Below are 57671 nucleotides of genomic sequence, written 5' to 3'. Positions count from 1 at the left end.
AATGCTTCTTGAAGGATTTCACGGGATAATCCGGAAATCTTGATATCCATTTGAATTGCTGTTACGCCTTTAGCTGTACCAGCAACTTTAAAGTCCATATCTCCAAGAGCATCTTCCATGCCTTGAATGTCAGTTAAAATTGTATAATGTTCCCCTTGAGTTACAAGACCCATAGCAATACCTGCTACAGGAGCTTTAATAGGTACACCAGCATCCATCAAAGACAATGTAGAACCACATACGGAAGCCATGGAGCTAGAACCATTCGATTCCAATACTTCAGATACTAAACGCAACGCATATGGGAAGTCTGCCTCGCTCGGAATCACAGGCACCAACGCGCGTTCAGCCAATGCACCATGACCGATTTCACGACGACCAGGACCGCGAGAAGAGCGAGTTTCGCCAACGGAGAAAGATGGGAAATTATAATGATGGATATAACGTTTTTCAGTTTCAACACCAAGACCATCGATGGTTTGTTTTTCGGATAAAGGCGCTACTGTTGTGACATTCAACACTTGAGTTTGGCCACGTGTAAACAAGCCAGAGCCATGTGTACGAGGTAATACGCCTGTACGGCAAGAGATTGGACGAACTTCATCAAGTTGACGACCATCTGGACGGATTTTTTCAACAGTAATCATATGACGCACGATTTCTTTTGTCATTGCATCAAATGCTTTATTTACATCAGCCAAGTTATCTGGGTAGATTTCTTCAAAGTGAGCTAATACATCTGAACGTACTTCGCTTTCTTGTGCATCGCGTTGTTGTTTATCTGCACAACGAACTGCAGCATCAAGTTTATCATGACCATAGGCACGAACTGCATCACTGATTTCAACAGGAACATCTTTACATTCAAATACGCGTTTTTCCTTACCTACTTTTGCAGCCATATCTTCTTGGAAAGCTACGATTTTTTTGATTTCTTCGTGAGCTGCCATGATAACTTCAAGAATGATATCTTCCGGTACTTCTTCAGCGCCACCTTCAACCATGAGGATAGCATCTTTAGTACCAGCCACAACGATATTAAGATCTGTTTCTTCTAATTGTACTTTCGTTGGATTTACAACAAATTCACCATTGATACGTCCCATACGAACGCCTGCAATAGGACCATTCCAAGGAACATCAGAAATAGACAATGCGGCGGAAGCGCCAATCATACCACAAATGGCTGGATCACAATCTTGGTCTACAGACATAACTGTTGCTACTACGTGTACTTCGTTGCGTACACCTTTATCAAATAATGGACGAATAGGACGGTCAATCAAACGGCTATTCAAGATCGCAGACTCAGGTGGACGCGCTTCACGTTTAATGAAGCCCCCTGGTAAACGACCAACCGCATACATTTTTTCTTCATAGTCTACTGTAAGTGGGAAGAAATCGATGTCCTTCGCCTCTTTAGAGCCTGTAGCAGTAACGAGTACACGAGTATCACCATAGCCAACCATTACAGCACCGCCAGCTTGTTTTGCAAGTTCCCCAGTCTCAATCGTAAGCGTACGACCAGCTAGGTCCATTTGGAATTGTTCCATTCCTATTCCTCCTAAAAATCTTCTTATATGTATACCTTCTAATTATATATCAATTAAAGCTAAATAGCCAATTCAAAATAAAAAAGCCGTCCTAAAGGACGGCTAATTTTATTATTTACGAAGACCAAGTCGTTCGATAAGAGAACGATAACGTTCGATATCTTTACGACGAAGGTAGTCAAGCATGTTACGGCGTTGACCAACCAATTTCAACAAACCACGACGAGAATGATGGTCTTTTTTGTGCTCTTTCAAGTGTTCTGTTAAGTATTGAATGCGACTTGTCAAAATCGCAACTTGTACTTCTGGGGAACCAGTGTCACCTTCATGAGTAGCGTATTCTTTAATTACTGCTAATTTAGCTTCTGTAGTTAACATTAATGTTACCTCCTAAAAAATTATAATCCCGATAAGCTTAAGTAACCGTTGGAGAATCGAATACTTCGCTTACGATATGTCTTACGACCTAATTTAGTATACAGTATCTGCCCTATGTTGTAAAGCAAAAATACAATAAATACACAAAAGAGGGTCTACGCCCTCTTCTATTATTTTGCACCTAGCACCATACGGTCGCTCAATGCATTTTCCCCAGCCACTTCGAACTTTTGAAGTAAATCAGCAACTGTTAATTGTTTCTTTTCTTCCCCTTTAACATCATAAATGATACGACCAGCATCCATCATGATAAGGCGATTACCAAAGCGCAATGCATCACGCATATTATGGGTAATCATAAGAGTTGTTAGATTATGTTCTGCAACGAGTTTCTCTGTTAGTTGCAACACATTTTCTGCAGTTTTAGGGTCAAGTGCCGCAGTGTGCTCATCCAATAGCAAAAGCTCTGGACGAAGCATTGTGGCCATCAACAATGTTATAGATTGGCGTTGACCACCAGATAGTAGGCCCATACGAGCAGATAAACGTTCTTCAAGGCCTAAACCTAATAATGCAAGGCGTTCCTTGAAAAATGCTTGTTCACTATCTTTAAAAGCCCATTTAAGACCTAAGCTTTTACCACGGCGCATAGCAAGAATCAAGTTTTCCTCGATTTGCATATTACCAGCAGTACCAACCATAGGGTCTTGGAATACACGACCAATGTATTTAGCACGTTTGTATTCTGGCATTTTTGTCACATCAATCTCATTAATTGTAATGGATCCTTCATCTACTGGAAATACACCAGCGATGGAGTTTAGCAAAGTACTTTTACCAGCACCATTACCACCAATTACAGTACAAAAATCACCCTCTTCTAGACGAAGGTTGATGCCTTGTAATGCAGTCTTTTCATTAATTGTGCCCTTAAAGAAGGTTTTTACCATATTTTTTACTTCTAACATAGTGTCCTCCTTAACGAGCCAACCATTTTGCTTTCAATGTAGGTAGGGAAAGCGCGATGGCAACAAGAATTGCAGTGAATAATTTCAAATCATTTGGTGGCATACCCATGTAGAGAACGGCAGCAATAACGATACGATATACTATAGAACCAAGTACTACAGCGATGAGACTGCGTACGAAGGATTTCGTACCAAATACTACTTCACCAATGATTACAGAAGCCAAACCAATAACGATGGTACCAATACCCATACCTACATCAGCAAAGCCTTGGAATTGACCGATAAGAGCCCCAGACATACCAACAAAGCCATTGGAAATCAAAAGGCCAAGAACGATCATATTATCAGTATTTACGCCTTGAGCGCGAATCATTTGAGGGTTAACACCTGTAGCACGTAAGGCTGTACCAATTTCGGTACCGAAGAACCAAAATAAAAGCAAACATACAACTACAGCAACGATAATACCTACGATGGCTGCAGACCACATATTCGGCGTATGGAAAAATCCACCAAGAATCGTATAAATTGTATCCATTCGAAGCAAAGATACATTAGCTTTGCCCATGATGTGAAGGTTTACAGAGTACAATGCAATCATTGTCAAAATACCAGCCAATAATGCAGGAATTTTCAATTTTGTATGAATCCAACCTGTTACGGCACCTGCTATCATACCACCCACACCGGCAAGTAAAATGGAAAGGATTGGATTCATACCACTTGTAATTAAAATAGCGGAAATGGCCGCCCCCATTGGGAACGTACCTTCCACGGTTAAGTCAGCCACATCTAATACACGGAAGGTGATGAATACACCGACCGCTAACAAAGACCATAAAAGGCCTGTGGTTATGGTGCCTACCACTAAATCTAACATTAAAATCTCCTCTATTGTTTCATGTCTTTACGAAGAGCTTCAGGAATCGTGATTCCCAATTTTTTAGCACGTTCTTCGTTAACAGTTAACTTAATCTCTTTTTGTGTCTCAATAGCTAAGTCTGCAATTTTTGCTTCACCAGCTAGAACTTTTGCAGCCATTAAACCTGTTTGGTAACCCAATTGATAGTAATCAACAGAATATGTTGCTACGCCACCAGTCATTGTCATGCCTTCGTCAGCAGCAAATACCGGGATTTTAGCAGCATCTGTAATTTGTGCCAAGTTAGCCATAGCAGATGCTAATACATTATCTGTTGGTGTATAAATAGCTTGCACATCTTGGTTTACAAGATTTGTAGCTGCTTGTTGAATATCATTTACGTTGGAAACAGTTGCCTCTACAACAGTAATACCTTTTGTAGCAGCATAGGCTTTCATTTTTTCAACTTGCAATTGGGAATTGATTTCAGAGGATGTATAAATGGCACCAATGCGCTTTACATTCGGTACTAATGCTATGATAAGATCAACCTCTTTTTCAACAGGTGTCATATCGGATGTACCAGATACATTACCACCAGGGCGTTCATTAGATTGAACGAGTTTAGCTGTCACGTAGTCTGTAATAGCTGTACCCATGATTGGCATGTCATGAGAAGCATTTGCCATCGTCTGAGCCGCAGGTGTTGCAATAGCTAATACTAAATCTTTTTTATCAGATACGAAACGTTGTGCAATGCTGTTCAAATTAGATTGGTCAGCCTGTGCATTTTGTTGGTCAATTTTAATATTTTGACCATCTTTATAACCTTTAGCCGCTAAAGCATCTACGAAGCCCTTATTAGCAGCATCAAGAGATGGATGTTCTACTAATTGAATAACACCAATTTTCTTTTGGTCATTAGTTGCGGTATTAGAACCACAACCGGCTACCATTGCCATAACAGCAATGGCACTAAGTGCCACTGCAATACCTTTTTTCCAGTTCATGTATAACTCCTTACCAGTTATGTATTAAATCATAGTCGCCTTGTTCATCAAATCCTCTGGTAAGGTGATGCCCAATTTTTCTAATTTATCTTTCCCTACAACTAATTTAAATTCTTTCTGCATTTCGATAGGCATATCTTCAACTTTAGCTTCGCCAGTTAAAATTTTTGCGGCCATCAAGCCTGTTTGGTAACCAAGCTTGTAGTAATCTACAGACAAGGACATAACGGCTCCACCTTTTACGTGATTATCTTCACCGCCAAATACAGGAATTTTTGCTGGGTCGGTAATAGCTACAAGATTGCTCATCGCAGAAGCTACAACATTATCTGTTGGCACATATACAGCATCCACACGTTGAGATACGAGATTTTGTGCCGCTTGTTGAATATCATTTACATTAGAAACTGTAACTTCTTCAACTTTAATTCCTTTTGTAGCCGCATAAGCTTTCATCTTCTCCACTTGAATTTGAGAATTTACTTCGCTAGAGCTATAAATAGTGCCAATTGTTTTCGCATTCGGCATTACTTGTAAAATTAAATCTACTTGTTGCTCTACTGGATTCATGTCGGATGTACCAGACACATTACCGCCAGGTTTTTGATTAGATTTAACAAGTTTAGCTGCCTCGTAATCAGTAATAGCTGTACCTAAGATTGGAATATCATGAGTTGCATTCGCCATGGATTGAGCCGCTGGAGTAGCAATTGCTAAAATCAAGTTTTTCCGATCGGATACGAAACGCTGCGCAATGCTATTCAAATTAGATTGATCAGCTTGCGCATTTTGTTGATCAAAAGTAATCTTTTCTGCTAAACCTTTTTCTTTTAGCGCATCAACAAAACCCTTATTTGCCGCATCTAATGCAGGATGCTCTACCAATTGTACAACACCAACTTTGTATTCACCATTCGATGTAGTTCCATTTGAGCCACAGCCTGTAAACGCCATTAGTGCTGCCGCCGTGAGCGCTAGGGCAATACCTTTTTTTAAGTTCATGGGGATTTCCTTCCTATCTGCAAAGATTATAATACTTTTATTATAAACAAATTTATCTACTACATCAATGTAGCAGATTAAAGTATTTTATTTTTTATATGTGCGAAAATAAAATAAGAAATCCACCTATTAATCTAACGATGCTAACATATCCTCAGTCAATTCATTTGCCGCTAAAATATAGTCCTTAAGAGTTCCTTTGTCGAGAGCGACCTTCATAACCGGCACTTCAAAAGGATCGAGGATAACGCACATCAAAATTTCACCTGTTACATAATAGCCAACCACTGCTTCGCCTTCTTCAGCATCTAAGGTTTCACGTTTTACTGTAACACAGTATGGTTTCATTACTTGTGCTGCTGCTTCTGCTACTTCTTCTCGATTTGCAATATACTCTTCAGCCTTCGTTTCGGGGATGTCAAAGATATCTACCTTTACGGTCTTAACCTCTGTCGCCTCTCCCTTCGCCGCCTCAATAGCTGCACCTAAATCTGTTTGATTCATATATACCTCACATAGAATGGACTTTCACCATCGGCAAAAGTCCCATCGCATTAGATTGTTTCATCCGCCGCATTTAAGAATGCAACGTAGCATTGTTTTGCCTCGTAAATATCAGCCTTAGATGTAACCTCCCAAGGAGCATGCATACTAAGTACGGCTACACCACAATCGATGACATTCATACCATAAAGAGCCATGATGTACGCAATGGTGCCACCACCACCTAAATCAACCTTACCGAGCTCTGCTGTTTGGTATGTTACATTGTTAGATTCCATGACACGACGGATAAAGCCCATATACTCAGCATTCGCATCATTAGAACCAGCTTTACCACGAGAGCCAGTAAATTTATTAAATACTACACCCATACCAAGGTAAGAAGCATTTTTCTTTTCATACGCCGATGCATAAAGCGGATCATAGCCTGCACTTACATCGGAGGATAACATACGAGATTTCTCCAACGTACGACGTACACTTACAGAATTAGGTTTACCCATAAGTGTTAAAATTTCAGCCACTGCATTTTCAAAGAAGCGTGATTGCATACCTGTAGCACCTACAGAACCAATTTCCTCTTTATCTACAAGTAAGCAACAAGTAGTACGCTTTACATTATCCACTTCAAGCATTGCTACCAAGGATGTGTAGGCACACACGCGATCATCTTGGCCATACGCCATTACCATGGAACGATCAAAGCCCATATCACGTGCTTTACCAGCTGGTACAATTTCTAGTTCTGCAGACAATAAGTCACGTTCAATAAATCCATACTCTTTTTCAAGAAGGCTATTAATAAATTTAGTAACCCCTTCTTTTTCTTCGTCTTTAACTGGACGGCTACCGATGAGTAAATCAAGAGCTTCCCCTTCAATTACTTTAGCTGCATTTTTTTGCATTTGTTCTTGTCCCAAATGAGGCAACAAGTCAGTAATACAGAATACAGGATCGCTTTCCTTATCACCAATATTAATATTGATACGAGTACCATCTGTTTTTACCACAACGCCATGAATAGCAAGAGGCATAGCTACCCAATGATATTTTTTAATACCTCCATAATAATGAGTATCCCAAAATACTAAATTACTATCCTCATATTGTGGATTTTGCTTTACATCGATGCGTGGAGAATCAATATGAGCACCTAAAATATTCATACCCAATTCAATATCATCAGTACCAATATTAAATAAAGCAATAGATTTATCCATATGTGTGTAATAAATCTTATCACCAGCTTTAATTGACGTATTGCTTTTAATAATGTCATTTAGATTTACATAGCCCTTTGCTTCTGCAAATTCTACAGCTTGCACAACGCATTCACGTTCTGTTTTACCATTATCTAAAAATTGACGATATGTATCACTTAAAGCATATACCTTTTCCATAGTGGCATCATCATAATTATGCCATGCATATTTACGTTCCATAATCTATCCTTTCTAAAAGTTCATATCCTAATATATAGTACAGTTCAGAAAACGAACTTGAATTTACATAACTATTTTTGGCGGACTTTTTCTTGTTCCGCCTTACGATACTCTAAATATTTTCGCTCTTTTTCGCGATTGATTTCAGACTTCTGAGTATATAGAGAACGAATTTCATCCGTACAATGGGTCAGTACCTTAGTAACATAGAATTTACTACTGCCGGACTTAATCGTATACTTTCCAACTTTAAGTTGCACCGCAAAATCGCCATGTTTAGGACATACTCCAATGGCTAGGTGCTTATCCCCTTGTAATCGTTCAGGTCTTGTCGTTTCTAAACGTGTTTGACAGTACGGACAGAAGGACATACGTACTCTTCTATCATGAACAATACGTTTTTTCTCAGAAAAATTTTCATACATAAAAAAGGTAAGAATAGGAGGATATAGGAAAGGATTACTACTTTCCTTGCGAATTAGATCATAATGCAGAATTCCTTGTGCAATATCTAAAGTCTGACAAATGTGAGCTGTAAAAACTGCATCATGCAAGGCATTATGAGCAGATAAATGCTCCGTCGATATATTGAGATCCTCCATAGCATGCGCCACAGAATACTGTTGACTTGTTCCATAGCGTTGATAAGAATAAATCATTTGCGCATCTACCCATTGATCATAAGATAATGCTTTCATCTTATGAAGCATAAGATTTTCTCGAAGGATAAGAATATCGTCTGATCCCCAAGAAAGCAGCATATATTCATCACCACACCATTTTTGAAAGTACTGCATAGCCGTCTTGAATGGCACACCATGATTGAGCTCATGGGTGGTTATCCCTGTCAACTCGCGCACATGTTTATGCATCCGTGGCAGATATTGAGGTTTGATGAACATCGTAAAATGATCTATAATGTCCATCTTTTCATTCAGTTTTACCGCTCCGATTTGAATGATTTCCCCTGTCAACGGCATTTTTGTGCGCTTCATAAAGCTAATGTCATTGCTATAGGGTTGGTTCCATTCTAAATCAAATACAATATAGTTCATACGTTTATTTCGATTCTAAAAGCAATGTTTCCGCTGCTTTAATAACCTGTTCTTCAGAAATTACAGATAAACCTTTATAATTTCCTTCTTTAATAATTTTTTTCATGCTTTTACCAATCTCATAAGAATCCATCGTTTCTAAAACGATAGCATGAGCTTGATAAGGTCCATAAAAGAATGGATTTGATGGACCATACAGTGCCACAATTGGCACACCTTGACTGATTCCTACATGCATTGGTCCAGAGTCATTAGTAATTAATAGATTACAACGGCTCATAGCCGCTGCCAAAGGACCTAACTGGAATTTTCCGGTAGCCACAATAGGCTTTGTTTCCATTTGTTCTACTACGGGCTGCACCATTTCAAGGTCCATAGGTCCGCCAAAGAAAACCGTCTTATAACCTAAACGACCAAAGTAATCTGCTACATGAGCAAATCGTTCAGCTGGCCAACGTTTCTCAGGAACGGCGCTACCGATATTAAAACCAATGAGTATATCAGTATCAGTTAATCCATGACCAGAATAAAACTCTTGAGCCTGACGACGCCATTCTTCACAGGTCTCAATATGTAAACCAGAGTTAGAAGTATCTGTTACACCTAATTGCTCTAGTACATTAATGTACATATCCGCAGCATGACGAGTTTTACGATCTAAGCGCGTATACTTTGTCATAAATGGTCTAAAGAGGAAATGACTCATACCAGTTGTAATAGGTGCATGAATCTTCCATGCTAAATATGAAGTACGCTCATTGGGATGTAAATTAATGACAATGTCAGGTTTTCCCTTAGCATTGATTTCACGAGCCACTTCATTGAGACCTAAGATGCTATTATGGCGCCCTTTTTTATCTACAACAATAAGTTCATCAATATTTGGATTATATTCCATTACTTGTTGTAATTTTTCATCTATTACATACGTAATATGACTATGAGGAGCCGCTTTGCGAAGCACTTCTAAAAACGGAGTCGTTAATATAACATCGCCTAAATGCATTAAAAAGGTTACCACAATGCGCTTATAATCTAGTTCCATTATAGTTCCTTTCCAAGTACTTGTTCATACACTGACCATACCGCGTCTACAGGAATTTGTGCCATACAATCTGGATCATCTACTAGTGGTTGCTCAGGTGTAGCCTTAGAAGTAGGTGAAATAATGAGATGTACATGACTACCACCATAAGGACCTGTACGCTTAGGTGATGTTGTACCAAACATGGCAATCAAAGGACGCTTCAAAGCATTTGCAATATGCAATGGTCCCGTATCGGCACTAATAAAAATCTGACAATGACGAATCAACTCAATGAGTTCAGGCATGGTTGTAGATCCAACTAAATTGATGAGATTCTTATGTTTTACATAATTTTCTATGAAAGCACCTTTATCTACATCATCAGGAGCACCGGCAATAACAACCTTCTTACCAGATTCACATAAACGAATACAAAGTTCTCCAAAATTTAGAAGTGGCCACTCCTTAACAATCCATCGTGCCCCAGGTACAACTACAATATATTCATCATCTACACCATGGCATTTCAACTTTTGTTTTATGGATTTCTCAGCCTCAACGTAAGCTGGCATCGGAAATTCAATCTCCTCCACCTCACCACCAAGGGCGCGTACGGTATCCAGATAGCGTTCAATAACATGGTCGTATTTATGCTCACCTACTAATGCTTTATTAACAAGATTACTGCCCTCACGAAGCTCCCAGTAGCCATATTTTTCAGGGGCACCAGATAATAAAGAAACAATAGCACTTTTTGCGATACATTGAAGGTCTAAGGTCATATCAAAATGACGACTATGTAGCTCCTTGCGCAATTGATATAAATACGTAGGCTTCTTTAGTTGTTTTTTGTCAATGATAATCACGTCATCAACCCATGGTGTACCAGGTAAGAGGCTAGCGAATTGCTCATGAATAGCCCATGTAATACGCGCATTAGGCCAATTCTTGCGCACAGCGTACAAGGTAGGCAATGCGTGAATTACATCACCTAAGGAACTCATCTTGATGATGAGTATATTCTTGTAATCTTTCATATAGCCTCCCCAATACAACACAACAAACCCAAATATATTCTTCCGAAATAAACTAAATGGAATAAATGATTAAATTATTGTTTTAATGAAATCCAATAGATTAGAGCCTTTAAATAGGTACCCCTTAATGCCAGCAGCCTCAGCTGCATCAACATCACGCTGACTATCACCGATAAGAAAACTATCTGATATATTTACATCATAATCCTTAATGGCTTGCTTAATCATGCCAGGTTTAGGCTTTCTACATTCACATTCTACTGCATAGAGAGGAACAATACCTTCTTTATGATGTGGACAGTAATAGAAATGTAAAATCGGTGCTCCACTGCGATCTAGTTCATGAGCCATATAGTCATGTAAAATCTGAACATCAGATTCTTTATAATAACCACGAGCTACACCACTCTGATTTGTCACTACAATGAGATCATAGCCCTTACTATGAGCATAAGCAAGGGCCTCTTTTGCACCATCTACCCACTCTAAATCGCTGATTTTATATAGATAACTAACATCCTTGTTAATAACACCATCGCGATCTAAAAATAATACCTTGCGCATTAGCGTAAATACCCTTCGTTATTATCTAATAGTTCACAATATTCTTTAACGGCATCTTCCATTTTATGGAACCCTTTGTCATAGCCAGCAGCTAACAATTTAGTAGTATCAGCCTCTGTAAAGCTTTGGTATTTACCCTTTAACACCTCTGGGAATGGCACATATTCAATTTTGCCTTGACCATTGTAGTCGATAACAGCTTGCATGAATTGGTTAAAGCTATGAGCATTACCTGTACCACAGTTGAAAGTACCAGAGATTTCAGGATGCTCCCAGAAATAGAAGTTTACATTAACTACGTCTTTTACATAGATAAAGTCACGTGTTTGACCACCATCTTCGTAGCCATCTGTACCTTCAAAGAGATTAATAATACCTGTTTCTTTATTTTTGTAGAACATTTGACGTACTAAAGAAGCCATTTTATCTTTATGGGCTTCATTAGGACCATATACATTAAAGTAACGTAGCCCCACAACTTGCGCAGTATATTCACCTTCATATTTGCGTACATAACGGTCGAATAACAATTTAGAATACGCATATGGGTTAAGCGCTTCTTCAGCTTCCGGTTTTTCTACGAAACCATTTGTACCATTACCATAGGTAGATGCAGAGGAGGCATAGATGAATGGAATGCGACGGTCTTGGCAATAATGGAATAGATTTTTAGAACCTTCATAGTTGTTCTTCATCATGTATTTGCCATTATATTCCATTGTGTCTGCACAAGCACCTTCATGAAATACGACTTCAATAGGGCCAACGTCGAATGTACCATCAGCAATAGCACAATCAAAATCATCACAATCGATGTAATCTAGAAATTCTAGATTTTGAATATTGCGAATCTTACGACCATCTGTAAGATCATCTACGATGAGAATATCTGTACGACCACAATCATTCAGTGCTTTCACAATATTACTGCCAATAAAACCAGCACCACCTGTTACGATAATCATAATTTGCCCTCCTTAGCCATAGTAGCTATTTTCCCTACAATATCTGATGTAGAGTAACCTTCTTTAAATGAAAGAACCTCTACATTGTCAACGGACTCGCGTCCAATAATATCTTCTATTTTGTAATCTCCACCCTTAACAAGAGTATTGGGACGTAAGTACGCTAGTAATTCAGCCGGTGTATCCTCTTCAAATAGTACTACACCATCAATACATTGCAACGCACTCAACAAGGCCGCTCTATCCGCTTCACTTACGATGGGCCGTGTTTCTCCTTTTAAACGTCGAACAGATACATCAGAATTTAATCCAATGATTAAATGATCACCTAGCTGCGCAGCTTCTTGTAAATACGTGATATGTCCACGGTGAAGAATGTCAAAACAACCATTTGTAAACACTACAGTTTCACCTTTGCTTTGCCATTGTGAAACGAGTTCTTTCATCTCTTCCTTCGTATATAATGGCTTAGATTGAATACTATGTTTATAGGAATGCCATAAGTCTAATAACTCAGAACGATGTATTGGATACGTACCAACCTTAGATACTACGATACCTGCTGCACCATTGGCGATATGTAAGGCTAAACGCATCGATAAACCACTTGCAAGACAGGTCATCATCATGGATACAACGGTATCTCCTGCACCACTCACATCAAACACCTCTTGTTGAGTAGCAGGATTATGCCATGTGCGGCCATCCTTTGCAATAACCGTAATACCCTTAGCAGATCGAGTGGCCACAATATAGTCTAAATCTACATCAGCAAGTACAGACTTAGCAGCCTCTACAATAGTAGCATCATCATTTTCTAATGTACGGCCTACACATTCACCAAGTTCTTTCACATTCGGTGTAATACATGTAGCACCATTGTATTTAGACCAGTCTGCCCCCTTAGGATCTACGATAGTTTGCACACCATATTCCTTAGCCAAACCAAAGATTGTCTTCAATAAGGTAGGTGTACAAACGCCTTTACCATAGTCAGATACGACAATACCATCAATCCCCGCTTTACATAGATTTTCCAACCAAATAGACAATTGTTGCTCTTCTTGATTGGTTAAATTTGTAATTGTTTCAAAATCAAGGCGCATCATCTGTTGACGATCACCCAATATGCGCATCTTAGTAATAGTAGAGCGGTCATCACTAGTGATTAAACCAGTCGTATCGATTTTATCAGTATCAAGTAAATTTTTTAATAAATGGCCATGGTCGTCATTACCTGCTAGTGCACCAAGATATACTTTACAGTCTAAATTAGACAGATTAGATGCAACATTACCAGCTCCACCAAGGACCTCTTTCATCTTGGACACGCGGTTTACAGGAACCGGTGCTTCTGGAGAAATACGACTTACATCACCAAAAACATAACGGTCTACCATTACATCGCCTACAACGGCAATCTTCAAGTTTGGCAGTTGCTTTGTTAAAAACTGACTAATGGTAGTATTTATCATAATCCACCTATTCCTTATCAAAATTACATATGTTCCTAATTTAAATAAATTTTTAATTGAAACAATGTGTATCTATGAGTAAAAACCTATCGGTTAATAGTCTTCTTCAATAATTTCGCACATAATGTGGCCAGCTAGGATATGCATTTCTTGAATGCGCGCTGTCACATTACTGGGAATAGCCAGCGTAATATCACATAGTTCGGCCAATTTGCCACCGCCTTCCCCAGTGAAAGCAATGGTATGCATACCGATAGAACGGGCCATTTCTGCAGCTTTTACAACATTCTTGGAGTTACCAGATGTAGAAATACCGATGAGAACATCACCTGTACGGCCTAAGCCCTCTACTTGACGTGCAAAAACAGATTCAAAATCATAGTCATTCGCAATAGCTGTTAATGCAGATGTATCAGTAGTTAATGCAATGCCTGCAAGAGAGCGCCGTTCCTTTTTAAAGCGACAAATCAATTCAGCTGCTAAATGTTGAGAGTCCGCCGCAGAGCCACCATTACCACAGAACAAAATTTTATTACCATTTTCTAAAGCCGCTTTACAGCGATATCCGATTTCTTGAATGGTATCCATATGTTCCATCGTTTTACCAAACACTTCAAGATGCTCTGTAAAACGATCAGCAATGATTGGATTTAAATCAGTCATTATAAAATCTCCTTTAATAGTCTATCTGCATTTTTCCAGAATAACTTTTCACATTGTTCCACAGATAAACCTGCCTCTTTAAAAGCATCATAAAGACGACTCATTTGAGACATATCTGCAATCTCTGTGTCGGGTGGAATCCCATCGAAATCAGTTCCTAATGCCACTACATCTTCACCGCCCTTGTCGATGAGATATAGACCATGTTTAACAATATCTTCAATGCGACTAATTGGCGATGTGCCGAGAAAATTCTGTGCAAAATTAAGTCCTATAATACCTCCCTTATTAGCGATAAGTCTAATAAGATTATCTGGCAAATTTCGCATATGAGCCCGAACTTCCCGTGCATTTGAATGAGATGCTATAAAAGGAACCTCTAGAATATCCCCTAATTGCTCTGTACCAGCATCGTTAAGATGAGAGCAATCAACAATTATCCCTAACTCTTGCATAGCTTCTACAAATTCAACACCTTTAGATGTTAATTTTTTATGTTGCTCACCACAATGTGGCTCGCCAAGTCCATTTGGATAGTTCCATGTTAGCGTTATAAGTCTGACTCCATCTTGGTAAGCTTGTTTAAGTTTATTTAAATCGCCACCTAGTACGCCACCTTCCTCAATAGACATAAGTGCCCCAATCTTACCAGTCTTGTATACAGACTCTACATCTTGATAAGAGAGCACATGTTGTATGTGCTCTCCATAGTGATGAATTTGTGATACACACAAATTACGCATCTCTTCATAGCGGCCATAAGGGTCATTCGTCTCACCCATATTAATAAAGAGTGCAAAGTCTTGTATCTTGCTATGAGCCTTTTGTAATTTTTCTATATCTATTTTCCAAGTATTACAATATAAATCACCACTATGAGGATGATCTAGCAATTGCATCATCGTATCACAATGTAAATCTATCATAAAGCCTCACACATCGCTAATTTCAAAACTATGTATAACCAATCAGTAATACAGAATCAATTATTCTTCTACGACAGGTTTGCGTTTTGGCTTTTTAGCGTCTAACTTCTTCAGAGCTTTTAACTCTTCCATAAAGCTATCAATATTATCAAACTTACGATATACACTGGCAAAACGAACATATGCAACTTGATCTATATCTTTCAATTGTTGTAACACGAGCTCACCAATGCGATCAGTTGTAACCTCTTGGTTAATTTCATTTCGAATGTCACGCTCTACATCATTAACTACTTGCTCCATCACGGACATAGGAACTGTACGCTTATCACACGAGCGCAATAACCCATTCAGGAGCTTACCGCGGTCAAATAATTCACGTCGTCCATTTTTCTTCAATACCATTAGTGGTACTTCTTCTATAATTTCATAGGTAGTAAAGCGACGGCCACAATTGATACATTCACGGCGACGGCGAATACTATTACCTTCATCAGTCGTTCTAGAGTCTGTTACCTTCGTGTCTGTGTGTTGGCAATAAGGACATCTCATCTGTTACTACTCCTTTTCTACTAATCATTCTAAAATAACGCATAATACGCCCATTTTCTCTATATTATATAGTACCATGAAACCCTTGAAAATACAAAGAATCCCTAGGATTTCCTAGGGATTCTTCCATTATTCTTCAATTTTTCATCTTATGAAATACTTGAGAAATAATATTTTTAATTTTAAATGATTGTTAGCTTATCGTTTTAAAGCATCTTCAATACGAAGCAAGCAGTCACCAGATTCGATACGGCTACCTTCACGTACAAGGATTTCTTCTACGATACCGTCGATAGGAGCTGTAATTGTTGTTTCCATTTTCATTGCTTCTGTAACGATCAATGGTTCACCTTTAGTTACAGATTGACCATTCTTAATAAGGATCTTAACAACGGAACCAGACAATGTAGCACCAATTTCACCAGGGTTAGATTCATCCGCTTTGCGACGAACAACACCAGTTGTCTTAGCATGTTTATCATGAACCTTAATGCTACGAGGTTGACCATTAAACTCGAACAATACGATGCGATTACCATCTTCATCAGGTTCAGAGAAACCATTCATCTTGATAATCAGTGTTTTACCTTTTTCAATGGTTACTTGAATTTCTTCGCCCCGTTTCATACCAAAGAAGAATGTTGGAGTATCTAATACAGATACATCACCAAAGTCTTTTACAAATTTATTGTAATCTTGGTAAACCTTAGGATACAAGCAATATGCACTAATATCTTCATCAGTTGTTTGGGCTCCCATTTCGCTTAATTCATGACGAATATGTTCAAAATCTGTTGGAGGTAATACAGCACCAGGGCGAACTGTGATTGGGCGAGCACCTTTCAAGATGATTTTTTGTAATTTTTCAGGGAAGCCTTGATATGGAGTACCAAGACGTCCTTCAAAGAATTCAACTACGGATTGAGGGAAATCCAATACATCGCCTTTTTCGTAGATATCTTTTTCAGTTAAGTTGTTTTGTACCATGTACAATGTCATATCCCCTACCACTTTAGAGGATGGTGTAACTTTAATGATATCACCAAACATCATGTTTACTTGGTGGTACATTTTCTTAATATCTGTCCAACGATCACCAAGCCCTACCATTTTAGCTTGTTGTTGCAAGTTAGAGTATTGTCCACCTGGCATTTCATGTTGATATACTTCAGTATTAGGATATGCTTCTGCTTTATCTACACCTTTGTAATATGGTCTGATACTACCAAAATAATGAGACATTTCTTCCATATAGTCGATGTTCATTTCTGGTTGACGTTCATGACCAGACAATGCATAGTACATGGAATTCATGCTAGGTTGAGAAGTACCATTAGCAAAAGCAGAGTACGCTAAGTCGATTACATCAACACCAGCATCTACAGCGCGGCCATATGTATAGATAGAGTTGCCAGAGCCTTCATGAGTATGCAAGTGAATTGGAACAGAGACAGCATCTTTCAAGGCAGATACCAAGTTATAAGAAGCTTGTGGTTTTAAAAGGCCGGCCATATCTTTAATGGCAATAATATTGGCACCAGCTTTTTCAAGCTCTTTTGCCATATTTACATAATAGTCCAAGTTGTATTTTGTACGAGCACCATCAAGGATATCGCCAGTATAGCACAATGCAACTTCAGCTATTTTATTTTGTGCACGCACTTCATCGATAGCAACATGCATATTATCAAGACTATTCAAGCTATCAAATACGCGGAATACATCAATACCATTAGCAGCAGCCCGTTGAATGAATTGACGAACTACGTTGTCTGGATACGATGTGTAACCTACGGCATTTGCACCACGAAGAAGCATTTGAAGCAATGTATTTGGCACTTCACGACGGAACATGCGCAAACGCTCCCACGGATCTTCATGTAAGAATCGGTATGATACGTCAAAAGTAGCACCCCCCCAACATTCTAAGGAGAATAAGTTAGGTACACCTTTTGCAGCATGACCAGCTACGCGAGCCATATCGATTGTACGAAGACGTGTAGCAAACAAGGATTGATGGGCATCACGCCAAGTGGTATCAGTGAAGAATACTTGTTTTTGTTCCGATAACCATTTACTGAATTTATCTGGTCCAAGTTCATCAAATTTTTGTTTTGTACCAGATGCTGGACTTACATCCAAAGTAGATGGCATTTGAATCGGTTCAAAGTCAGGAACCTCTTGAGCCCCTGCACCAGAATAGCCATTAATTGTAACATCAGCAATGTAACGTAATAATTTAGTACCACGGTCACGATCTGGTTTCAATTCGAATAATTCAGGATGTTCTTCAATGAAGTTTACATTGTAAGAACCACTTTGGAATTCAGGATGTTCCAATACATTAATCAAGAAGTGAATATTTGTTTTTACACCGCGAATACGGAACTCTTTTAAGCAACGAAGCATTTTACGAATAGTTTCTTCGTTGTTAGGACCAAATGCTGTCGCTTTCACAAGCAAGGAGTCATAGTAAGGTGTTACAACGGCACCTGTAAAAGCATTACCAGAATCAAGACGGATACCAAAACCACCAGAGCTACGGTACGCTAAGATTTTACCGGTATCAGGCATAAAGTTGTTTTTAGGATCTTCTGTGGTAATACGACATTGGATAGCAGTGCCTTTACAAGGAATTTTATCCTGCTCAGGAATACCTACTTCAGGGCTATGTAAACTAAAGCCTTCAGCGATTCTAATTTGAGCATGAACAATGTCAATATCTGTAATCATTTCTGTTACAGTATGCTCTACTTGAATACGTGGATTAACTTCGATAAAGTAGAAGCTACCATCAGCAGTTACCAAAAATTCTACAGTACCTGCATTCACGTAGCCAACATTTTTCATGATTTTAACGGCAGCATCACATACAGCTTTACGAGTTTCTAATGATAACGCAAAGGCTGGCGCCATTTCAACTACTTTTTGGTGACGACGTTGAACAGAGCAATCACGTTCATGCAAATGAACTACATTGCCATGTTCATCACCTAAGATTTGAACTTCAATATGTTTAGGCTCTACGATAAGTTTTTCTACATATACATCATCATCGCCAAACGCAGCTTTCGCTTCAGATTTAGCACGATCATATGCATCTCGAAGATCTTCTTTATGATGAACTTCACGCATACCACGACCGCCGCCGCCATTAACGGCTTTAATCATCAATGGAAAACCATGTGTATCAGCAAATTCTTCTAGTTGAGCATAATCTTTTAAAGCCCCATCAGAACCTGGGATCATCGGAATTTTTGCTAATTTAGCTTGCTCACGAGCATTTACTTTATCACCAAACATATTCAAATGCTTGATTTTAGGCCCAATAAAGATAATTCCTTCTTCTTCACAACGACGAGCAAAGCCTTCATTTTCAGATAAGAAGCCATAACCTGGATGGATAGCATCGATGTCATGTTCTTTTGCAATACGGATGATATCTTCAATATCAAGATATGCGTCAACTGGTTTTTTACCTTCCCCTACGAGATAGGCTTCATCGGCTTGGTTACGGTGCAAGGATAATGTATCCTCTTTAGAGTAAATGGCTACAGTTTTAATTCCCATTTCATTACATGCACGGAACACGCGGATCGCAATTTCTCCACGGTTGGCAACCAATACGGATTTAATTTTTCTCATGTATTGCCTCCTACTAGCTTCCACAAATGTGAACTATCAGCTTTCATTTTTATTAATATATGAATATTTCCTATACTTATAGATAAATCAATATTGAGGAAAGCCTCATCAAAATTTATGATGAGGTTTTATATTCATAATAATATATACTTATTATACAATATTTTCATTATATTTAAAGGATTATACCAATTATGAAAGTATAAAATATATTTTTTACTGTTCATTACAAAAAATCATATGTCTTTCAATAATGCACATCGAATAAATTCCATTTTATATTACTTACCACCTAGAAAATGATTCATTAATCGATTTAATTGCTCTTGATCAGCTGCCCCCATCAATTCTCTAGCTGAATGCATTGCTAAAAGAGGCAAGCCTACATCAATAGTACGCATTGGTAACATAGCTGATGAAATGGAACCTACTGTAGATCCACCTGGAATATCCGAACGATTTACATAAATCTGATACTGTGCATCCGCTTCTTCACAAAGGCCTTTAACGATAGCAATGGCCTTAGCATCCCCAGCGTAAGATTGGCTACATGCAATCTTAAGGGATAGCCCTTTATTAAGTACAGGAATATTCGTAATGTCATTTTTCTCTGGATAGTTTGGGTGTAATCCGTGTGCTACATCGGAGGAAATCATAAAGCCTTTAGAGATAAAGCTGTCCATCTCTTGATTAGAATATCCTAATGCGTCATACACGCGTTTAACGAGATTTGGTAATATCATGCCAGCCCCACCTTGTTTCGTACGACTGCCCACCTCTTCGTTATCAAAGAGTATAGCACAGCGAACACCATTAACATTCATTTTTTTGGCTTGAATAATACCAGATAATACACTAAAGCAAGATGTTAAATTATCTAAACGAGGTGAGCTAATGAAATCACCTTCCGTACCGAGTACACAGCCTTGTTCCGTAGGATATAAAGTCATTTCATAAGATAATATTTCGGAAGGATCGCAATCTACTTCATCAGCTAAAAACTTTGTCCACTCATCGTATTGAGTATCTGATTCTGAAAATAAACTTGGATTATTTCTATTATTTAAAGGTTTTGTAGGATTATCTTCATTATTACGTTCCATCATCAATATAGGAAGCATTTCTTTTTGACGATTTAGTTTAACCCCATCATTAACAGAGCGATTCATATGAATAGCTAGGTTTGGAACAATAGCGATAGGCCGTTTTGTATCGACTAGAACAGAATCTACGTCAAAGGCATTTTTTCCTTTTAACACAACCGTACCTGCTGCACCTAATGGACGATCAAGCCATGTATTTTCTATAAGACCGCCATACATTTCTACATTTAACTTTGTGTATCCTTTCATAGAGGTTATAGGGTTTGGTTTAACACGAATAGCAGGAAAATCTGTATGAGCCGACGCAATACGTAATGTATGTTCTGGTTTCTTCCCTATATGAAAGGCAAATAAGGTGGTGCCGAACACGTTAACTACATAAGAACCAGAGTCTAACTGCCACTCATCTTCTAAACTGAGCTCTGTAAATCCTGAGTCCAATAGCATTTGTAAACTTGTATCTACTGTGTGATACGGAGATGTACAAGCGCCAATATACTTTAATAATTGTTCATTATCAAACTTCATAGGTCCCTCCTATGCACAAATCATATAAAATTTGTACAATTAGCTTGAATAATTTATTATGTATATTATTTTACAATATTTACATTAATTATCTATTAACTACTCATATTTTATCACAAAAAGCCGCCCCTATCGGGACGGCTTTTTATATACGATGTAAATGCATAGTACACTAAGTCTAATAGGTTTAAAGTACATGCCATTACAATCCTATAAAATTGTCAGTACTAAATTTTACCACATACCAATCAACTTCATCCATACAGAGCCAAGACCCATGAAGATAATTAAGTTGATTACAGATGTGAAGAAACCAAGTTTCCACCATATATTTTGAGGAACATAACCAGTATTAAAGATTACTGGAGATGGACCTGCTGCATAGTGAGTCAAAGACATACACAAGTTAGATGTGAATGCAATCATCAACAATGTCAACATAGGTGGGGCACCTGCAGAAATAGCGATTGCAGAGAATGCTACGAACATCGCAGAAATATGTGCTGTTAAGGATGCAAATACATAGTGAGCATATGTATTAACAAGAACAGCTACAACAAAGGCAATTACCCAAGAGCCTTCTGGAATATAACCACCCACTTGAACTGTAGCCCATTTGATAAAGCCCAATTTGGAAAGGAATCCGGCAAAGCCCATCAATGTACCCATCCAAACCAATGTATCCCAAGCACCCTTTTCACTCTTAACATCGTCCCAAATTAGAACGCCTGTAGCAAGTAAAATAGAAATACCTAAGAATGCAACAGTTGTAGCATCAAGTTTTGTAAATTGAGACGTAGCCCACAATACTAATGCTAAAATAAATACGCCAAGCATTACCCATTCTTGGAAAGAAATCTTGCCAAGACCTTTTAACTCTTCACGAATCATTTGTTGAGCTTCACGAGCATCTTTGATTTCCGGTGGATATACTTTATAAATGAAATACGGCATAATAATCAATGCAATAATACCAGGTACGATAGCTGCCATAGCCCAGTCGCCCCATGTAATACCAATACCAAAAGATTGAAGCGCTAATGCTGCAACCAATGTATTACCAGCCATGGATGTTTGGAACATCGCAGATGTAATCGTATTTACTTGGTAAATTGATTGCATCAAGAAAGAACCAATTTTACGAGGTCCATCTTGTGGTTCAGAACCGAAAGCTTTTGCTAAGCTAGTTGTAATTGGCATGATTACACCGCCTACACGAGCTGTGTTAGATGGTGTTGCGGGAGCTAAAATCAAATCAGACAAAGCCAATGCATAGGCCAAACGCAAGGAGCTACTACCAAAAGCAGAAATCAAATTATAAGCAATACGTTTCCCCAAACCAGTTTTAATAAAGCCACGAGAGAATAAGAAAGCACCTACAATTAGCCAGATTGCAGAGTTAGCAAAACCTGAAATACCTTCACTAATCTTTAATGTGCCTGTCAATGCAGCAACAGTAATAACAACGATAGATACGCCACCAATCGGTAACGGCTGAGTAATGAAGCCTACGATAGTAGCTACAAAGATTGCAAATAAATGCCATGACTGAGGAGTTAATCCCTCTGGAGTTGGAACAAACCACAGACCTAAACCAAAGGCTGCTGGAATGATCCAGTTCAATAGTTTTTTCATACACATACGTCCTACATAGGAAAACATTAAAATTAAACCAATATATGCCAATACACCCTATAGTATCATGTTAAGAAAAATAAAAATCTATACTAACTATGTTCAGCATATCTGTAGTAAGAGAATTAAAGATATAATTCTATCTTCCTACCATAAATATAACATAATTCACCATAAAAAGATGTGATAAAAAGCTGTGCATTTATAAATACACAGCTTTCATCATCATATGAATCCTATTCAGGTAGAGATACGTCCTCTAAATTTGTTTTTTCGATAGACTCAATATCACCTTTATCGCAAAGGTTTGCAATAGTTGGGTCAATTGGTAAACGGTTCAACAATAATAGACCGTATTTTTGAAGGATTTCTTCGATGTGGCTTTCACCAAAAATTTGATAATCCTTACCGTTATCTGGGCAATGGAAGTAAGAGTAGTTTTCCACCACACCAATAATAGGCACTTGCATTAAATCAGCCATTTTAACTGCTTTTTCAACAATCATGGATACCAAGTCTTGAGGAGATGTAACGATAATAATACCGTCCAATTTCAAGGATTGATATACAGTAATCGCTACGTCACCTGTTCCCGGTGGCATATCAACAAATAAATAATCGATGTCTTTCCAAATAACATCTGTATAAAATTGTTTTACTACATTACCTAAAATAGGACCACGCCATAAAACAGGATCTGTATCGTTTTCCAAAAGGAGGTTAACAGACATAACGTCAATACCGCCTTTAGATTTTACAGGATACATACCGATTTCGTCAGCATATGCCTTTTCCTTAATGCCAAACATCTTAGGAATAGAAGGACCTGTAATATCCGCATCGAGGATACCTACTTTGTAACCTTTACGCGCCATTGTAATGGCCATCAAGCTGGTAACGGAGGATTTACCTACGCCACCTTTGCCAGATACTACACCAATTACATGTTTAACAGAACTAAGCTCGTGTAATTGAGCTGTAAGATCTTGAGGTTGTTGAGACGCGCCACCACCGCAACCAGAAGATTGAGATGGGCATCCGCCACAATCACTGCTGCTACCGCAACCCATAGTAAACACCTACTTTCTTTGAGGCTATACCTCACATCTATATTAAAAACTTTTTTATATGGTAAACACAATGTATCTACGCCTACATTGTATCACGTTATATCAAAAATTATCAATATATTACTCACCACAAAATTCTTTAGTTAACCCGCCGAGAATTTCCATCCCCTTTGTAATTTCCTCTACTGTTGGTACCGTATAGCTCAAACGAAATGCATGACCTGCTCCTGCTCCATCTGCTGCAAAGGCACCACATTTAATAATCCCAACATTGCGGTCCATACAAGTTTCAAAGAATACATCACAATCTACATCCTCAGGCATCGTCATCCATGCAAACATACCACCTGTAGGTTGTGTCAAATGAACTTTAGAACTCGCATACTTTTTAAAAGCGTTAAGTAAAGCTTCACATTTCATTTTATATACTTTTCGTACATTATCTAAATGAGCATCGTAATCAATGGTATCAAGAACCTTCGCTACCACCTTTTGAGTTACTAATGGCATTTGACCGGCCGTATTATTTTTTAATGCTTGGATAGCTTCAATAACTTTAGTTGGGCCAAATAAGAAGCCTACACGCAAGCCTGCAGATAATGTTTTAGAATAAGAACCTGCATACAGAACACGATCTTCTGTGTCGAAGGATTTGAACGTTGGAATATATTCTCCGGCGAAACGAATTTCACCATATGGATCATCTTCATAGATAAATAAATCATATTTAGATGCAATAGCATAAATCTCCTTACGGCGCTCTAAAGGCATAGTAATGCCTGTTGGATTCTGGAAGTTGGGAATTAGATAAATATATTTACCTTTACCAGATTGAGCCGCTTTTTCTAACTCACCCGGAATCATACCGTACTCGTCAGTTTTAATACCTATTGCTTTACCGCCCATGTTGCGCACAGAGTTAATAGCACTGGTGAAAGTAAATTCATCCATATACACTTCATCGCCTAGTTCTAAAACTGTAATTGGTACAAGACCTAATAATTGACCTGCACCATTGGAAATAATGAGACCTTGTCCTTCCGAATTCATCTTATGAGTTTGTACTAAACGTTCTAACGTAAGTTCTGCTAAATGTGCATCACCTTGCATTGGACCATATTGTAAAAGGCTCATAGGATTAGAATGCACAACTTCATCAAAAGCCCTTTCGATGACCTCTACCGGTATCGCTTCTGGCGCAGGATTACCAATACCAAAGCTAATAAAGCCTTCCACGCCTACACCACGTTCAAATACTTCACGAATAAAATTAGGACCTTTTAAGGTTACACGTTCAGGAAGAGAAAAGCTCATACTATCGCCTCTTTCATATATACTATGTAGAAAACACTTCTAAGTAGAAAATATTACTAACATCAAGAATTAAGAATATTACATTATTAAAACGTAAGCAGCCTATAGTTAATTAGTTATTTTGTAATGGCTTACCTAATTAGACTTTATATTACGCATTAGGATCATGCTCTTGTTCCGCATTTTTCTTATTAATATAGTTCTTATATACTTTCCAAAGAATGAAGTATACAACACCTGCAACAAGAACAATAATTCCTAATCGTCCCATATTTTCTTGGAAATTTACAATATCTGTACCAATAGCTACTTCTAAAGCCGTAGATGGAAATTTACCAATCAAGTTTGCCAATATATAATCTCTAGGTTTGATTTTACTAATGGCCCCTAAGGCGGTAATGACTCCAGATGGAAAATACGGTAAGGATCGTGCAAATAACATGACCACAAAACCATTTTTACCAGAAAAATCATCTACTTTCATCAATACTGTACTCTTAGCAATCAACTTGTCCGCTGTATCACGTAAGAAGTAACGCATAATATAAAAGCTAATGACTACGCCAATCGTCTCAGCAAGCCAAGAGATAATAATCCCAGGCCACATACCAAATACTAGACCATTAGCTGTAGATATAAAAATTGACGGTAAAAAGCCTACGGCATTAACAAAAATATCGAGGACCATACTCACCACCATGGCCATAGGACCAAAGCTTTGAATATACTCCGCTACCTCCTCCATAGAGCCACTCGTTGCCAAGTGCCACATAGTCGGATAAAACGTAGGATCTACTATATTTATGACAATTAATAAAACAATGAAACCAATACCTGCTATTAACTGTACCCAACCTTCACCAGAAGGTTTTAAATTTCTTTTACTCATATATACCTCGTATTAAAAAGACTAGCTTCATTATATCACGTATTCTATAGAAGAGTTATAACTAGTTACATTTCTTTAATTCTAATCTGAATAGCAATTTTAATACTCTATTTATCTAATTTCTACCGGTTAAAACTATTGTTTTTAGAGCATAAACATTCTATTTCCTAAGGTATTACCAGTTAAAATATATATAATTCCAATAGCATAATAATTAACTTTAGATGTATAATACTAGTATAATGAGAATATTCTTAGTGAAAGAAGGTATAATATGGTATCAGCAGGTCAAACAGCTACAGCAACAGTTATAGTAACTGAATCTAATATTGCAAAAACAATGAAGTCTGGTTCTTTAGAGGTCTTTGCTACACCAGCGATGTGTGCACTTATGGAGGAAGCTGCACAAGCTGCAGTACAGCCATATTTAGAGGACGGTGAAGGCACAGTAGGTATCTCCCTATCTATTACTCATGAGGCCCCTACGCCTTTAAGCGCAACAGTAACAGCAAAAGCTACTGTAAGTGCTGTAGAAGGTCGTAAAATAACATTTGATATTGAAGCCTCTGATGGTGTTGGTATTATTGGTCGTGGCACACATGAACGATTTGTTATTAACAACGAAAAATTTATGGCTAAGGTGCATAGTAGAGCAAAATCTAACTAATAGTCTACTATTTTACTAATAGGTTTATTGCTAATATCTTATTTACTTTATTAAAATAATAAAATACAAAACAAAAATGGCATCTATCAAATGACAGATGCCGTTTCTATTTACATATTAAATTATATAATCTACTAAAGAATTAGCAAATTTTAACTACCCAGCCTTCAGGAGCTTCGATTTCACCATGTTGAATGCCAAGTAATGTGTCATATAATTTTTTAGTGATAGGACCCATATCATCCATGCCAGCAGGAACATTAATAGTGCCTTCTGGAGTATCGATTTGACCTACTGGAGAAATAACAGCCGCTGTACCACAAAGACCAATTTCAGCAAAGTCTTTTAATTCATCTTTATGAACAGGACGATGTTCTACAGTCATATCAAGGTAGTGTTCTGCCACATACATCAACGAACGACGTGTAATGGATGGCAAGATACTATCAGATTTAGGTGTAACTAATTTACCATCTTTAGTAATGAAGATGAAGTTAGCACCACCAGTTTCTTCTACATGTGTACGAGTAGCCGCATCAAGATACATATTTTCTGCATAGCCTTTGTTATGAGCATCAGTGATAGCATACAAACTCATAGCATAGTTCAAGCCAGCTTTAATATGCCCAGTACCATGAGGAGCTGCACGATCAAAATCAGTGATACGAATTTTGATTGGTTTAGCACCACCTTTGAAGTAAGGGCCTACTGGTGTTGTAAACACACGGAATTGATATTCATCAGCAGGTTTTACACCGATAACGGAGTTTGTACCCATCATGTAAGGGCGAATATAAAGGCTTGCACCATGACCATATGGAGGAACAAAGTCTTTATTTGCTTTTACAACTTCTTTTACAGCTTCGAGGAAACGACCTTCAGGTAATGTAGGCATTACAAGGCGTTCACAGGATTGATTCAAACGTTCTGCATTCAAATCTGGACGGAAGCATACGATATGACCATCTTTTGTGTAGTATGCTTTCAACCCTTCAAAGACAGTTTGAGCGTATTGGAATACTCCAGCACATTCATTAAGGACAACGTTAGCATCAGTAATTAAACCACCTTCGTCCCATTTACCATCTTTATATGTAGTCAAATAACGGTATTCGGTTTCTACATAACCAAAACCGAGATTATCCCAATCGATATTCTTGCTCATAACAATAACCTCCATTTATATTGATATACACTTAATCTTATCACTATCATCTTGTATTTTCAATAGATTCTATAGAGATGATAAATTATATATACAGATATAGTATCTATTAAGATATATCATCTATACATAGGTAACATATTAATAGATATGTATATTATCAAATAGGCCACCAGCTATACTATCGTTGAATATAAAAATTGTTTTTTTACAGTATAGCTGCCGCCCTATTTATATTATAATAATTTCAGATATACATTATCCTATTTTACTAAGAGGTCCCTATTATGAACGAAAATAAACATTTTTTAATTCCTAATCCTAAAAGTATCATTTGTATTGGCCTTAACTACGCTGATCATATTGCTGAAACTAGTCTAGCTACACATGATTTTCCAGAAATCTTTATGAAAACATTAAATGCTCTTGCAGGTAATCATGATACAATTACCATTGAAGACGAAACTTTCCATTACGATTATGAAGGAGAATTAGTTATCATCATCGGTAAATCTGGTAAAAACATATCTCCTGAAAAGGCAATGGAACATATCTTAGGCTATACCATTGGCAATGACGTATCTGCCCGTACATTACAATTTAGAGGCTCTCAATGGATTCTTGGCAAATCGCTTGATCACTTTGCTCCTATTGGTCCTAATATTGTATCTCCTGATGATTTTGACTTTGAAAGTGCTAATATTACGACAACAGTAAATGGTGAAATACGTCAACAAGCAAAGCTAGAACAAATGATTTTTAAGCCTTATAACATTATTGCCTTCTTATCAACATATATGACACTCCAAGAAGGTGACATTATCTTTACAGGTACGCCTAGTGGTGTAGTATTAGGTAAAAATGAAAGTAAGTATTCTTGGTTAAAACCAGGAGATATTGTTACAGTTTCCATAAGCGGTATTGGTACCTTAGAAAACAAATTTATTTAAAATAAGTACATTGTTAAAGTATTGTATTTGCTCGTATTCTAATTATTACGATATCTATTTACATTACAACTAAATATATCTAAACACAAAAAAGAGATTACTTCTATGTATGTCTAACTATACATAGAAGTAATCTCTTTTATTATTATCTATATTTTATATTTACTATTACTTTATTTATGCTCCAACTCTAGGTCTAGCATATATTTCTTACGTTCAATGCCCCCTGCATATCCTGTTAACTGGCCATTACTACCAATAACACGGTGACAAGGAACGATGATAGAAATAGGATTGTGCCCTACAGCCCCCCCTACGGCTTGAGCAGAGAATTTCTCTTTACCTTGTTGCTGTGCAATCTGTTTACCAATATCTCCATATGTTGTAGTTTCACCATAAGGAATTGTTTGTAATATAGACCATACGGATTTACGGAACTCAGTACCTTCTAACTGGATAGGAGGTGTAATAAAGGGATTTTTACCATTAAAGTATTGATTTAGCCACATAATTGTTACTTCAAATGGACCTGTTAGTTGCTCTATATACTCCGCATCATCATAACTAGGTGCATGAGCTTCATCAATAAAAAATAAATCTGTTAAGTATGATAATGTACCAAGCATAACCATAGTTCCTAATGGGCTTTCATAGGTGTATTTATAATTCATAGTACATTAACTCCTTCTTAAGATAACAAATCATTCAATACCTTTTGTATGTCTTTATTAAATAATACTGTATTTTGCTGAATATCAAATGGAATCGATTGTTTTTCAATATTAACTGGTACATATAGTGTGTCTATATTGTCATGTGCCATCCGCATAAATGGATATTTGATAATCATCGGCGTATTATAGCCAACACCAAGTTCTAACAATACAGTTTTCTTATCTTTATAATTCTCTATAAAACTTGCATATCGTTTTTGAGCCGCATACCAACCTTCGTCTTGCACAAAGGCACCGTCGACACGTAAATTCATCGTCATTAGTTCGCCACATCTAGGACAGTGAGGAATTAATTCTGTAGGAATTTTCATATCCTTTTGTTCTTTCACCATACGACGCACTTGTTCTTCATTATCATAAGTCTTTTGATGACATGGCTCAGAGCATTGCCACAAGCCATAATCACCTTGCATATAATAAAATCTATTTTTATCCACTCCAGCAAATTGCATTTGATGATCTACATTAGTGGTAATCACAAAGTAATTCTTATTTTGTAATAACTCCATCAACCGAATATAAGGTTCACCTGCTAAAATATCATAGCGATTATAGAAGATATGACGGCTCCACCACGCCCAATATTCTTCCATGCTTTCAAATGAATAGAATCCACCAGAATACATATCTGTGATACCGTACTTTTTGTGAAAGTCATCGAAGTATTTATGAAAACGTTCTCCACTATAGGTCAGACCCGCTGCAGTAGACATACCGGCCCCAATACCTACGAGTACCGCATCAGCTGTATTCAAAAAATCTTTTACACGTTCTATATTATCCCAATAATTTGTTGTAGATTTCATAATCTATATCCTTATATACATTAAATACCACTTGTATTTTACTATTAGTTTCTTTTAAATACCTACGTACCGTATCGATAGCAATTTGGGCCGCCAATTCATTAGGAAATCTAAACTCACCAGTAGAAATGCAGCAAAATGCAATGGAGTTCAAACTATAAGCATTAGCTAGCTCCAAACAAGATCTATAGCACGATGACAATTGTTCTTTTTCTAAGTCTGTAACAGTATCATAAACAATAGGCCCTACCGTATGGATAACATGACTGGCAGGTAAATTAAAACCATAGGTCATACGAGCTACACCTGTCTTTTTAGGCATATCCATATACTCAGTCATCCTAGCACAGGCCATACGTAACTCAATACCAGCAAAAGTATGAATGGCATTATCAATACATTTGTGATTCGGTAGAAAACAACCGAGCAACTGCTCATTAGCTGCATTGACTATAGCCTTTACCGCTAGACGCGTTATATCACCTTGCCACAAATAAATTTGTGGTTCTCGTTCTTCCATATCATTAATCGTAACGATGCCTTTTTCATGAGCCAATGTATTTAAATATTCATCCTCTACCTTCATCCAGTCAGTGGGCATAGCTCCTGCAGGACGAATATTACATAGAGCTCTAAATAGAGTAAATTGTTCTTCTTCACTCACAGGAATTTCTAAATGTTCGTTATGCCTCTCTTTGTATTCTGCTACTAAACCCTCTAAAAGATAATGTAATCGTTCTTGCTGTGTCATATAAACTCCTAAATAGAATTGACTAGAGTATAACCTATTATATAGCAAAAAACTGCTAGCACATAATATGCTAGCAGTAACTTTACTGATTAGTATTATATCAAAAACTAAGGTCTAACAAAAGCTTGACCACCATGGTTTACAAGGATATCTCCATCTAATACTTTAGTAATAACCCCTTGTAGACTACCTTGGATTTGGCTCATCATAAAGCGATAGCCTGGGCTATTCAAATGTTTAGTAAGGGCTTCCTGATCGCTATAGATCTGAATAACGTACCAGCGATTTTTTGCGTTTCTTTCACGAAGCACATAACCAGCCTTATAACCCGCATCATCCCGAACGGCACGTTCCATATCGAGTTGATATTGTCGTTGTACCGTATCGATTTCATTGCTATCAACAGTAAACTCAGTTAAGGTAACTACTGCCTTACCATCATTTACAATGGATAATGCATCTTTCTTTTCAAATAAAAGTACAGACTGTACATCATACATCTTACGATTTGTTAATTTAGAACCTACTTCATTAACAAAGGCTTGATAATGGTCAGATTTGCGATGTGTCTCAATAGCAGCTAAATCTTTATAGATTTCAACTACATAAGACTCCGAAGGATTACCCTTTACATGCGCCACATTCATGGACAATGTATTAGGTTCTTTTTCCATAGATGCTGTCAGATTAGCTACACCTGCACTATTATAAGTTCCTTGTAGCTCTAAAGGTACTTCGAAACGATACATACCTACACTTGGTGCTGTATCAACTGATTGATCTCGTTCCATAACAAGAGCTGCAAAAGATGTGCTTACACCTAATACTGCAATAGCAGATGTTAGTACAATACGTTTTAACAAATTTTTATTCATAAAAAACTCCTAAATCACAATGTAATATATTCTACTATTGTACCATGCTCTTCAATGAGTTTAACTAGTTCTTTACCTTGAAGCCACACAGTCGCATCATTTTGGTTCGGATGTATGCCGATTAAATTATTCTCGTAGTCCGCGTCAATATAGTAATGGACCTTGCGTTCCTCATCATGGAGCAAGCAAAATGGAGATACGTGACCTGGTTTAATCTTCAATATATTCCATAGCTCTTCTTCAGAGCCAAAGGAAATCTTTTTCAACTTATGGTCCTTACGGAACTGTTTTAGATCCACACGCTTTGAACCACGAACGGTAATTAAATAGTAATGCTCTCGTTTATGATCTCGTATAAATAAATTCTTTGCATCCCACTCAGGATAGGGCAACTGCACATTTGGCTTATCGTCCATACTAAATAATGGTGCGTGATCTGTAATTTCAAAATCGATATGATGGTCACGTAAACAATCATATACGCCTTGTTTATCTAACATGTAATACCTCTAATATATCGTTTCTACTTGGTGAAAGTTACTACATAATAAAATCGATTAACATAGTGAAAGTACCAGTTGTACCGGTTACATCGATTATGTCTTGTTAAATATATCCCAAGCTTATTCTGGAATCGTATAGGTACCATCAAATACAAATAATTCAGGATGTTCATGTACGAATGTATCTTCATAAATTCCATCATATTCATACACTACATCATCTTTTTTATCGAGAAAATCGAACAATTCCTCTTCATTTTCCCAGTCTTGTAAAATAGTCCATCGTTCAGCTCTATCAAATGGAACTGAACCACCAAAGTAATCGATAACTGATTGTAAATTATCTGCTAGCTCATCCATCTTGAAGAGGCGTAACCCTGCAAGAGCATCTTCCCATACAATGCCTGTTGAGTTATATAAAAACTGATGATGACCACCATTATTGACCTCGGCAAAATACCAACATATTGCATTTAGGTATCGTTGCTCTAAAGTGAAAGGTTTTCCAGATTCTAAATAATCATCGTAAGAACCATATATATTGATAGTCCAATACATGGGCTCATTAATGGTCCACATATCATCTGTAGATTGAATTGCTTCAATAGTAATGGTCCGATGACGAGGTACACCTTCTCGGTTCTTCTTTTTCTCTGCTACATAATTGCTATAAGCTTTACATAACTCAGGATACTCTGCTTCACACTGTTCAAAGTCCATCTGCATATAGCACATATCAATGACTTCAAAACAATACGATTTTATATCATCCAGATTCTTTTCCTGAGCTAAACGTACGCCCTGATCTACTAATCTTAGCATCTGTTTCATAGTATCTGATGTATACGATTCATTATTATCTAAAGCAACAGCTCCATACGCATAGGCACAGCGATAATACCACACCGCATCACGATACTCTTCATCAATAGACTCTAATACCTTAATTGCCTCTTTTTCATTGCCATTATTGTTATAAGCTCTACCGAGCTCACCTAACAGAGATATAGATAAGTTTTCTATGCCTACACTAGTTAACACATCAATAATAGTTTTTACATTTCCAGTATCATTAAGCTCTTTAACAGTTTGTAATTGCTCACTTTCAGAAAAAGATAAAAACTGTTCAATAGTTATAGACATACAATACACTTCCCCTCATATTATCAATATGTATATGAACTCATCTTAGCATAATAATAACAAACAACACAAAACAATAAATTACAGATTTTAAAATAATAGTTTATGACAAAAAAGACTATTTAACTAGCTACCAAGCCATACAACAAATACAGGAATACCTTCATCATTATCGTCAATATCTTCAATTTCATCAGCTTCAAATTCGTGATCATCATAGACTAGATTTTCAAAGAATACATGATCACCGAGCTCTTTATTGGCCATTAAGTTATGTATCTTGAAAAGAAGCTCTTCAGTAGTAAAGTACTGACCATTATCTGCTTTAAGGCGAGCATAGATTTCAACTTGCCACATATCATCTTCTTTATCGTCTTCTAGTAATTCATCTACCTCGTATAAGTGTTCATTAGGGTGAAGCTGACTTTTGCTTTCAATCCAAGCTTCATAGCTTACAAAAATTTCAGGCTCTACTAATGGCGGTAAATTATCAGGATTAACGTTATGCGCTTCTAAGCATGTATAAAACTCCTTAGCAAACTCTTCTTTAGTATAGGTAGTTTTATTAAAAACCCAAGGAATTCCCTCAAACTCATGATAATAACCTTCATATATTTTATTACCATCTTTATCAACACCAAGATATTCAATCTTTTCCGTGTTCTCATTTTTGTTAAAAAGGTTTTTGATCATTTCAAAAATCATAATATAATCCTCCTTGTAATCTTTTAAACAATGCTTTGATTTTATTATACCTAACATATTTCTCAATATTCTACATTAATCCCCTATAAAATAACGTAGCCCGAAACACAAAAGTATATAATTTCTACGTATATAGTAAAAGCCCTCGCATAGCGAAGGGCTAATCTATTATTGTCTTATAATGTTCTATACTAACTAGCTACCACAAACAATAAAGAATACAGGTATACCATCTTCATTATCTATAAGTCCGTATCCTTCACATTCATGACCTTCGTATTCAATACCTTCAAAGAATACGTGATCTCCTAATTCTTTATTGGCCATTAAATTGTGTAATTTAAAAAGTAATTCTTCTCTAGTAAAATATGTACCATTATCCGCTACAAGATGAGCCATAATTTCTACTTGCCACATGCCATCTTCTTTATCTTCTTCCAGCAATTCTTCGTCGGTAGCACGTTCATTATCAAAAAGTTGGTCTTCACTTTCAATCCAAGCTTCATAGGTTACTAGAATTTCAGGTTCTTCTAATCTATCGTCGTCATCTGCTTCATCATCTACATATTTCTTTACATTTTCATTGTATTCTTTGGTAAACTCTTCTCTGCTATATGTTTGCTTATTAAATACCCAATGCACTACATCATATGTAGGATAGTTATCCTCTTCGCGTTCATTAATGTCTCCAGTAGCTTTACCTTCTGTAGTAATTTTACTATTTTTCTTATCAAAGAGATTCTCAATGGTATCAAAAATCACAGGGTAATCCTCCTTGTAATCTTTTGGCTTGATTTGAGTTAATAAGTATTTTACAACTTCGCAACACCAGCCCAGCTGTTTATCTAAATGGGACTCTTTCGCTATTTTCATACCTGCTTCTATTAACTGTAATGCTTGCTGCACATGTTCAGATTCGTAGCTTTCACCACATCCCAAAGATGCATGAGCATAGCCACAACGATAATACCAAGACCAATCGCGATATGCCTCATCAATACGATTAAATAAATCAATAGCCTCTGCTGCGCGGCCATTATTGTTATACATACGTCCTAAGGTGCTTAATAGTATAGGAGACAAATTATCGATACCCATATTAGTTAACAGTTCCATCGCACGCTTGATATCAATGCCCTCTTGTTCATTAAGGAGCTTAACCTTTTCCGCATCACTTAACGATTGAAACTCTTCATCCGTAATTTCTTCTATACTGATATATAAGTTCTTAATAAAGTCACCAAAATTATCTGCTAAGAGAGTAATTGAATAATCACCTTCTTGGTCTACACGTACAACCTTAGGTTCACCGCTAGGACCACAGTCACGATAATCAAGGAAAATCATATCGTGACCACCAGAAATCGTATCGGCTACAACGACACCGATAGGGGGATATTTTACTTTCGAAATCCAAAATTCATTCCCCATCTCACCTAAAAGAGAGTATTTTTTATCTCTATCGATGCCATATATTCCTGTTATATATACACAATCGTCATCATCATTAATAAAACAATTTTTCTTTACTACACCACCATTATGGTTTTTAAGTAGCTCAATATATGCAGCAGGCAATGTATAACCTAATTCTGCTTCAGCTGCTTTAATATCCCTATCAGTAACCGGTTTACCAATATAGGATTCAAATGCATAGTCAACATCGTTCCAAAATCCAGTCCAATCAAAGTCTTTCAGATTACTCATAATACCCTCTCCTAGTTTAAACCGATATAATCTAAATTCTTAATTACTCATTTATAGAATAAGTTTTGATTAAAGCTTTTACCTCATGTCGTATCAATATGGTATCTACAATATAAGAAAAAATGATATAAGGAGATGCATTTATAATCGCTATAGGCGCTAATATAATTGCTACCCATAATAGATCTAGAGGATATGCATACCACTTAATATCTATGGTATTTAAAATGGGTATAACATAATCTATCACTCTTAATTCCCATTGCATTAAGGGATTTAGTTCCTCACTTGTTCCTACTAGCCAAGCGAAGATAATCCCAAAAAGCAAAAAATATACTATGCCAGATGGAATTAATATCTTCGCCCTCTTTTTTAATAGATTACGACAAATCTCATCTTCTTCCTCTGGTTCTATTTCATATAACATATTGCACTGAATCTGAATGCGTCTAAATCGATAACGAATATACTTATACAAAATGTTATTAGGTGTATATAACATAATAGACTCCACATATAAGTCATACTAGCAAAATCATGGAAAATATATCATCCATCTATGGCAAAATAATGTAAATCTTTGAATTCATCATCCCAAAATGTAAAAGAAAAGATATGGGTATCATCAAAGGTTTGCTCGCAATAGGCCACAGCATCACGTTCTGGTTCGATAATAGGCATACCAATGCGTGATTTCACGTCATCAATAGTTATATCACTATACAAATCTCGTATTTCGTTATAAATGAAAGTTACAATTGCATCTATATTTTTATGGTAATTAACAGCTAATAGCTTTGCCGTATCTAAATTAATATCTGTTGGTTTCTCATCCCAGCAAAACTGTATTCCTTCGCAGGATATGGTATATTGCCTTAACTGTTCATCATATATTACAGGATTAGTCATCATTTGTACCCTTTACATAGCTTTCCATCTGCGGTCTTAAATCTAACACGATTTCCCAATCATCTAATGATGGTACCTTATGATGTGCAATAAAATCTTTTATTATCTGTAATGCCTCTTGAGGGCCTAGCTCATTTTTACCGTATATTATCGCACCTTGCTCGCCATCATTAGTTACACTAAGCTCTATATGTAATAAATCCGTATCTTCATCACTACAAACTTGTACAAAATTATACATTTTATTATCTATGGAGATTGCCTTTGATAGTGAGATAACTACAAAATCTTGCTCTTGATCCTCAATAGCGTAGAGATTTTGCTCAACTTCATTCAAGGTAATCCCTTCATACTTATAGTCACCTACATCAATAGACCAATCCGTATATGTTTTCTCCAAAGTATCCGTCATAAGTATCGCCTCTCCTTTACGATATACATTAGAATAAGTTTTCTAATTGACCTGCCATATCTGCCATAAACTCATCAAACTTGCAAAGTTCTCGTAACTCTTGATGCTCTATATCATAACAACCAATCTTTTTAGATTTAGGGTCCCATACAATTTGCCAATTATTATACTCGCCTAGCTCTTTAGATAAACGCAATAGGTTACGGCGGCCTACTTTAAATAGAATTGTATCAATTAGAGGGAAAAATTCTATGGATATAAAATCAGAATATGGCAATTCAAAATAAAGATTATCCGACTCTAAAAATGCAACTAATGCTTTTGGTAGTTTAAAAGGTTTCAATTGATCCATTTTATTCTGTAAATCATGATACCCAACTGGTTCTAGATTTTTAAAATACTCAGCCATTTTCATATCGTCCTTTTCAACAGCAATGCTATAGGGACGCATGCCATCCTTTTCCGTGATAGTCACATCTGCACCATGTTCTACCAAGTATTTACACATCTGTAAATCTACGTACCGAGCAGCTACACATAATGGAGTTGGCTTAAAAGGATATACCGAATCTGGTTTATTGTAATTAATATCTACACCATGATTGATAAAGAAATCTAGGACCTCATAATTTCTATCTGTAATAGCATTTCTAAAAGCTGGACCACCATATTTCTGAACTGTATGGCCTAAGTCATGAATTATCTGTAAGTGCTTATATTGCTTACCATATAAGGCAGCCTGAAAAGCATCTACATCCACAGCATTCAAGGCATGAATATTAGCACCATGAGCCACAACATAATCTATTACCTTTTGATCAGCATACCGTACAGCTAACAAGAAACTTGGATTTTCTTCATCATTTAAATCTGCTCCATGTTCAACTAACCATTGAACACTAGGTAAACAATTCATTACTAATGCTAATTCTAGAGGGGAATACTCACTGTACTTACCCAGTTGTATAGGTTTATGAATATCCCAACCATCCACTAATGCGTTTTCTAACGCTACGATATTTCCTTTTACGATATCAAATACTATTTTAGGCACAGCTTCAAAGGTACCTAAATCCTTTAGTTCTATCATGTCTCTCTCCCATGAACTATATTTTTAAAATGATTATTACTAATTACATTATATTACATTTATAAGTATGAGTGTATAGTAAAAGCCCTTTGCATAAGCGAAGGGCTATCTTTCTATTTCTCTTGTACTTGTTTACCACTCATATGTTCAATAGTGATTTCAAACATCTGAGTTGCTCTACCATTACGAGCAATTTGTTCATCAGCTAACGCTTCATCAGGATAATATTTCATAGCAAATTCTTTTAATCGAGCTATAGATTCTGGACCTGCCTCTAATAAACGGCATCTACCAAATACTACTGCACTTTGTACATATGGGGCCCATGGTTCAGATTCATCAATATCCTCATCCCCATATATTGTAAAACATACCTTATCTGAAGCTTTTAATGCATCTACTTTATGACCAGCTTTGGCTCCATGAAAATAAATTTTCTGTGTTTCATTATCATAAAAATAATTAATAGGAATAGCATAGGGGTATCCATTAACACCATTCATGGCTAGAATACCTCGACGATTAGATGTTAATAATGCTTCTGTAGTAGCCCGATCTATTTCATTTATCTTTTTACGAATTGGTTTAAACATAATATGTCTCCTACTTTATTTACTAATTGTATTTACTAGATACATAAAAGTACCACTATTAGTATCATCAACTTTAGAGTATTCTTTCCAATGTATAGGATACATACCAGTTAATACTATAGGTGCTTCCATTCCACGCATAGTTCCTTTTCCTGTATTATCGGACCAATTCATGCATCCAGTTTTAATAGAACCGTCATCAATAGAGAATTCAGAGTATGTACAATTTGCTTTTATGGGCGGTTTTAAATAAGACATCTCACTAGTTATCTTAATCGTATAACCTTCAATAAATTTATTACTCTTATCCCTAAATTCCTCTATACGCATTATATCTTTTAAATAGTTATAACAGCCTTGGTCCTTAGCACCTTGCTCCTTCAACACATACACTTCACCATTTATAGTTTTAATACATTTTTTTGTCGTATATTTAAGCTCAATAGGAATCCATTTACCATCTAATATAACAAGAATATCGAGATGTAAATTAGGATTAAATTCAGGTACAAACTCTAGTCTGATATCACAATTTGGATATTGTTCTTTAATTATCCATGCTAGGCTAAATTGAAAGTCTGCTTCTGAATGAAATATTGGTCGCCTTTTACTCAATTGGTACATTATTTCATCAATATCTAAGGTTAATCCCATACTATATACCTCATTCAAAATGATTTAACTACTTATGCTAATTATATTATATTTTTATATATGTTTGTATCGTAAAAGCCCCTCGCAAAAAGCGAAGGGCTAAAATCAATTAATTTAAATCTTAACTTATCTTTATTGATTATGTTATTAAAATACTATTTTGATTTTTAAAGATTTCCCTCAACAACTATAACAGATGTATGTTGAAGTACTTCCTTTATCCAATCAATAAATGTGTTTAAAAACTCTTGCTCTTCTTTACTAGAGTTTATAAGATCAACTTCAATATTATGAATTATTTTAATCCAGTCGTCTTGCTTAATCCAATTATCAAAGCACACATCAAATCTATCACTTTCAGTATTATCTGATGCATCTATAATAGGATACACTTGATTAAAGTAAGAAACTAAGATATCAAAATCTGGACTATAAACCCGTAATGGATTTCTATAACAATGCCAATCCTTCCAGCTTGGTGAAGAATTAGATATATCATTAATTTTTAGAGGATTAAAGTCTAATCGTATGAGCTCTCCTAACAGTGCATTAAGCCTTAACTCTATATACTCTTGTTTTTTATAATCCGTTGGTTTCAGCCAGACCATATATAGCTCACTCCATAAACTTATAATACAAGGTATTATTTTATCTCTTTATTCCTAGTGTGCAAAGCCATTATGTCGTGCATTCTTACGAGTGTTAATACTGGTTTGCTCTACGCTCCCAATACCTATAAAAGGATTATATCAATCTTTCTCTCCCCTATATCTAGCATAATTTTATCTGTAAAAAATAGGGTTTATTTTTTGACACAATATACCATGTCTCCTCTATTCCAAATATACATAATGACAGATACTGGAGGTTTTTCATTGATCCAAAGCCAACCTGTATATGTAGTTGTATTGGCAAAATAGCCTTCCGTAATTATTTCAAATTCTGAATCTACAAACTCATTCATAAAGTCACATAAACAAATGGACTTTCCATTAAATCGACCTTCACCTAAGGTTTTGTTAAATATTAGTACCTTACACAAGTCAATATCACAGTCTTTAAAAGATATTTCACCGGAAAATGCTCTTTCCTCACCGTCTACCAATTGATACATTTTGTCAACTGTTAACGTTAATATTTTATTATGAATTCTGATTCCATTTACTTTACTACCATAAAGACTAAAAAGAATTTTACTCTTTCTATCATGTATAAACTCCATATTATTCCTCACAAGATTAAAGCAAAAACCGTAATCCCTAACATGGACAATGCTAATGCTTACTGCGTCGTTTCACTCCTAGTAAGCAAAGCCACCGCCTCAACGTGAGCAGTCATAGGAAACATATCCACAGGTTGGACTTCTTTAAGTTCATAGCCGTATTGTGTGAGTATTTCAATATCTCTTGCCATGGTTGCAGGGTTACAGGATACGTAGACAATGCGTTTAGGTTCCATACCAGCCGCAGAGGTTAGTACTTCTTCTTTACAGCCCGCCCGGATTGGATCGAATACGATAACGTCAGGTCGTACACCTGCTTTATAGAGTTTTGGCATTTCCACGGCCGCATCGGCGACGATAAACTCTGTATTATCATAGCCATTGTGTCGTGCATTTTCACGAGCATTGATAATCGCTGGTTCTACGATTTCTATACCGATAACATGTTTTGCTTTATGAGCTAAGAACAGTGAAATAGTGCCGGTACCACAGTACGCATCGATAACGGTTTCGTTTCCTTTTAGGTCTGCATATTCTAATGCTTGATCATAAAGCACTGTCGTTTGTTCAGGATTGACTTGGAAGAAAGAGTGTGGAGATAAGGTAAACCGTAAATCCTTGATATAGTCTGTAATCGTTCCATCCCCATAGAGAACACTATTTTTAGGCCCTAATATAACATTAGTACGCTTCCCATTTACATTATGAACAATGGTTTCCACTTGGGGAACTCGTTCAGTTAATTTTTCAACCCACTTCTCTTGATGTGGCAAGTGTTCTGTCGCGGTTACAAGGATAATCATCCATCCAGATTGTCCAATACGACCGATTACATGGCGCAATATACCCTTTCCTGTATGTTCATCATAGGGTTCAATATCAAACTCTTTAGCAATTTGATAACATGCTTGAGCAATGATATTATTACCTTCATCTTGTATAGGACAATTCGTACCTTGTACGATATCATGTGATCCCATCGCATAGAATCCCATTTGAATATTCCCTTTAATCCCACCCACAGGCATTTGCATCTTATTACGATACGCCCATGGTTCTTTAGGTCCCAATGCTGGTTTTACAAGTTCTGGATTTTGATGACCAATGCGTTCGATAACGTCCTTCACCTTTTGTGTTTTTAGTGAAAGCTGGCCTTCATAAGTAATGTGTTGCAACTGACATCCACCACAAAAGCCATAGAGATCACAGCGCGGATCGATACGATTAGGAGCCATAGTAACAATTTCTAACAGACGCCCTGTGGCATAAGTCTTTTTCACCATATTGATGGATACTTTCACGGTTTCCCCAGGCAAGGCAAAGGGAACAAAGACTGTAAAATCCTCTACACGACCTACACCTTCACCGCTACTACCGATACCGTGAATGTTTACTAATACTTCATCACCTAACTTAACTGGAACATTGAGTATGGCCTGTTGCTTCTTAGATAATGTACTAATAACTGATTGACCTGTATTTGCACGATTACCGTTTCTACTTTGTTGTTTAGATTTCTTCTTACGAGATGTACGTCTTGTACCGTTCATTACGCGTCTCTTTTCTTCCAAATTTTAATCATGCCAGTTACGATAAGTACGAAGAATACAGTACCAAATTTCACGAGCAATTCTTCACCTTGTATATATGGCATAAGAAGTGGATCTTCCACAATCATTTCACCAGCAACCCAACCTAATAACGCACCACCAGCCCAAAGAATGATAGGAAACTTATTGATGATACGAGCAAATAGTGTGGAGCAGAACACAATGATGGGAACAGTAATCAACATACCAACAATAACGAGCTCTAAATGTCCTTTAGCGGCACCAACTACGCCAATTACATTATCGATACTCATCATCGCATCAGCCACAATGATTGTCCAAATGGCTCCCATTAAGGAATTCTTAGCTTCGATATGTGCCTCTTCATCCCCACCTTTTAAGAGTTGAATGGCAATCCATACAAGTACAAGGCCACCACCTAAATGAATAAGAGGAATTAAAGTAAGTGCTTCCACTAAAAGAGTGGCAAATACAAGGCGCATTCCAATAGCCCCTACTGTACCCCAGATAACGGCTTTCTTTTGTAATTCTGGCACCAATTTACCCGCTGCCATACCAATAACAACGGCATTATCTCCTGCCAATAAAATATCGATCAAAATAATTTTGCTAATCGTTATCCACGTTGCAGCTTCTAAAAATTCCATTCTATACTTACCTCAATTCACTCTGCTAATTCAATAACTATCCCTTAACTATACCACAAATTCTCTATTTTCTCATCTAAAAGAAAGCTCTTAGATTACCACTGTTATTCTTAAGATTAGCCTATAAGGTTCTTTATAATGGCTATACTTTTACGAAAAAATATCTCTCCTCCTATGACTAGAAGAAGAGATTTATTACATTATTTTTTAAGTTTCTTTACTAACAAAGATGCCCCTACTACGAGGATAACAGCTCCGACTTTGATGAGTAATGCATACGGTTCTACGGTATGTGAAATTAATTTATCTTCCACACTCATTGCTGCACCCACCCAGGCAAGGATACCGCCACCAACGTAAAGGATGATTGGAAAGCGTTCGATAACTTTTACAAATAAAGTACTACCATAAATGATAATAGGTACTGTAATAAGCATACCGATTGCAACTAATGTCATATCACCATTAGCGGCACCAACTACACCAATAACATTGTCAATACCCATAATTCCATCAGCAATGACAATGGTCATGATAGCAGCGCGCAAGTTATCTTTAGCCTCGATATTATGCTCGCTATCATCATCAACAACAAGCTTGTAACCGATCCATAAAAGAAGGATACCACCAACTAAACGAAGAGCAGGAATATTGTTCAATGCCTCTACAAATAGGAATGCCATAACAAGACGTAAAATAATGGCGCCAGCTGTGCCCCAGAAAATCGCCTTCTTCTGTAAATGTGCGGGTAGGTTGCGAGCCGCCATACCAATAACGATGGCATTATCACCAGCTAATAAAATATCAATAACGATGATTTGAAGCATCGCTAATAAGCCTTGTACAGTTAAGATGTCCAATGTATCCTCCTTAGAATAAAACAATAGTATATATATTATAATCGATATAGTAAAGTAGTGTAAAATTCAATTATCAACATATATATACGTTTTTATCATAATTCTTTCTTATTAAATAAGATAGTTTATATAAGGTCATTTCTCCCCTTACATAATCACAATATGGGCTCTATTTTTTTTATAAATTTAATTCCTTTTTCCCTTAGGTTTTGGCTATTAAATTAAGCTACTTTATGATATGGTATAGTATATCGTTACTAGGGAGGTTAGTATGTATCAGACATATTCTATACTGCAAAAATTATGGTTGTTCATAAAACTATTTACTCCAATGTGCATCACTCAATTTTCCCTGATTGGAGCTACCTTCATCGCCATCTTTTTAACGGGGCAATATAGTACGACTGATTTAGCGGGTGTCGCTACGGGATATAATTTGTGGCTCCTCTTCTATATCTTTGCACAAGGTACATTAATGGGTATCACGCCAATCATTTCTCAACTATTAGGAGCTAAGAAAACAGATGAGATTCCAATAATCTTTCATCAAGGCCTTTTCATCGGTACAGGACTAGCATTTTTAATTTTATTAATTGGTATATTCGGCTTACGCCCTTTATTGACATATTTAAATCTTGAACCCGCTGCCACCGAGGTATGTATTAGTTATCTGAAAGCCTTTGCACTTGGTTTATTCCCATTACTCTGGGTAAATACCTTGCGTAACACAGTCGATTCTCACGGATTGACGCATTACTCCATGGCCATTGTCTTTACAAGCTTTGTGATTAACGTATTCTTAAACTACGCACTCATCTTTGGTCATTACGGCTTTCCTGAAATCGGTGGTGTTGGTGCTGGCTATGGTATTGCCGGTGCCTGTTGGACAAACTTTATTCTATTTAGCTTAGTCATTCTATTGCATCCTAAGTTAAAAGGCTATCGCATCTATAAAGATTTCCATAGCCCGAATTTCCACTATATCCGTGAACAATTACAAGTTGGTATTCCCATTGGCTTCTCCATCTTCTTTGAAGCTAGTATCTTTAGCATTGCTGGTCTCTTAATGGTTCATTTTGGTTCTGCTGTAGTAGCAGCCCACCAATCAGTAATTTCCTTTACTAATGTATTCTATTGCTTGCCATTAAGTATTGCCATGGCCTCTACCATTGCCGTTGCTTATGAACTCGGTGCAGGACGAAAGAAGGAAGCGATCCAATACTCTTATATTTCTCGTGTATTAGCTATCATTATAGCTGTTCTTATATGCGCATTTACGTTCACCCATATGGATAATATTGCTGATCTATTCACCAATGATGATGAAGTATATGAGCTTATTTATCACTTCCTGGGGTATGGCGTATTTTTTGCTGCTATCGATGCCATAGGTACTCCATTACAAGGTATTCTAAGAGCCTACAAGGATGTAAAAATAGTTCTTTACATCTCACTCATTTCTTATTGGGGTGTATGTTTCCCAACGGCTTATACCCTTGCTAAAAATCCAAATTATGGACCATTTGGCGTATGGATTGGTTTGTTGGCTAGTGTAGTAGTTGCAGGTATATTATTTACACTTCGCACATACTATATACAACATTACAAACCTAGAGCTATTACAAAATAATAAAAGCACCTATTGAATATTACACATCAGTGTAAAACATTAATAGGTGCTTTTTCCATTTTATTTTAAAATCTCTTGTTTCTCTACTTTGGACATACGAAAGAAATTATATAGCATTTCTGCCGTCTTATAATTCATAGATTCTACTTTTGCAAGTTCATCAATAGATGCCTCTTTCATGGCCTCTAAACTATTAAAGTGAGCCCATAAGGCCTTACGGCGTTTAGGCCCGATGCCTTCAATATGGTCTAATATAGACTCAAGATTTCGCTTGCCACGCAACTTACGGTGATAGGTAATGGCAAAGCGATGAGCTTCATCACGAATTTGTTGAAGTAATTGAAGTTCCGGCGTGTGATGACTCAAAATGATACTTTCAGATTGCCCCTCTACAAAGACCTCTTCAATACGTTTAGCCAAGGAAATGACAGGCACATCTGTAACACCAACGGCACGGATTAACGGCAAAGCCGCATTGAGCTGACCTTTACCTCCATCGATGATAATAAGGTCCGGCATAGGCCAGTCTGTTTCATTACCGTAGCGTCGTTCCATGATTTCTGCCATCGATTTAAAATCATCTGGCTTACCCTGTGTGGTTTTCAATTTAAAGCGACGATATTCCTTCTTCGCAGGCTTGCCACCTTCAAAAACAACCATAGAAGCTACCGTTTCAGCCCCTTGTGTATGAGATATATCAAAACACTCCATACGTTCAGGTAAACGTGGTAAGTCGAGAATCTCGGCTAACTTCTTAACCGCTCCGCCAGTCTTATCGATTTGGTGCTGCCACTGACGACGACGTTCTTCAAGGAAAGTTTCCGCATTTTCATGAGCCATCTTAATCATATCCATCTTATAGCCACGCTGTGGCACAGATACATCTACGTGTTGACCTTTTAGCTGTGTAAACCATTCACTTAATAAGTCCCTATCTGTACTCTCCATAGGTAGTAGTAACTCTTTAGGGATAAAGTTTGTATCTCCATAGTATTGCTTGATAAAGTCCGTCATAATGGTTTCTGAACTATCACCATCATGTTGCACAAAGTAATTCTCACGGCCTAACAGACGACCACCACGGATGAATAACAACTGTACACAGGCCATCGATGTATCTACAGCCATTCCTAATACGTCTAAGTCGCCACGTTGAGTAACCATGCGTTGCTTTTCTTGTATCTTTTCAATACTAGATAATTGATCACGATACCGTGCCGCATCTTCAAAGCGCAAATCTTCTGCAGCAGTTTCCATCTTTGACTTAATTTCCTTTAGCAATGATATAGGTTTGCCTTCAAAAAGTTCTATAATTTCGTCAATATACTTCCGATAATCCGGTACAGATATTTTGTTAAAACACGGTGCCTCGCAGTAATGCATATGATACTGCAAGCACGGGCGTTCTACCTTCATAGACTTACAGGTACGCAATGGATAGTACTGGCGTATTAATTTCAGTACCACATGGACGGATGTAACGTCTGTAAAAGGGCCAAAATACTTAGCCCCATCACGCTCTAGGCGACGCGTCATATATACACGAGGATAGTCTTCTTGCACTGAGATTTTGACATAAGGGTACGTCTTATCATCGCGGAGCCTAATATTATATTTAGGTTCATGCTCCTTGATAAGCGTATTTTCTAAGATAAGTGCTTCCATTTCCGTCTTTGTTTGAATGACTTCCACATCGACGGCACGTTTCATCATGGCCGTAACCTTTGGTGCCCGGTTTGCATCGTTACGCACATAGGAACGCACACGATTGCGCAGATTAATAGCCTTACCTACATAGATAATGCGGTTATATTGATCGCGCCATAAATAGACACCTGGCGTCGTTGGCAGATGACTGACCTTTTCCAGTAATTCTTCAGACGGCATGTTTCCTCCTTTCCTAGTAGATTACAAGAGAATAGGTTACACACTTCTTTAAATAATGCTCTTTATGAATTAAAGGATGTAGTCTATTCTCTTTATGATTTTTCTTTTATAGAAACTTAAATATATGTACTATTTTATTTCTTATGCTTAGCTGCTTTCATAAATTTCTTAGTCTGTTCTAATACAGGGCCCAAGAATTTGCCGGTATAGCTTTCTTTCACCTTAGCAATTTCCTCAGGCGTGCCAGTAGCCACAATAGTGCCACCGCGATTACCACCTTCAGGACCAAGATCGATGATGTGGTCAGCCATTTTAATAACATCTAAGTTATGTTCGATAACAACAACTGTATCGCCACCCTCTACGAGTTGTTGCAATACGTGTAACAACTTACGAATATCTTCAGCATGAAGGCCTGTAGTAGGCTCATCAAGGATGTATAACGTTTTACCGGTGCTACGACGAGCTAGCTCAGTAGCTAATTTTACACGTTGTGCTTCACCACCAGATAATGTAGTAGCCGCTTGACCTAAACGAATATAGCCAAGACCAACCTCTTGGAGGGTAACCATCTTACGATTAATTTTAGGTATGGCACTAAAGAATTCTACCGCATCATCTACGGTCATATCTAATACATCAGCAATGGATTTACCTTTATACTTAACCTCCAAGGTTTCACGATTATATCGCGCCCCTTTGCAGACTTCACAAGGCACATATACATCTGGTAAGAAATGCATTTCAATCTTGATAATACCATCACCACGGCAAGCCTCACATCGACCGCCTTTTACGTTAAAGCTAAAACGACCTTGTTTATAGCCACGCATCTTAGCTTCTGGCGTTTGACTATATAATTCGCGAATCGCATCAAATACACCTGTGTATGTAGCTGGATTGGAACGAGGTGTACGCCCGATAGGGCTTTGATCAATATTGATGATTTTATCAATATGTTCAATGCCTCGAATCTCTTTATGAGCTCCCACCTTATGATAAGAACGATACAACTGATTGGCTAATCCTTTATAAAGGATTTCATTGATTAAGGTAGACTTACCAGAACCACTGACCCCCGTAACGACAGTAAATAATCCTATCGGAAATTTTACATTAATATTATGTAAATTATTTTCCTTCGCACCGCGAATTTCAATGCAATTCTTGCCTGGTTTGCGGCGTTCTTCGGGAAGTGCTATAAACTTACGACCACTTAAGTACTGACCAGTAATGGAGTTTTCTACCTTCATCACTTCCTCAACAGTACCTGCTGCAATAATTTGTCCACCATGCTCACCCGCCCCAGGACCGATGTCTACTAAATAATCAGCAGCGCGCATCGTATCCTCATCATGTTCTACAACAAGCAAGGTATTTCCTAAATCACGTAGCCCTTTTAATGTATCGATGAGGCGATCATTATCACGTTGATGTAAACCTATAGATGGCTCATCTAGGATATACAACACACCAACAAGGCCAGAGCCAATCTGTGTGGCCAACCGAATACGCTGTGCTTCACCACCAGATAATGTGCCTGCACTACGGTTCATTGTTAGGTAATCGAGGCCTACATTATTGAGGAAACCTAACCGAGCATTGATTTCCTTCAAAATTTGAGCGCCAATGACTTGTTCACGCTCTGTTAATCGTAGATGTCCAAAGAAATCTAATGCTTCCTTTATAGTTAATTGTGTAACCTCATTGATATTCTTATCCCCTACGGTAATAGCCAATACTTCAGGTTTTAGACGAGCACCATGGCAAGTAGTACAAGGCTTAATGGACATAAACTTTTCAAATTCTTCACGCATAGAATCGGTAGAGGCTTCACTATGACGGCGCTTAACCATCGGTAAAATGCCTTCATACTCAGTAAAGAATTCCTTTATTTCACCTCTCATATTTTCATAGGTGAAACTTACCTTATCCGTCGTACCGTACATCACCTTTTTCTGTAATGCTTTCGGCAATTCATCATAGGTGGAGTCTAAGGAATATCCATTAGCTTTTAATAGGCCTTCTACTTGACGCATAAACCAAGCATTAGGATTAGAGCTCAATGCTTGCACACAACCATCGGCAAAGCTAATGGATCCATCTGGAATAACGCGCTCCTCATCAACCTCCATAGTAGAACCAATCCCTAAACAGGATGGACACGCACCAAATGGACTATTAAATGAGAACATACGTGGTTCAATCTTAGGTAGCGAAACATGACAATCCGGGCACGCAAAATGTTGGCTATACATATGTTCAGGTCCATCTACCTCTTGAATCACAACGATGCCTTCCGCCCATTTTGATGCAGTCTCCATAGAGTCAGCCAACCGGGATTCAATGCCTTCTTTTACAACGAGGCGGTCTACTACGATATCGATGGAGTGTTTTTTATTTTTCTCTAATACGATTTCTTCGTCCAAGGTACGCACTACACCATCTACGCGAGCACGAACAAAGCCTTCTTTGCGAAGTTGTTCAAATACCGATTTATGTTCTCCCTTTTTACCTTGAATCATAGGGGCTAGCACTAAAACCTTAGTACCTTCAGGAAAGCTCATTACATCGTCGGTCATTTGTTGTATTGTTTGTTGTGTAATAGGCTTACCACACTCTGGACAATGGGCATGACCTACACGAGCAAATAATAGACGCAAGTAGTCGTAAATCTCCGTTACAGTACCAACCGTAGAACGAGGGTTGCGACTCGTCGTCTTTTGGTCGATAGAAATGGCTGGAGATAAGCCTTCAATATAATCCACATCAGGTTTATCCATTTGTCCCAAAAATTGACGGGCATATGCAGACAGGGACTCAACATAGCGACGTTGCCCTTCTGCGTAAATCGTATCAAATGCTAAGGATGATTTACCAGAGCCACTGAGTCCAGTCAAGACGATAAACTGATCACGTGGCAAGGATATATCAATATTTTTTAGGTTATGCTGACGCGCACCTTTTACAATCAATTGGTCTTTCATTATCTTTCCTATTTAAAGAGATGATACCAAACGGCATCATCTCTCTGATTACTAACATGAAATAATATATGTATATTATCGCACATATAGTCTATATAATCTATGTGTTTTCTTACAATCTTTTAAAATTGTTCCTAAGATTTACCTTTTGGACCTGTCCGCTTTCTAGATTTAGTAGAAGCAGGCTTCTTCAACTTGCTATCTCCTGCACTATGCATATCGGACCATTGTTGACGTAATACGCCCAGTTGATCACGTAATTTAGCAGCGGTTTCAAATTCAAGCTGCTTGGCGGCAGCCTTCATTTGACGATCTAGCTCTTCAATCTTATTGTATAATTCTTCCGGTGTTATATCTGCCACCTTAGGTGCTAATGTATCTTGAACATATGATTCGTGTCCATGATCCATGCCCTCTGAGGATTTTTTTTGTTTTCCTTTTTTCGGTGAAAGTCCCTTTCCATCGGTAACCATATCTTCTTCGATTTTCGTTAATTCGATTAGCTCTTTTACATCTTTAGATACAGATTTAGGCGTAATATTATGTTCAATATTATAAGCCTCTTGCACGGCACGACGACGATTGGTTTCATCGATAGCCCGTTGCATAGAACCTGTTACACGATCTGCGTACATGATAACATGACCATTCACATTACGAGCCGCACGACCTATAGTTTGAATCATAGCCGTATCGGAACGTAAGAAACCTTCTTTATCCGCATCTAAGATAGCAACCAAAGAAACCTCTGGCATATCGAGACCTTCACGAAGCAAGTTAATACCAACTAATACATCGAATACTCCAGCCCGCAAATCACGAATGATTTCAGCCCGCTCAATAGTAACAATATCGGAATGAAGGTAACGAACGCGTACGCCCATTTCCTTCAAGAATTCTGTTAAATCCTCAGCCATCTTCTTCGTCAATGTCGTAACGAGAACCCGTTCATTCTTAGCAGCTCGTTTGTGAATTTCTCCAAGCAAGTCATCCATTTGCCCCTTTATAGGACGAATTTCTATAGATGGATCTAATAGGCCCGTAGGACGAATGATTTGCTCTGCAATATTCGTTTCTACTTCCATTTCGTATGGTCCAGGCGTTGCCGATACGTAAACAATTTGATTGATACGCTCTACAAATTCATCGAATTGAAGCGGTCTATTATCGAGTGCAGATGGAAGACGGAACCCGTATTCTATAAGAGATTCTTTACGCGCACGGTCACCATTGTACATAGCTCGAATTTGAGGCATCGTCACATGAGACTCGTCCACCATGATAAGGAAATCATCTGGAAAATAATCAATCAATGTAAACGGTGCTTCCCCAGCCTTGCGTTCAGACATATGACGTGAATAATTTTCGATGCCCGAGCAATAGCCCATTTCTTGCATCATTTCTATATCGTAACGGGTACGCTGTTCTAAGCGCTGAGCCTCCAATAGACGGTCAGCAGCTTTTAACTTCGCCAACTGCTCATCTAATTCGGCTTCAATACGCTCTACAGCAATATTCATCTTCTCTTTCGTCGTTACATAGTGAGATGCTGGATAGACAGCAACGTGTTTTCTTTCCGCAATAACTTCACCCGTCAAGGAATCTACCTCTACGAGGCGGTCGATTTCATCACCAAAGAGCTCCACACGAATGGCTCTTTCACTATAAGCGGCAGGGAAAATATCAATTGTATCCCCTTGTACACGGAAGGTACCGCGGATAAAGTTCATATCATTTCTCGTATATTGAATATCTACGAGTTTAGATAAGATTTCATCGCGCGATTTAGTTTGACCTAAGCGCAAGGACAATACAAGATCAGAATAGTCCTCAGGGTCACCTAAGCCATAAATACAGCTAACAGAGGCAACGATAATGACATCGCGGCGCTCAAAAAGACTCATCGTAGCACTATGTCGCAGTTTATCAATTTCATCATTAATAGACGCATCCTTCTCGATATAGGTATCACTAGAAGGAATATAGGCCTCCGGTTGATAAAAATCGTAGTAAGATACAAAATATTCTACCGCATTATTAGGGAAGAAACTTTTAAACTCGCTACATAATTGAGCAGCCAAGGTTTTATTGTGAGCAATGATCAAGGTCGGCTTTTGAACTGCCTCAATAACCTTGGCCATTGTAAAGGTCTTACCAGTACCAGTGGCACCGAGCAAAACTTGGGCCCATTCACCGCGTTCAATGCCTTCTGTTAAGGATTGAATCGCAGTAGGTTGGTCCCCCGTAGGCGCAAAGGGCGCCTCCACTTTAAATGGTTGGCTCCCCTCGTAATTATATGTACTATGCTTCATTACTGTTCATCCTGATGTTTACGGATAGCCTTCATCTCTTCATCCGTCAAACGACGACCTACATTTTCCGCTTGATTCAACGTATCCTCACCTTCTAAGACTTCGATGAGCATAGCAATAGAAAAGCGATCTAATGTAGGTGTGGTCTTTTGGATTTCATCAGCCATCATCCAATCTGATTCAGTATAGTTATTAATACGATCTGTAATTTCTTCCCAGTTTGAAAGTAGCAATCGCGTAATGGGGCGATATAGTTCAATACCAAAATACTCGATTAAGCTAACAATCTTATTCATATTTTCTAGGCTAACATTACATTCATTTTTTTTATTTTCAGATTCTACATATTCAAGTAAGAATTCCCGGTTATATTTATTTGTCACCTTGAATCATTCCTTTATTAAATAATGCATTAGCAAATTCTTTTGCATTAAATGGACGCAAGTCATCCATACCTTCGCCAACGCCAATCCAGCGTACGGGTACGCCTAGTTCCTCTTTAATAGAGATAACTACGCCACCTTTTGCCGTACCATCTAGTTTAGTTACAACAATACCATTTACTGGTACAGCTTGACCAAATAATTTAGCTTGGCTTACTGCATTTTGACCCGTAGTACCATCTAATACGAGCAATGTTTGATGTGGCGCACCTTCTACGTGATTATTCGCTACGCGCCCCATCTTTTTAAGTTCTTCCATAAGGTTAACCTTAGTATGTAGACGACCAGCCGTATCTACGATAACAAGGTCTGCATTACGAGCTTTCGCAGCTTCCATTGCATCATATACAACGGCAGCAGGATCTGCGCCTTCTTTATGTTTAACAATCGGCACACCAACGCGATCAGCCCATATGGATAATTGGTCAGCTGCAGCGGCACGGAATGTATCACCTGCAGCAATGATAACCTTTTTACCTTCTTTAGTATAATAATTAGCCAATTTAGCGATTGTCGTTGTTTTACCAACACCATTTACACCAACTACGAGGATAACCTCAGGATGGTGCAAAGTAATTTCATCTTCTTGATCGATGAGCATTTCCGTGATGCGGTCTTCCATGAACGGCATTACATCGCCTGTATGATTGATGATACCTTCTGTTACACCACGACGAATTTCTTTCATCAAGTATTCTGTCGTCTTAGGGCCTAGATCACTAGTAAGCATAACTGCTTCTAAATCATCTAAAAAATCATCATCGATTTGCGCATAACCAATAACGATGCTTTCTACATTTTTTACAAAAGACTTACGAGTTTTTTCTAAACCGTCTTTAATTCTATCAAAGAATCCAAATGCCATTATGCTAGATCCTCCTTCACATCTTCAAATGCTACTGTTAATAATCGCGATACACCGCGTTCCACCATGGTTACCCCTTGAAGTACTTCGGCAGCTTCCATCGTCTTTTTACGGTGAGATACAACGATAAATTGTGTTTCTTTATTTACTCGATTTAAGTAGGAACTAAATCGTTCAACATTGGCTTCGTCAAGCGCCGCGTCAACTTCATCAAGCACGCAGAACGGAGCTGGACGATAATCGAGGAATGAGAACAATAAAGCGATAACCGTAAGAGCACGTTCACCACCTGATAAAAGTGTCAATTGTTGACGCTTTTTCCCTGGTGGTTGAATATAGAAATCGATACCACCCGTCAAAATATTATCTGGATCAGTCAGTACAATTTGCGCAGTACCACCGCCAAACAATTGGCTGAATACCTCTTGGAATCTACGGCCTACCACATCCAATACATCGTATAGCTGTGTACTCATAGCCTTATCCATTTCGGCAATAACCGCCTGTAATTGCGTCTTTGCCGTATCTAAATCAGCTAATTGTGTGGTTAAGAAATCATAGCGTTCTTTAGTCTCTTCATATTCCTCAACGGCATTTGGATTGACTGGACCCAATTCGGCAATTTCAGCCATCAAACGAGCTTGCTCATCCTTCCAATCGTTAACGGAGCCTTCAATGCGAAGGGCTTGAGCATCTTCCAAGGTAAAACCTAGCTCTTGTAATTCTTCTACAAAGCGCTCACAATCCATGCGATGACGTGTAATTTTACCTTCCATATCAACAAGGCGACCTTGCACCACTTTATAGCGTTGATTCAATCGGTCTTGCTCACTGAGGATAGATTCCATTTCCTCGCGCCCCGTAGATGTTTTATCATAGGCTTCATCGCGAAGAGCACGTAATCGTTCAACCTCAGCCGTAGCAGAGGACAACTCTTGTTCTGCAACTTCTTGAGCCTTAGGTAATTCCTCTTCATAGCGTTGTGTAGTACTCACTAACAAATTACGAAGTGGTGTTAAGCGCTCAATAATACTAGAAATAGATTGATTACGCTGTTCACGTTGTGTTTCCCGTTCCTGAATCGTATGTCGCAAGGTATCACAAGTAAGGCGAGCTTTTGTAAAAGCTTCATACGCCTCTTGTTGCACCTTTTGCAACACAGTCAATCGATCCATCAACGCCCCTTGATTACCATCCACACCATGATTCTCTTGCAAGGAAGCTAATGCTGTTTCTTGATCTTTCAAGTTAGCCGTTGTAGTAGCCAAATCAATATCAATTTGTACTAAACGTTGCTCTTCTTCTGATAGAACACGTTTCTTACGATCTATCTGATGTTGTATATTTTGTACCTTTGTTTCGCTAGCCACATAGAGTAAGTTCGTATGTTGATAGCTTTCATCAAGGGCAACTCGTTCTTTCTCAGACTCTTCAACCCGTTTTTCAAGTCGTTCTAAGTTAGCAGTTAAAGATTGAATTTGTTCTTCAATTTGTACTAGCTCTTGTTCAAGACTAGCTGCTTCTTCCTTACGGCTCAATACAGAGGCGCGCTTACGCTTCGTAGCACCACCGGTTAAAGAACCACCCGGTTGGAACTGTTCACCCGTAAGGGTTACAATACGCAATTGTTGATTGTATTTTTTCTGTAATCCAATAGCATCATCCATGGAGGATACTACTAAGGTACGGCCCAATAAATACTGGAAAATATGAGCGTACTTATTATCAAAGGAGATACAATCAACAGCAGTGCCTAATACACAGCTTTCATTTAGAGCCGGTGTATCATAAGGTTTTCCTTTTACAGAATCCATCGGCAAGAAGGTTACGCGACCACCTTGGATAGATTTCAAGTAATTTACACCCTCAGCCGCTACACGAGCCGTAGTAGTTACAACGTGGTTAACACTGCCGCCTAATGCCGTTTCAATAGCCGTAGTATATTTGTCCTCTACCGTAAAGAGATCACCAACAGCGCCTGTGATTTGTTCGCGCCAAGAACCTTTACCATTTAAGATATTCTTTGTACCTTCTAAATAACCTTCATGTTGTTCTTCCCATTGGGCTAATAGTTCGATACGACCTTTAACACGTTGCTCTTGGGTACGTAATTTTTGTAATTCTTTACGTTCCTCACGAGCTTGTATAGCTGCTTCTTTACCACCATCAACGAGGGCTTGTCGTTGTGCAGAAATAGCATTAAACTTTTGGCCTAGCACTTCAAATTCAGAACGAGCGACTTGAAGTTCACTATCTACCTGTGCTATCTCAGATTCTAGAATAGCACATTGATTTTTGCTTTCTACCTTGCGAGCTTCTAAGCTTCGAATACTAGCCTTAGCCGTTTCAATAGCACTCACAACTTCTAATTGACGTTGCTCAAAAGCCTCTCGATTGGATTGCAAGGATTGGAACTTAGCTTGTTCTGCCCTTACATCTTCAACAGCCTTTTTGTAGGTCGCTTCTAATTCTTCTAAATTAGACTCTTTCTCTACTAATTGAGCACTTTCATCTTGAATCAATTGATTTAAGATGCGTAATTGTTGCTCCTCGCCTTTTTGCGTAGCCTCTAGCTCACTAATGCGCATAGACGTTTCATCTAATTCACGGCGCGCTGTTTTTAGTTGCTCTTCTAAGAGACGTAAGTGACCAGATAAGCGTTCTTCATCACGTTGCTTTTCAGTATACTGAGCCTCCCACAACTTAAGCTGTTCCTGGTCTTTTGACGAAGACGATTGCAATTCGTGACGACGAGCCTCTAATTTAGACAATTCAGTTTGAAGCTCAATTTCTTCATCTTTAAAGGCAATATTATCATTTTCAAAACGCGTCAAAAGACGATCAGAGGTCTTATAATTGTGAAAGCCTAATGCCCCATCATAATCGCGCTTTGTGCGGCTTAAGGTCATATACTTTTTAGTCTTTTCCGCTTTTTCAGACAAAGGTCCTAATTGCTCTTCAATGGTAGCCATTACGTCTCGTACACGCTCCATATTACGGTCTGTGCTAGCAATACGACGCAACGCATCTTCTTTATTGATCTTAAAGCGAGAAATACCTGCTACATCTTCAAAAATCAATCTCCGTTCTTCATGCTTAGAATTCAAGATAGCATCAATTCGATTTTGACCAATGATAGCCATGGAGTCTCTACCAAGCCCTGTATCCGCTAGTAACAAATGGATATCCTTTAAACGACAAGAGCGCTTATTGATGAGGAACTCACTTTCACCAGTGCGGTATATACGGCGTGTAATGGCTACCTCAGCCATATCTATATCTAATTGTTGGTCACTATTGTCAAACACAAGTGTAACCTCAGCAGCGCTCATAGGTTTGCGCTTTTCCGTACCAGAGAAAATAATATCCTCTGCTTTTTGACCGCGCAAATTACGGACATTGGATTCTCCCAA

The 57671-nt window shown here is 37.7% G+C and carries 52 protein-coding genes (2 of these 52 only partly in view); 3 read left to right on the top strand and 49 right to left on the bottom strand.

From position 1 onward, the window contains the following. From B1A77_RS06990 to B1A77_RS06880, 23 genes are all read right to left on the bottom strand, one after another. Positions 1-1553, bottom strand: partial view of a polyribonucleotide nucleotidyltransferase gene (locus B1A77_RS06990; protein WP_077708354.1) — the 5' portion only. The gene continues 517 nt to the left of window position 1, outside the view; 1553 of the gene's 2070 nt are visible here — the first part of the coding sequence; its start codon is at positions 1551-1553; its stop codon lies off the left edge, out of view. Positions 1554-1664: 111 nt separating this feature from the next. Continuing rightward, complete coding sequence (gene rpsO / locus B1A77_RS06985; RefSeq protein WP_004692991.1) at positions 1665-1931, bottom strand: 30S ribosomal protein S15; 267 nt, start codon at positions 1929-1931, stop codon at positions 1665-1667. Positions 1932-2101: 170 nt separating this feature from the next. Next, positions 2102-2899: an ABC transporter ATP-binding protein gene (locus B1A77_RS06980; protein ID WP_077708353.1), complete on the bottom strand. Its 798-nt coding sequence runs from the start codon at positions 2897-2899 to the stop codon at positions 2102-2104. 10 nt (positions 2900-2909) lie between these two features. Beyond that, positions 2910-3782 (bottom strand): ABC transporter permease, encoded by an 873-nt coding sequence (locus B1A77_RS06975; protein ID WP_004697183.1) that lies wholly within the window; start codon positions 3780-3782, stop codon positions 2910-2912. 11 nt (positions 3783-3793) lie between these two features. Then, positions 3794-4774 (bottom strand): ABC transporter substrate-binding protein, encoded by a 981-nt coding sequence (locus B1A77_RS06970; protein WP_060918818.1) that lies wholly within the window; start codon positions 4772-4774, stop codon positions 3794-3796. Positions 4775-4798: 24 nt separating this feature from the next. Further along, the gene (locus B1A77_RS06965; protein ID WP_060918817.1) at positions 4799-5776 is read right to left on the bottom strand and encodes an ABC transporter substrate-binding protein; all 978 of its coding nucleotides are present in this window, start codon (positions 5774-5776) and stop codon (positions 4799-4801) included. Between the two features lie 129 nt (positions 5777-5905). Continuing rightward, the gene (locus B1A77_RS06960) at positions 5906-6280 is read right to left on the bottom strand and encodes a hypothetical protein (protein WP_060918816.1); all 375 of its coding nucleotides are present in this window, start codon (positions 6278-6280) and stop codon (positions 5906-5908) included. A gap of 50 nt (positions 6281-6330) precedes the next feature. After that, positions 6331-7722 (bottom strand): aminopeptidase, encoded by a 1392-nt coding sequence (locus B1A77_RS06955; protein WP_077708352.1) that lies wholly within the window; start codon positions 7720-7722, stop codon positions 6331-6333. Between the two features lie 71 nt (positions 7723-7793). Then, positions 7794-8777 carry a 3'-5' exonuclease gene (locus B1A77_RS06950; protein ID WP_077708351.1) on the bottom strand — a complete coding sequence of 328 codons (984 nt, stop codon included), beginning with the start codon at positions 8775-8777 and terminating at the stop codon, positions 7794-7796. 4 nt (positions 8778-8781) lie between these two features. Next, entirely contained in the window at positions 8782-9822 is a 1041-nt protein-coding gene (locus B1A77_RS06945; protein WP_077708350.1) for a glycosyltransferase family 9 protein, read from the bottom strand. After that, positions 9822-10841 carry a glycosyltransferase family 9 protein gene (locus tag B1A77_RS06940; protein WP_004697170.1) on the bottom strand — a complete coding sequence of 340 codons (1020 nt, stop codon included), beginning with the start codon at positions 10839-10841 and terminating at the stop codon, positions 9822-9824. Before B1A77_RS06940 ends, B1A77_RS06945 begins: the two co-directional genes overlap by 1 nt. Before the next feature lie 69 nt (positions 10842-10910). Further along, positions 10911-11405, bottom strand: coding sequence for a D-glycero-alpha-D-manno-heptose-1,7-bisphosphate 7-phosphatase (locus tag B1A77_RS06935; RefSeq protein WP_004692981.1), 495 nt, complete (start codon positions 11403-11405; stop codon positions 10911-10913). Next, on the bottom strand, positions 11405-12370 hold the full coding sequence (gene rfaD / locus B1A77_RS06930) for an ADP-glyceromanno-heptose 6-epimerase (protein ID WP_077708349.1): 966 nt from the start codon (positions 12368-12370) through the stop codon (positions 11405-11407). The genes B1A77_RS06935 and rfaD overlap by 1 nt, the downstream gene beginning before the upstream one ends. Further along, complete coding sequence (rfaE1, locus tag B1A77_RS06925) at positions 12367-13845, bottom strand: D-glycero-beta-D-manno-heptose-7-phosphate kinase (RefSeq protein ID WP_077708348.1); 1479 nt, start codon at positions 13843-13845, stop codon at positions 12367-12369. Before rfaE1 ends, rfaD begins: the two co-directional genes overlap by 4 nt. 93 nt (positions 13846-13938) lie before the next feature. Continuing rightward, positions 13939-14508: a D-sedoheptulose 7-phosphate isomerase gene (gene gmhA / locus B1A77_RS06920; protein ID WP_008600733.1), complete on the bottom strand. Its 570-nt coding sequence runs from the start codon at positions 14506-14508 to the stop codon at positions 13939-13941. Beyond that, on the bottom strand, positions 14508-15434 hold the full coding sequence (locus tag B1A77_RS06915; protein WP_077708347.1) for a dipeptidase: 927 nt from the start codon (positions 15432-15434) through the stop codon (positions 14508-14510). The genes gmhA and B1A77_RS06915 overlap by 1 nt, the downstream gene beginning before the upstream one ends. 60 nt (positions 15435-15494) lie before the next feature. Beyond that, the gene (gene nrdR / locus B1A77_RS06910; RefSeq protein WP_004692976.1) at positions 15495-15986 is read right to left on the bottom strand and encodes a transcriptional regulator NrdR; all 492 of its coding nucleotides are present in this window, start codon (positions 15984-15986) and stop codon (positions 15495-15497) included. A 198-nt stretch (positions 15987-16184) separates the two neighbouring features. Further along, complete coding sequence (locus B1A77_RS06905; protein ID WP_008600728.1) at positions 16185-19631, bottom strand: pyruvate carboxylase; 3447 nt, start codon at positions 19629-19631, stop codon at positions 16185-16187. A gap of 281 nt (positions 19632-19912) precedes the next feature. After that, complete coding sequence (locus B1A77_RS06900; protein WP_008600727.1) at positions 19913-21262, bottom strand: M18 family aminopeptidase; 1350 nt, start codon at positions 21260-21262, stop codon at positions 19913-19915. Positions 21263-21496: 234 nt separating this feature from the next. Beyond that, on the bottom strand, positions 21497-22897 hold the full coding sequence (locus tag B1A77_RS06895) for an anion permease (RefSeq protein WP_008600725.1): 1401 nt from the start codon (positions 22895-22897) through the stop codon (positions 21497-21499). A 236-nt stretch (positions 22898-23133) separates the two neighbouring features. Continuing rightward, a complete protein-coding gene (locus tag B1A77_RS06890) occupies positions 23134-23967 on the bottom strand; it encodes an Mrp/NBP35 family ATP-binding protein (protein WP_004697392.1) in 834 nt (277 codons plus the stop codon). Positions 23968-24087: 120 nt separating this feature from the next. After that, positions 24088-25281 carry an aminotransferase-like domain-containing protein gene (locus B1A77_RS06885; protein ID WP_077708346.1) on the bottom strand — a complete coding sequence of 398 codons (1194 nt, stop codon included), beginning with the start codon at positions 25279-25281 and terminating at the stop codon, positions 24088-24090. Between the two features lie 151 nt (positions 25282-25432). Next, positions 25433-26170 (bottom strand): TVP38/TMEM64 family protein, encoded by a 738-nt coding sequence (locus B1A77_RS06880; RefSeq protein ID WP_077708345.1) that lies wholly within the window; start codon positions 26168-26170, stop codon positions 25433-25435. A 274-nt stretch (positions 26171-26444) separates the two neighbouring features. Here B1A77_RS06880 and B1A77_RS06875 point away from each other — a divergent pair, with 274 nt between their 5' ends. Beyond that, positions 26445-26837, top strand: coding sequence for a thioesterase family protein (locus B1A77_RS06875; RefSeq protein WP_024062426.1), 393 nt, complete (start codon positions 26445-26447; stop codon positions 26835-26837). A gap of 142 nt (positions 26838-26979) precedes the next feature. Here B1A77_RS06875 and B1A77_RS06870 read toward each other — a convergent pair whose 3' ends face one another. Continuing rightward, positions 26980-28002, bottom strand: a complete 1023-nt coding sequence (locus tag B1A77_RS06870; RefSeq protein WP_077708344.1) for a branched-chain amino acid aminotransferase — start codon at positions 28000-28002, stop codon at positions 26980-26982. Positions 28003-28289: 287 nt separating this feature from the next. Between B1A77_RS06870 and B1A77_RS06865 the strand changes: the two genes are divergently transcribed. Then, entirely contained in the window at positions 28290-28952 is a 663-nt protein-coding gene (locus B1A77_RS06865; RefSeq protein WP_077708343.1) for a fumarylacetoacetate hydrolase family protein, read from the top strand. 173 nt (positions 28953-29125) lie between these two features. On the opposite strand, the gene B1A77_RS06860 is transcribed toward B1A77_RS06865, so the two are convergent. The 19 genes from B1A77_RS06860 to B1A77_RS06770 form a co-directional block, all read right to left on the bottom strand. Then, on the bottom strand, positions 29126-29623 hold the full coding sequence (locus B1A77_RS06860; protein WP_004693510.1) for a methylated-DNA--[protein]-cysteine S-methyltransferase: 498 nt from the start codon (positions 29621-29623) through the stop codon (positions 29126-29128). 17 nt (positions 29624-29640) lie between these two features. Further along, a complete protein-coding gene (locus B1A77_RS06855) occupies positions 29641-30492 on the bottom strand; it encodes an SIR2 family NAD-dependent protein deacylase (protein ID WP_024062271.1) in 852 nt (283 codons plus the stop codon). Further along, positions 30464-31243, bottom strand: a complete 780-nt coding sequence (locus B1A77_RS06850; RefSeq protein ID WP_077708342.1) for a protein-ADP-ribose hydrolase — start codon at positions 31241-31243, stop codon at positions 30464-30466. The genes B1A77_RS06855 and B1A77_RS06850 overlap by 29 nt, the downstream gene beginning before the upstream one ends. Before the next feature lie 107 nt (positions 31244-31350). Beyond that, entirely contained in the window at positions 31351-32118 is a 768-nt protein-coding gene (locus tag B1A77_RS06845) for a putative quinol monooxygenase (RefSeq protein ID WP_077708341.1), read from the bottom strand. Positions 32119-32132: 14 nt separating this feature from the next. Continuing rightward, positions 32133-32618, bottom strand: coding sequence for a prolyl-tRNA synthetase associated domain-containing protein (locus B1A77_RS06840; RefSeq protein ID WP_004693503.1), 486 nt, complete (start codon positions 32616-32618; stop codon positions 32133-32135). 123 nt (positions 32619-32741) lie between these two features. Continuing rightward, positions 32742-33764 carry a DMP19 family protein gene (locus B1A77_RS06835; RefSeq protein ID WP_077708340.1) on the bottom strand — a complete coding sequence of 341 codons (1023 nt, stop codon included), beginning with the start codon at positions 33762-33764 and terminating at the stop codon, positions 32742-32744. Between the two features lie 126 nt (positions 33765-33890). After that, positions 33891-34469 (bottom strand): hypothetical protein, encoded by a 579-nt coding sequence (locus B1A77_RS06830; RefSeq protein ID WP_077708339.1) that lies wholly within the window; start codon positions 34467-34469, stop codon positions 33891-33893. Positions 34470-34664: 195 nt separating this feature from the next. Next, the gene (locus B1A77_RS06825) at positions 34665-36176 is read right to left on the bottom strand and encodes an SMI1/KNR4 family protein (RefSeq protein WP_077708338.1); all 1512 of its coding nucleotides are present in this window, start codon (positions 36174-36176) and stop codon (positions 34665-34667) included. A gap of 43 nt (positions 36177-36219) precedes the next feature. Continuing rightward, complete coding sequence (locus B1A77_RS06820) at positions 36220-36678, bottom strand: glycosyl transferase family 4 (protein ID WP_077708337.1); 459 nt, start codon at positions 36676-36678, stop codon at positions 36220-36222. Positions 36679-36725: 47 nt separating this feature from the next. After that, complete coding sequence (locus B1A77_RS06815) at positions 36726-37085, bottom strand: hypothetical protein (RefSeq protein ID WP_077708652.1); 360 nt, start codon at positions 37083-37085, stop codon at positions 36726-36728. Continuing rightward, positions 37078-37497 (bottom strand): bacteriocin, encoded by a 420-nt coding sequence (locus B1A77_RS06810; protein WP_077708336.1) that lies wholly within the window; start codon positions 37495-37497, stop codon positions 37078-37080. The genes B1A77_RS06815 and B1A77_RS06810 overlap by 8 nt, the downstream gene beginning before the upstream one ends. Positions 37498-37525: 28 nt before the next feature. Continuing rightward, positions 37526-38587, bottom strand: a complete 1062-nt coding sequence (locus B1A77_RS06805) for an ankyrin repeat domain-containing protein (protein WP_077708335.1) — start codon at positions 38585-38587, stop codon at positions 37526-37528. Between the two features lie 113 nt (positions 38588-38700). Further along, positions 38701-39180 (bottom strand): pyridoxamine 5'-phosphate oxidase family protein, encoded by a 480-nt coding sequence (locus B1A77_RS06800; RefSeq protein WP_077708334.1) that lies wholly within the window; start codon positions 39178-39180, stop codon positions 38701-38703. Between the two features lie 15 nt (positions 39181-39195). Beyond that, positions 39196-39834 carry a hypothetical protein gene (locus tag B1A77_RS06795; protein ID WP_077708333.1) on the bottom strand — a complete coding sequence of 213 codons (639 nt, stop codon included), beginning with the start codon at positions 39832-39834 and terminating at the stop codon, positions 39196-39198. Between the two features lie 167 nt (positions 39835-40001). Further along, a complete protein-coding gene (locus tag B1A77_RS06790) occupies positions 40002-40442 on the bottom strand; it encodes a BdrN protein (RefSeq protein ID WP_187658818.1) in 441 nt (146 codons plus the stop codon). Between the two features lie 194 nt (positions 40443-40636). Continuing rightward, positions 40637-41056, bottom strand: coding sequence for a hypothetical protein (locus B1A77_RS06785; RefSeq protein WP_077708332.1), 420 nt, complete (start codon positions 41054-41056; stop codon positions 40637-40639). Between the two features lie 59 nt (positions 41057-41115). After that, entirely contained in the window at positions 41116-42606 is a 1491-nt protein-coding gene (gene rlmD, locus B1A77_RS06780; protein ID WP_077708331.1) for a 23S rRNA (uracil(1939)-C(5))-methyltransferase RlmD, read from the bottom strand. Continuing rightward, the gene (locus B1A77_RS06775; protein ID WP_077708330.1) at positions 42606-43274 is read right to left on the bottom strand and encodes a TerC family protein; all 669 of its coding nucleotides are present in this window, start codon (positions 43272-43274) and stop codon (positions 42606-42608) included. Before B1A77_RS06775 ends, rlmD begins: the two co-directional genes overlap by 1 nt. Positions 43275-43474: 200 nt before the next feature. After that, a complete protein-coding gene (locus B1A77_RS06770; protein ID WP_077708329.1) occupies positions 43475-44134 on the bottom strand; it encodes a TerC family protein in 660 nt (219 codons plus the stop codon). Between the two features lie 271 nt (positions 44135-44405). Between B1A77_RS06770 and B1A77_RS06765 the strand changes: the two genes are divergently transcribed. After that, entirely contained in the window at positions 44406-45764 is a 1359-nt protein-coding gene (locus B1A77_RS06765; RefSeq protein ID WP_077708328.1) for an MATE family efflux transporter, read from the top strand. Between the two features lie 60 nt (positions 45765-45824). Here the strand turns inward: B1A77_RS06765 and uvrC are convergent, their stop codons facing one another. From uvrC to smc, 6 genes are all read right to left on the bottom strand, one after another. Beyond that, complete coding sequence (gene uvrC / locus B1A77_RS06760) at positions 45825-47651, bottom strand: excinuclease ABC subunit UvrC (protein ID WP_077708327.1); 1827 nt, start codon at positions 47649-47651, stop codon at positions 45825-45827. 134 nt (positions 47652-47785) lie between these two features. After that, the gene (gene uvrA / locus B1A77_RS06755; RefSeq protein ID WP_077708326.1) at positions 47786-50638 is read right to left on the bottom strand and encodes an excinuclease ABC subunit UvrA; all 2853 of its coding nucleotides are present in this window, start codon (positions 50636-50638) and stop codon (positions 47786-47788) included. Between the two features lie 134 nt (positions 50639-50772). Beyond that, positions 50773-52950 carry an excinuclease ABC subunit UvrB gene (gene uvrB / locus B1A77_RS06750; RefSeq protein WP_077708325.1) on the bottom strand — a complete coding sequence of 726 codons (2178 nt, stop codon included), beginning with the start codon at positions 52948-52950 and terminating at the stop codon, positions 50773-50775. After that, entirely contained in the window at positions 52950-53333 is a 384-nt protein-coding gene (locus B1A77_RS06745) for a hypothetical protein (RefSeq protein WP_077708324.1), read from the bottom strand. The genes uvrB and B1A77_RS06745 overlap by 1 nt, the downstream gene beginning before the upstream one ends. Next, positions 53323-54258, bottom strand: coding sequence for a signal recognition particle-docking protein FtsY (gene ftsY / locus B1A77_RS06740; protein ID WP_004693455.1), 936 nt, complete (start codon positions 54256-54258; stop codon positions 53323-53325). The genes B1A77_RS06745 and ftsY overlap by 11 nt, the downstream gene beginning before the upstream one ends. Continuing rightward, on the bottom strand, positions 54258-57671 hold the 3' portion of the coding sequence (gene smc / locus B1A77_RS06735) for a chromosome segregation protein SMC (RefSeq protein WP_077708323.1). The gene runs 141 nt beyond the window's last position; 3414 of the gene's 3555 nt are visible here — the last part of the coding sequence; its start codon lies beyond the right edge, outside the window — the gene reads right to left on this strand; it ends in the stop codon at positions 54258-54260. Before smc ends, ftsY begins: the two co-directional genes overlap by 1 nt.

It is taken from the genome of Veillonella parvula (assembly GCF_002005185.1).
In the GTDB taxonomy this organism is placed as follows: domain Bacteria; phylum Bacillota; class Negativicutes; order Veillonellales; family Veillonellaceae; genus Veillonella; species Veillonella parvula_M.
Note: the sequence above shows the minus strand (reverse complement) of the source record. Positions and strands in the feature narration are given on the sequence as shown.

Bases quoted from the DNA above. Each gene is read 5' to 3' on its own strand.
- B1A77_RS06820 (WP_077708337.1), bottom strand. From the start codon at position 36,678: ATGTTATATACACCTAATAACATTTTGTATAAGTATATTCGTTATCGA.
- B1A77_RS06960 (WP_060918816.1), bottom strand. From the start codon at position 6,280: ATGAATCAAACAGATTTAGGTGCAGCTATTGAGGCGGCGAAGGGAGAG.
- B1A77_RS06800 (WP_077708334.1), bottom strand. From the start codon at position 39,180: ATGTTTAAACCAATTCGTAAAAAGATAAATGAAATAGATCGGGCTACT.
- B1A77_RS06885 (WP_077708346.1), bottom strand. From the start codon at position 25,281: ATGAGCTTTTCTCTTCCTGAACGTGTAACCTTAAAAGGTCCTAATTTT.
- B1A77_RS06935 (WP_004692981.1), bottom strand. From the start codon at position 11,405: ATGCGCAAGGTATTATTTTTAGATCGCGATGGTGTTATTAACAAGGAT.
- rlmD (WP_077708331.1), bottom strand. From the start codon at position 42,606: ATGAACGGTACAAGACGTACATCTCGTAAGAAGAAATCTAAACAACAA.
- B1A77_RS06950 (WP_077708351.1), bottom strand. From the start codon at position 8,777: ATGAACTATATTGTATTTGATTTAGAATGGAACCAACCCTATAGCAAT.
- B1A77_RS06765 (WP_077708328.1), top strand. From the start codon at position 44,406: ATGTATCAGACATATTCTATACTGCAAAAATTATGGTTGTTCATAAAA.
- B1A77_RS06775 (WP_077708330.1), bottom strand. From the start codon at position 43,274: ATGGAATTTTTAGAAGCTGCAACGTGGATAACGATTAGCAAAATTATT.
- B1A77_RS06790 (WP_187658818.1), bottom strand. From the start codon at position 40,442: ATGGTCTGGCTGAAACCAACGGATTATAAAAAACAAGAGTATATAGAG.
- B1A77_RS06900 (WP_008600727.1), bottom strand. From the start codon at position 21,262: ATGAAGTTTGATAATGAACAATTATTAAAGTATATTGGCGCTTGTACA.
- rfaE1 (WP_077708348.1), bottom strand. From the start codon at position 13,845: ATGATAAATACTACCATTAGTCAGTTTTTAACAAAGCAACTGCCAAAC.
- B1A77_RS06805 (WP_077708335.1), bottom strand. From the start codon at position 38,587: ATGATAGAACTAAAGGATTTAGGTACCTTTGAAGCTGTGCCTAAAATA.
- B1A77_RS06795 (WP_077708333.1), bottom strand. From the start codon at position 39,834: ATGGGATTAACCTTAGATATTGATGAAATAATGTACCAATTGAGTAAA.
- B1A77_RS06980 (WP_077708353.1), bottom strand. From the start codon at position 2,899: ATGTTAGAAGTAAAAAATATGGTAAAAACCTTCTTTAAGGGCACAATT.
- B1A77_RS06895 (WP_008600725.1), bottom strand. From the start codon at position 22,897: ATGAAAAAACTATTGAACTGGATCATTCCAGCAGCCTTTGGTTTAGGT.
- B1A77_RS06945 (WP_077708350.1), bottom strand. From the start codon at position 9,822: ATGGAACTAGATTATAAGCGCATTGTGGTAACCTTTTTAATGCATTTA.
- nrdR (WP_004692976.1), bottom strand. From the start codon at position 15,986: ATGAGATGTCCTTATTGCCAACACACAGACACGAAGGTAACAGACTCT.
- B1A77_RS06955 (WP_077708352.1), bottom strand. From the start codon at position 7,722: ATGGAACGTAAATATGCATGGCATAATTATGATGATGCCACTATGGAA.
- B1A77_RS06785 (WP_077708332.1), bottom strand. From the start codon at position 41,056: ATGGAGTTTATACATGATAGAAAGAGTAAAATTCTTTTTAGTCTTTAT.
- rfaD (WP_077708349.1), bottom strand. From the start codon at position 12,370: ATGATTATCGTAACAGGTGGTGCTGGTTTTATTGGCAGTAATATTGTG.
- B1A77_RS06855 (WP_024062271.1), bottom strand. From the start codon at position 30,492: ATGAAATCTACAACAAATTATTGGGATAATATAGAACGTGTAAAAGAT.
- B1A77_RS06905 (WP_008600728.1), bottom strand. From the start codon at position 19,631: ATGAGAAAAATTAAATCCGTATTGGTTGCCAACCGTGGAGAAATTGCG.
- B1A77_RS06880 (WP_077708345.1), bottom strand. From the start codon at position 26,170: ATGAGTAAAAGAAATTTAAAACCTTCTGGTGAAGGTTGGGTACAGTTA.
- B1A77_RS06870 (WP_077708344.1), bottom strand. From the start codon at position 28,002: ATGAGCAAGAATATCGATTGGGATAATCTCGGTTTTGGTTATGTAGAA.
- uvrA (WP_077708326.1), bottom strand. From the start codon at position 50,638: ATGAAAGACCAATTGATTGTAAAAGGTGCGCGTCAGCATAACCTAAAA.
- ftsY (WP_004693455.1), bottom strand. From the start codon at position 54,258: ATGGCATTTGGATTCTTTGATAGAATTAAAGACGGTTTAGAAAAAACT.
- uvrB (WP_077708325.1), bottom strand. From the start codon at position 52,950: ATGAAGCATAGTACATATAATTACGAGGGGAGCCAACCATTTAAAGTG.
- B1A77_RS06915 (WP_077708347.1), bottom strand. From the start codon at position 15,434: ATGATAGATTTACATTGTGATACGATGATGCAATTGCTAGATCATCCT.
- B1A77_RS06825 (WP_077708338.1), bottom strand. From the start codon at position 36,176: ATGAGTAATCTGAAAGACTTTGATTGGACTGGATTTTGGAACGATGTT.
- B1A77_RS06815 (WP_077708652.1), bottom strand. From the start codon at position 37,085: ATGACTAATCCTGTAATATATGATGAACAGTTAAGGCAATATACCATA.
- B1A77_RS06975 (WP_004697183.1), bottom strand. From the start codon at position 3,782: ATGTTAGATTTAGTGGTAGGCACCATAACCACAGGCCTTTTATGGTCT.
- B1A77_RS06810 (WP_077708336.1), bottom strand. From the start codon at position 37,497: ATGACGGATACTTTGGAGAAAACATATACGGATTGGTCTATTGATGTA.
- gmhA (WP_008600733.1), bottom strand. From the start codon at position 14,508: ATGACTGATTTAAATCCAATCATTGCTGATCGTTTTACAGAGCATCTT.
- B1A77_RS06830 (WP_077708339.1), bottom strand. From the start codon at position 34,469: ATGATTTTTGAAATGATCAAAAACCTTTTTAACAAAAATGAGAACACG.
- B1A77_RS06865 (WP_077708343.1), top strand. From the start codon at position 28,290: ATGAACGAAAATAAACATTTTTTAATTCCTAATCCTAAAAGTATCATT.
- uvrC (WP_077708327.1), bottom strand. From the start codon at position 47,651: ATGCCGTCTGAAGAATTACTGGAAAAGGTCAGTCATCTGCCAACGACG.
- B1A77_RS06940 (WP_004697170.1), bottom strand. From the start codon at position 10,841: ATGAAAGATTACAAGAATATACTCATCATCAAGATGAGTTCCTTAGGT.
- B1A77_RS06890 (WP_004697392.1), bottom strand. From the start codon at position 23,967: ATGGGTTGCGGTAGCAGCAGTGATTGTGGCGGATGCCCATCTCAATCT.
- B1A77_RS06845 (WP_077708341.1), bottom strand. From the start codon at position 32,118: ATGAATAAAAATTTGTTAAAACGTATTGTACTAACATCTGCTATTGCA.
- B1A77_RS06965 (WP_060918817.1), bottom strand. From the start codon at position 5,776: ATGAACTTAAAAAAAGGTATTGCCCTAGCGCTCACGGCGGCAGCACTA.
- B1A77_RS06840 (WP_004693503.1), bottom strand. From the start codon at position 32,618: ATGTTAGATAAACAAGGCGTATATGATTGTTTACGTGACCATCATATC.
- B1A77_RS06970 (WP_060918818.1), bottom strand. From the start codon at position 4,774: ATGAACTGGAAAAAAGGTATTGCAGTGGCACTTAGTGCCATTGCTGTT.
- B1A77_RS06875 (WP_024062426.1), top strand. From the start codon at position 26,445: ATGGTATCAGCAGGTCAAACAGCTACAGCAACAGTTATAGTAACTGAA.
- rpsO (WP_004692991.1), bottom strand. From the start codon at position 1,931: ATGTTAACTACAGAAGCTAAATTAGCAGTAATTAAAGAATACGCTACT.
- B1A77_RS06850 (WP_077708342.1), bottom strand. From the start codon at position 31,243: ATGACACAGCAAGAACGATTACATTATCTTTTAGAGGGTTTAGTAGCA.
- B1A77_RS06835 (WP_077708340.1), bottom strand. From the start codon at position 33,764: ATGTCTATAACTATTGAACAGTTTTTATCTTTTTCTGAAAGTGAGCAA.
- B1A77_RS06860 (WP_004693510.1), bottom strand. From the start codon at position 29,623: ATGAATTATAAATACACCTATGAAAGCCCATTAGGAACTATGGTTATG.